Genomic DNA, 57,671 nt, shown 5'->3' on the forward strand with positions numbered 1-57,671 from the left:
AGCCGAGCCGGACCCCGGCAGCGGTCAGCTCGGCGCCGTGCTCCTCGAGCTTGGGCAATTTCTTGTCCCACAGCGAGCGCGAGGCGCGGGTCTCGCCCTTTTCGGTATCGGTCCGGGTGATCTGCCAGTACCAGCCCGACAATGGCAGGTCGAACAGCGGCTCGCCCAGCGACTGGAACTGGCGGTCCGCCGGCTCGTCCGGCGTCGCCACCTCGGCGATCAGGGTGCGCAGATAGAGATTGAGCCGGCGGTCGAAGGCGCGCTCGGTCGCGTCGCGATAGACCGACGACAGGATGACGCCCGTGATCGCCAGGATCACCACCACCCAGGCGGTCGCCGAGACGAACAGGCGTGTCGCGAGCGAGCTGCCGCCCATCAGGGCACGAGCTCGAACATCGCGTCAGCGGGCCGCGACAAGGCGAGTTCAGACATGGCGAATCCAGTCCTCCTGGCGCGGATCATGCCAATGCCCGCATCGCGATCAAGCACCTTAAGAGCATGATCCGATTGAATAGGACATGCTCTTATCCCATTGTTTGGTCCGCGCTTTCTTCACGCGAACGAACCGGCATCCACTTCGCTCGAAAATGCTTCAAGAGCATGATCTCCGCGCAAACGCTTCGCGTTTGTCGCAGGGAAAACCGCTGCGCACTTTTCCGGATCATGCTCTAGGTCGGCGGCGAAAGCATGTAGCCGAGGCCGCGCACGGTCTGGATGATATCGACTTCCAGCTTCTTGCGAATGCGCCCGACGAACACCTCGATCGTGTTGGAGTCGCGGTCGAAGTCCTGGTCGTAGAGATGCTCGACCAGTTCGGTGCGCGAGACCACCCGCCCGGTGTGGTGCATCAGATAGTCGAGCAGATTGTACTCGTGCGAGGTCAGCTTGATCGGATTGCCGTTGACGGTGACCCGCTTGGTCCGGGTGTTCAGCGCCACCGGCCCGCAGTTCAGTTCGACCTGGGCATGCCCGGTCGCGCGGCGCAGCAGCGCGCGGATCCGCGCCAGCACCTCCTCGAGGTGGAAGGGCTTGGCGACATAGTCGTCGGCGCCGGCGTCGAAGCCCTGAACCTTGTCGCTCCAGCGATCTCGTGCGGTGAGGATCAGCACCGGCATCACCCGCTTGTTCCGCCGCCAGGCCTCGAGCACCGAGATACCGTCCATTTTCGGCAGGCCGATATCCAGCACCACCGCGTCGTACGGCTCGCTATCACCAAGGAAATGCCCCTCCTCGCCGTCGAACGCGCGATCGACCACGTAGCCGGCGTCCGTCAGCGCGGTGGTGAGCTGGCGGTTTAGATCCGGATCATCCTCAACGACGAGCAGACGCACTTTGGCCTCCGAGAGTGAGCATTACGACATTCCGGCACCAAATGAGGCTTCCCGCCGTGAACGGCTTATGAATGGACCCGCAAGGCGCCGCTAATTTTTTCGTCAGGTGCACCATCCGGGGAACCCGCGCAAGCATCCCTGGTTCCCTCCATGAGATGCGCGCGAAGTGAGATTGGGTTTCAGTTTAGGGTATTTTAATACCATAAACTTGAAAGCAATTGTTGCTGGCAACCTTCCGGCGGACCGGAGCGCGGACAACATGTCGGGTCATTTGCAGCCGACCGGCAAGTTAACCTTCGACGACCATTTTCATGTCGCAGACACCGGCGATGCGCTAATTCAACGGCGGCGCGCCCAGCGCATATGGACCGGGAAGAACGCGTTGCTTGTTTCAAAGATACGGAGGTTCGGCGTGATTGCAGGCTGGCTTGCGCTTGCGCTCATCGCCTTCGTGACACTGTCCCCGATCCAGGACCGTCCCTCGCTATTCCATCCGCAGATCGAGCATTTCGCGGCGTTCGCCGTGATGGCGCTGGCCTTCGTGCTGGGCTACCCGCGGCGCACCGCGCTGATCGTGCTCCTTGTCATCTTCAGCGCGTTCACGCTCGAAGCAATGCAATTCCTGACACCGGATCGTCACGGCCGCCTGATCGATGCGATCGTCAAGGTGGCGGGGGGTCTCGCCGGCATCGGCGTCGGTCGCTTCATGCTGCTCGTGCTGCGTAACCAGCTCGGCCGGCTGAGGTCGGGCGTGGAGCAGTCCGCGAACTGAGCGGCCGGCGCATTGCGCTCAATCGCGCTTCGGCGCTTCCGCCGACTTCGTGTCGTCTTGCGTCATGCATTGCTGAAAGAAATGCAGCCGATCGCCATTCATCGGCACGGCCCCCGGTCGCTTGTAGGGGTAGAACATGTAGGCCGCGCGCAGGCAGCGCTTTGCGGTCTCGGCGGCGGGTGCGGCGACGGCGGCACGCGATGCCAGCAGGAGCGCCAGCACGACACTGAACCGGATGGACACCCCGCTCACGGTTTCTCGCATTCCGAGTAGAACACGCCATTTGCGGCCGCCAGCCGCTGCAGGCAATGCCGCTTGTCGGTGACCGCGCCCTCGACCGTGAAATCGTAGGCCTGCGCCTTCAGGATCAACGCGTAGCGTCCCGGCGGCAGCGGCACGTCGTCGCGCGGCAGGACCTCGAACATCTGCGGATCGTCCTTGAGCGGCGCCGCGCGGAACGGGATCGAGATGTTGCGGATCACCCAGCTGTCGTCGCCCGGCGAGACCACCGGCTTGCCGGTCGCGTCGAACGTGGTCTGCTGGCTCACATGCGCGATCAGACGCACATCGATCGGATCGGAGGCGCCGCCGGCACCCTCGCGCCGGAACACGATGAAGCGGAGATGTCCGTCAGGCAGCGTGGTCTCGCTCGGCCTGGTGATCGCCGCCGAGATCGCCACCCGCGGATCCGGCGCACGCCCCTGGATCAGTTGCAGCTCGTAAAGCTTGCGGCCGCTCTCGGCGTAGACGCCGTAGGCGGTCGGCAATGGCCGTCTCGGCACCGGCGGCTCGGCCGCAGCGGCCGGCGCCGGGACGGCCGCGACCACCGCCGGCCTTTGGGCTTCGGGCGGCGCCGATGCCAGCGTGCCGGCAATCATCGCGCGGACCGCAGCCAATGACACGCCGCGTTGCTGCAGGAGGACAACGGCCGCGATCAGCCCGAAGAACGCCAGCATGACAACGTAACGCAGCGGCGCCGACGACGACCATCGCGGACCACGCGTCACCGCGGCAGGCTCGACGCGGTCGAGGGTCGTGAAAAAAGGCCGCCTCGGCATCGATCCGGGGCGGCGCCTCGATCCGTCGCGCCGCGCCCGCCGCCTCGAGGAATACGGGCAGCGCCCGCGCCAGCGGCACCTCGAATTTCTCGATCACGTTGCTCTTCGTGTGCGCTTCAACGCCTTCGATCGCCACTTCCAGCGCCTGCATCAGACGCTGCTTTTCCGCCGGATCCTCGTGCGCGAGCTGCTGCAGCTTCTGCCGCGCGAGCTCGTAGACCGCGCTGCGCAGCTGCTGCGGGTCGGTGCTCACGGAATCGATGGTTCGTGCCAGCACCAGCGCGAACTCCACCTCGGGGTGCGCAGGACCGATGTCCCTGACCGTTCTCTGGGCCGGCGTCGGCGTCATAAATGTTAGTCTGGTTTGCCCATAATGTTACAACATTCTATGTGGATTTTACTGTTAACACAAACCACCAGGCCGGCAGATGACGACCCGGTTTGACCGTCCCGATCCGAGCAGCAGCAGGATTCATTGACCCGTTCTCTGCCCATCCTGGACCAGTGGTTGTTCGCGCCCAAGCGGGACCGCCGATCCTGGCCGGACGTCCTGCTCCTCGCGGGATGGGTCGCGCTGGTCGGCTTCCAGATCGGCCGTCACGTGATGTGGCGCGACGAGGTCCGGGCGCTCACCATTGCCCTGAACGGCGACGATCCGGTCGCCATGCTGAGAGGGTTGCATGGCGAGGGCCACCCCGCCCTCTGGTACCTCCTGTTGCGCGGCGTGCATGCCGTATTCGATCGGGTCGAGGTGCTGCCCGCCGTCGCCTTCGTGGTCGGGCTCATCACGGTCGCACTGCTGATCTTCCGGTCACCATTCCCGCGGCCGTTGGTCCTGCTGCTGATCACGAGCCATGCGCTGTTGTTTGAATATGTCGTGATGGCCAGGAACTACGGCATCTCGGCCCTGTTCCTGTTCGCGATCGCGGCCTGCTATCGGGCTCACCGCGACCGTGGTCTGGTGCTCGGCGCGCTGCTGTTCCTGCTCGCCAACACCAACGTCGTCGGCGCGATCATGGCCGGCGCATTCCTGCTGTTCTGGCTGCTCGACCTGCTCGAGATCCGAGAGAGCCGTGACTGGCGCTGGTCGCCGCAACTCACCAATTTCGCGATCAATGCAACGATCGCGACGATTGGCGTCGTGATCTGCGCGGCGACGATGTTGCCGACCTATAATGACGCCGCGGCCCGGGACTGGTCGCACGAGTCACCACTCGCGGCGGCAATCCTTGCGCTGGTGAACCCCGGCGCGACGTCGCTGGGCGCGCTGTTTGCCAATCGGCTGCCGGGGATCGCGGGATCGGTGCTGCTGTTCGGCGCGACGCTCGGGCTCTTGCCGCGGCGACCGGCCTTTCTCGCCGCCATCGCCGCCCTGTTGCTGACGTCGTTGTTCTTCGCCGTCGCCGCCAACGGTGCCTACCGACATGCCGCGGTCTGGCTGAGCTTCCTGATCGCGCTTTACTGGATCGGCTGGAGCCGAGTCACCGCGCCATCCGGCTCTCGCGCATGGCTCGATCGGCGATTGCCGGCGATCGGACGCGTGTCGCTCCTGCTGGTGCTCGCGATCCAGACCGCCGCCGGCATCAACGATTTGCGCAACGCGGTGACCGGCGTGGTCGCGAGCCGCAGCGCCGATCTCGGCCGCCTGATCGCCTCGCGCGCCGATCTCACCAATGCAGTGATCCTCAGCGAGCCGGAATGGCTGGTCGAGGCGCTGCCCTACTACGTCAAGAACCGGACCTATCTCGCGCGCGACCACAAATTCGGCAGCGTCGTGATCTTCTCGCGCAAGGGCAAGATGGACAGCGATCTCGGCGAGACCCTGCGCCTTGCCCGCGAGCTTCGCGACACAAGCCGCACGCCCGTCATCATCCTGCTGGCCTGGCTCGACGAGATCACGCCCGACCGGACCTACGACGAAGGCAAGGACTGGCGGACGTTCCGTGCCTCAGCGGCGCAGATCCGCGATTTCCGCGAAGCGACCACGATGCTCCGCCGCTTCGGCCCCGCCAAGACCGACGAGAGTTTCGACGTCTACCTCCTCAACTAGGCGATCGATCAACGACGACAGAAAAAGGACCGCGCGATGGCGCTGATGGACAGCAAGGTCGAAGCCGGCAAGCCGCCGGCCGCAAGCATCGGGCAGTATCTTTCCATCCTGCGGCTCGATCACAGCACCAAGCACATCTTCATCGTTCCCGGGATTGTCCTTGCCTGGCTGTTGCGCGGCCCGAGAGGCGAGCATATCGCAAGCGCTATCGTCCTCGGCCTTGTGGCCGCGATCTGCATCGCGTCGGCCAATTATGTGATCAATGAATGGTTCGACCGCGACTTCGACCGGCATCACCCGACCAAATCGCAGCGCTCCGCGGTGCAGAGCGCGATGGACGGCAAGATCATCGGGCTAGAGTGGCTGCTGCTGGTCGCGCTCGGCCTCGTCTGCGCATCTGCCAGCAGCCGCCTGATGCTGTTCGCAACCGGCATCTTCGCCGTGCAGGGCATCGTCTACAATGTCCCGCCGCTCCGGAGCAAGGACAAGGCCTATTTCGACGTCATCTCGGAATCCGTCAACAATCCGCTGCGGCTGTTGATCGGCTGGGCGATGATCGATCCGACCTCGCTGCCGCCGGGCTCGGTGATCCTGTGCTACTGGTTTGGCGGCGCGTTCCTGATGGCGGCCAAGCGGCTATCCGAATATCGCGAGATTGCCGCGTCCCATGGCAAGGAGCTGCTGGCGCGCTACCGCGCTAGCTTCGCGCACTATACAGAGGTGTCGCTGACGGCCTCGTGCCTCAGCTATTCGCTGTTCTCGGTGTTCTTCCTCTCGGTGTTCCTGGTGAAGTACCGTATCGAGTATGTCCTGGCGATGCCGCTGGTGGTGATGCTGTTCACCACCTACTTCTCGATGTCGACGTCGCCGGGGTCGTCGGCGCAGAAGCCCGAGAAGCTCTATGGCGAGCGCGGCCTGATGCTGCTCGTGCTGGCGCTGGTCGCCGTCTTCCTGGTGGCAAGCCTTGTCGACATGCCGTTCCTCGCGCGATTGGCCGAACAGCACTACATCACATTGAACTGAGCCTCTCGCGGCTTGATCGTTATTTGAGCATGATCTTGTCGGAAAACCGCTTCGCAATTTTCCGGATCATGCTCTACCGCCGGCGCGGATGCGCCTTCTGATGCCAGGCCCAGGCCGAGCGAATGATGTAGCCGAGATCGGACCGGCTGGCCTTGAAGCCGAGGCCGCGCTCCGACCTGGAGGGATCGGCCACCAGGATCGGCGGATCGCCGGCCCGGCGCTCGCGCACCACGCTCGGCACCGCTTCACCGGTCTCGGCGCGGATCGCGTCGAGCACCTGGCGCACCGAATAGCCGGTGCCGGTGCCGAGATTGAACACGCCGCCGGCGTCGCCCTTCAGCAGCAGCTCGAGCGCCGCGATATGGGCGCTCGCGAGATCATCGACATGGATGTAGTCGCGCACCGCGGTGCCGTCGGGCGTGTCATAGTCTTCGCCGAAGATGGCAAAGTCCGGCACGTGCCCCAGCAGCGCCATCAGCGCGCGCGGAATCAAATGCGTCTCGGGATCGCGGAGTTCGCCGATGGTGACGGAGGCGTCGGCGCCGCAGGCATTGAAATAGCGCAGACAGACCGAGTTGAACCGATAGGCCGCGCGGTAGTCGGCCAGGATCTGCTCGATCATGAATTTGGAGCGGCCGTAGGGATTGACGGTCGGACCTGCGGCACTCTCGGGAATTGGATCGCGTCCGGCGTTGCCGTAGACCGCGCCGGTGCTGGAAAACACCAGGCGGTCGCAGCCCGCCTCCCGCATGCCGCGCAGCAGGCCGAGCGTGCCGGCAATGTTGTTGGTGAAATATTTCTGCGGATCCGCCACGGACTCGCCGACCGCGCTGAACGCAGCGAAATGCATCGCGGCGAGCGCGTTGTGGTCGCTGATAGTGGCGGCGATCTTGTCGTGGTCGGCGACGTCGCCGATCACGAGCGGCCCCCATCGCACGAAATCACGGTGACCGGTGGACAAATTGTCGTAGACGACCGGCAGAAATCCGGCCTCGGCAACCGCCTTGGCGCAATGGGATCCGATGTATCCCGCGCCACCCGTGATCAGGATTGAACCCCTGCTCGCCATCTGAAAATTTCGCCCTGCGCGAACCAATCCCGCGCCTCAACCGGCGCAGTGATCGCATCGGTACGACATTCCGTCCGAGGCGGCAAAATGACGATGGGAATAGCGTTAAGACTGAACGGATTTGCAGCCGAAGCGACGGTCAGCGCGACCCCAGCGGCACGTTGGTCCGTTGACCGACCGGCGGCCCGTGCCGCGACGCTCTGCCATAGGGGTAAGCCGGTGTTGCCGGCGGGACCGGCTGGGTCGCCTGCGGCCGCGATGTCGGAACACCACCGCCCGGTCCATCGATCGAATAGCGTGTTGTGCCCTGCGTGGTCTGCCCGGTGCCCTGTGCAAGCACCGGTGTGGCTAGGGCGACGACCAGCGTCGCTGTTGTGACAAGGCCGGCCAGCTTCATGTCGATGCCTCGATGGGTTGAACCGGGGTCAACCGTCGATGCCTCCAATCGTTCCGGCAATGTCGCCGCGGCGCGCTGGCGATCGTCGCTGCGACGAAAAATGGCGCGGCGAAATGTCTCGCCGCGCCACCTTCGATCGATGGGGCTCGTTCAGAAATTCAGGCGCCGGCCTGCGCGACGCCAGCCAGCCCAGTGGTCGGGGTTCGCCGGGGTCTGCATCCTGACCCAACGATAACGCGCCTGCGACCAGCTGCGGATCTGCGCATTCAGATTGTCGAGCACGATGTCTCCACCCCTGGCGCGGACCACCAGCACGAGATGATGCTCGCCGGAGGAGGTCACAACCTCGCTCAGCAGAAGGTCGCGCATCGGCCAGCCGCGCGCCAGCAGCTCGTGGCGCTTGCTGACCGCATAATCGTTGCAATCGCCGCGCGCCGGATTGATCAACCATTCCTCGCCGGCAAGGCCGCGTTCGTTGCGCTGTGGCACGATGCTGCGATTGACCGAAGCGTTGACCTCGATCAGGTCGGCGATGCGTTGCTTGGTCAGGCGTGTGGCGCCGCCGCGGAACACCATCCGGGCGCGGGCTTTCGGCTTGCACTCGTCGGCATAGCGCATACAGAACATGGTGTAGGCCATCGGGGCCAGCGTCGGCTCGCTGAAGCGGATCTTCTCGATCATGCCACGCAGCGGCAGCGGGAAGCCGACCATCCCAGCCTGGGTGTTCTGTGCGCTTGTCCCGAGCGCAAGGACGGCCAGAACCAGGGCCATCACTCTCTTGACGTTGTACATTCTTCACTCCCCACAGTGACGGGAAGCATGTACGGGAAATGTCTTGAGCTTGGGCTCAAGCGCGCGGCGGCATTTGTTTCAAATGCGAGGGTGCGCGCGAGCAATCCGTTAACCAAGCCTGCGGGGCGCCGCCGTCAGGTCAAGGGCCGGTTGCGGCCCGAACTCTTTCGTTCCCATGCCGGCATGGTTGGCCTGTCGTGAAGCCGCCGGCGCGCTCTGTTAAATCGCCACCCGCTGCCTGGGCGCGATCCCGCACCAGCTCATCACGAGATCGGCGAGCATCTTGATCTCGAGATCCGCGGGCGTCCCGCCGGCGAAATCGGCGACCGATTGCCCCAAGGCGACGGCGCGCACATAGGCCGAGCGGCTGCCGATCATCGGCCCGATCTCCTCGTCGAGCGTATCAAGCTCCTCGATCAGCTGCTGGCCTTCGAGCGTGCGCTGGTCGACGCGGTTCGGCACGATCATGGCACGGAGCGCCGTTCGCCGCGTGGCGCGCACTTCCCGCACGATGTCGAGCGTCCGCGCGGTGGCCTCGATGTCAAGGCCGGACGGCGTGCACGGCATCAGCACGATATTGGCGACCGCGAGCACCGCGCCCAGCACCCGATCGTTCGGCGCGGAGTCCACCACGATGATCTGATGCGGAATCTGGCGCATCAGCTTGGCCCATTCGGCGACCGGCCGGGTTTCCGGATCAAGCTGGTAGACGGGGAACGACAGATTGCCGGGCTCGGCCCAGTGACACGCGGACGCCTGCGAGTCGGCGTCGACCAGTCCCACCACGCCCGTGCGCCGATCCAGTTCTGCGGCGAGCAAGACCGCAAGGGTCGTCTTTCCGACTCCGCCCTTGCGCTGGGCAACCGAGATGACAAGCGGCATCGCAAACTCCTGGCGTTATCCCCCGTACGTGCGCGGGAGGACACCTTCATCAACGAGCGTCAGCATCCGGGGCAGACAGACCCGCTTTGCGTCGTAATTGTCCCGCACGAAGCTGCGCGCCTTCATCCGCATCTTCTTGAAGGCCTTGGGCCGTGACAGCACCGACAGTACCTGATCCGACAGCGCATCAATATCAAAAAACGGCACCAGCAGGCCGTTGCCGTCCGAGATGATATCGCGAAGCGGGGCGGTGTCGGATGCCACCACCGCACATCCCGCGCTCATCGCCTCCAGCAGCGACCACGACAGCACGAAGGGATAGGTCAGATAGACGTGCACCGAGGAAATCTGCAGCAGCTCGAGATACGGTTCCCGAGGAATCCGGCCGAGGAAATGCACCCGGCGCAGGTCGATGTCCGACTTGATTTCGTCGAGGACCATCGACTTCCAGCTCGAGCCCTTGGGTGGATTCGCCCCGTAGGATGTCCCGCTGCCGCCGACGATCACGACCTGCGCATTCGGCCGCGCGGCGAGTATCCTCGGCAAGGACCGCATGAAGATATGGAATCCGCGCACCGGCTCGAGGTTGCGCGAGACGTAGGTGATCACTTCGTCGTCCGCCGACAGCGTCGCGCCGTTCGGAAGCTGAAACCGCGCGACGGGATTGGGCTTCACCTCGTCGGTGTCGACGCCCTCGTGGATCACCTCGATCTTGCTCTGAAACTCGGCGGGAAAGGTCGACCTCTGCCAGGGCGTCGGCGAGACGCCCGTATCGCATTCCGTGAGCGCCAGCAGCGTGGTCGCATTCTTCAGATGGAGTGCGACGTTGCCATCAAGGCCCGTCATGGGAAACTCGGGATCGAAGCCGACGTCCCTGCCCTCGGCACCGTAGTAGAATTCGCAATAAAGGATGATCCGCGCGCGCGGAAACATCGTGCGCAGCGGCAGCGTCTCGCCCCAACCGGGATGCGCGAAGATCAGGTCGGGCACGAAGCCCTGCCCCGACAGCGACGACAGCGCGTACAGAACCTCTTCGGCACGCCGCGATTCGACATCGAAGCGCCGGGCAAACGGATGGACGACCGCGGAATCCGTCTTGGTCGTCGAATATTTGAGCAGCCGGATATCCGGCGTCGTGCTGGCGGTCGATGAACCGACGGCAACGACCCTGTTGCCGGGCTGCTCTGCGAGCGCGCGCGCAATGTGGCGGTACTGGGCCGGAAAGTTATTGTGGACGAACAGGACGTTCATTGGCGGGCGAGCGCGCCCCCCGGCCGCGCGGTCTTCGATTGGGGTCAGGGTCTGCATCATCACCGGCGGTATGTCATCGATTGGCGAGTAAAACTATCTTACCGGATTAACATTAAGCCCTCTTCTATCACACAGATTTTTGGGGCACACTGCAGGAGACTTACCAATCCATTCCGTTAGGCTCGCAGGCGACAATGAACGAACAGATTCAGCAGAAAACCATTGATCTGGCACGGGGTCTCTTCCTGGTTCGATACAATGGCGCAGATGATAAGGTGTCACCTCCGGTGGTGCGCGTATACGCGGATCGCGCCAGTCTTAACAATTGTAATATCATTACCGGACCGGACGTGGTCAATGGAACCCTGTTCGCGCCCGAGACCGCGCTGGTCGTGTCGGTCGCCCGGCCGAGCCGCCTGATCGTCGAGGTCACGGCAGGGCGCGTCGGCGGGTCGACCGCCGCCAATATCAAGATCGAGCCGCTGACCCAGGGACAGGCGGCTGAGCAGCAGCCGGCCAGCCAGCCATTCGACATGTTCGAGCCGGAGGCCGGCCCCGGCGAGTTGAGCGACCTCAAGCTGCTCGCGCATGTCGCGGGCCTGGGCGACGTGACCGTCGGCTCGAATGTCTGGATTGCCGGACCGTCCGCGCCGGCCCGGATCGAGGGAATTTCCCTCGAATGGCCCAACAAGCCGCGGGATCTCCAGCTGCAATATGCCGTCAAGTTCGCCAGGCCGCAGCGCGGCGACAACCAGTTCGTTCCTCTCGGAACTTTTGCCGGAACCCGGGGACGCGCATTGGCCATCACGGGGTTCTCGCTGGAGGCCACGGGTCCCGGCGCGGATCGCTTCTCCATCGCGGCTGAAACCATCTTCCTGGGGGCTCCGACCCTGCGGGTCACCGGGAACCGGATTGTGGTGTCGGGCCCCTCAGGACGGGAACCGCTGGTGGGCCTCAAGCTCAACCTCGAGGAGCGCCGGGTGCAGGCAGCCCCTCTCGCGCCCCAGCAGCCGAGGCGCGTCGAACCCGCCACTCCGATGCCGCACCAGGACGGACCCCGCCTCGAGGGACGGGTGCGCGTGTTCCGGAGCCGGCAGGGCGCCGTCAAGACGGCAGGCTGACCATGCGGACAGATAAGGGCGCCATTTGACCGCCGCCGCGCGCAGGATCGCCTTTACGTCCAAAACGCTCCACCACGTCGATCTCGAGCGGGCCGCTGTCGGGGCGCTCGAGGCGCGTGATTTCCGCCTGGCGTTCGCGCTCGCCGACCGCCGCTGCCGGATCCTGCCGCATCCGGGCGCTCGCGCCCATCTGCTGCGCGCGGAAGCGCTGTTTCATCTCGATCTCAGGGATGCGGCCATCGCCAGCGTGGCGAGGGCGCTCGAGCTCGAGCCGGACGATCTGGTCGCTGCCCGGCGAATGATGGCTTGGGGCGACGACCTTCAGCAGATCGAGGCGGCGCGAAGCGTCACGCGGCGTGATGACGATCCGGATTCGGTCAGGAGCGCCCTCCTTCTGCTCGAACAGAGCGGCCAGGACAGCTGCGCCCGCATCGACTTTCTCGATGAAGAGGTGAAGGGATGGGTGACGTGGCGCGGGCCGGACGACCCGCACCTTTCGCTGGCGCAGGCGGATCAATCCAGCACGATCCAGCTTCCCGCCGATCCACGCCACAGATTCGCGCGTGACGGGCGACAGGCTGCGAGCTTCCGTCTGATCCGGCCCGCGTCCGCGACCTCGCAGCGCCTGCAGATCACGCAGGCGGACCGGGTGATCGCAAGTGTTCAACTCCCGGCCAACCGCGTTCCGGATCACCGGGCCGCACCGCGCCGGCCGGCTCGCCTTCGAAACGGCGAACCTCCTCCGCTCACCATCATCATCCCGGTATACCGGGATCTGGCCGCAACGCGAGCCTGCATCGACAGCGCGTTGAATGCGCTCGCCTGCACGCCGGGCTCGACCATCGTCGTCGTGGATGATGCGTCGCCCGAGCCCGACATCAAGCACCTGCTCAATGAGCTCGCCGCCGAATTCCGCATCAGGCTCCTGACCAACGAGCACAATCTTGGCTTTGTCGGCGCGGTCAACCGGGCGCTCGGCGAGACCGGCGCCGGCGACGTCGTGCTGCTGAATTCGGACACGATCGTGCCGAAATACGCGCTGCAACGCCTGCGCAGCGCCGTGCAATCGACGCCGAGGGTGGGCACGGCGACCCCGCTGTCGAACAACGGCGAATACACCAGCTTTCCAATCCCGAACCGGTCAAATCCCCTGCCCGCGGTCGGCGAAATCGAATTGCTGGATGAACTTGCAGGCAGGGCAAATTCCGGGATTGCGATCGACATCCCCAACGGCATCGGGTTCTGCCTCTACATTACCCGCGAATGCCTCGACGCCGTGTGCGAGCTCTCCGACGACTTCTATCGCGGCTATCTCGAAGACGTCGACTTCTGCCTGCGCGCAGCGGAGGCCGGCTTCCGCAATGTGTGCATTCCTTCGGTTTTCGTCGGGCACGAGGGCTCGCGCTCGTTTCTGGGCGAGAAGCGTTCGCTCGTGATGCGAAATCTTCGCGTTCTCGAACACCGTTACCGGCGCTATGCGACGGACTGCGCCGCATTCCTGCTTGCCGATCCACTCCGCGATTGCCGCGCCGCGCTTGAGCTCAAGCTGCTCACGAACCAGCAGGTCGCCGCCGGCCCATCCGTCATCCTCTGCGGCTCGTTCGCCGGCCGCGCAATTGCCATCAGGCGCTGCCGGCAGTTGGCGGCAGAGGATCAGCACGGTGTGATCGTGCAGATCCTCTCCGAGGGACAACGCCAGCTGGCTGCGATGTTCGATCCGGATGGCGGAGCGCCGCAGTCGATCGTACTCGACGTTGCGACGCCTGAGGGCCGCGAAGCTCTTCTGAAGTCTCTCGCCGATCTCGGAATCCGATCGCTCGAGATCGCAGAGCCGAACCGCATTCCCGGCGCATGTCTGGCGCAGCTCACGCAACACTTTGCCTACGACCTCCTGATCACCGACACCGCGCTTGCAACGCGCGCGGCGGTTGGATCAGGCGTTCATCCGGACTGGGCAAGCCTGGTCGCCGGGGCGCGGCGCGTGACTGCGATCGATGACCACGGCGCGGCCTTTTCGGAAGGGGTTCTCGGCCTGCAAGCCGTGAGGCTGAGCGACCCGCCCGCGCCGCCGGCGCTGTATCCCGCCGTGAGCGGCCCCGCGCGTCTCGGCCTGCTGGTCCTGCACGCCAACGCCGCGGAATTTCGCTTCATACGAGCGTTGAGCGATCAACTGGCCGACGCCGACGAAGACGTCGAGATCATCGTGCTGGGAAGTACCCTCGACGATCTCAAGCTGATGCAGCGCACCAATGTCATCGTCACCGGCGATATTGTCGTCGACGACGTCGCCACGCTCATCGAAGGTCACGGCATCACGAAATTGGTTCTCGACATCGGCGAACCGGCGTTTGGCCATCCGTTGGTGGACGCGCTGCTGGCAACCGGCCTGCCGATCGCCGCGACGGAATGGAGCCCGACGCCTCCGGGGCGCGGCCGAAGCACGGACCTGCAGCTGCAGCCAGGCTTTGATGCCGATGCAACGATTGCTGCCGTACGCGACTGGGCGGTCGATGACGTCCTGCTACAACCCGATCGGAGGAGCGGTCGACACCGGCGGCAGGTTGGCACGCGGCTTCCATGATCGCGGCGGCCATGCAAGCGAGGAGAACGGCGTCGAATCCAGCCCCAGCAGTGGGCTGTAATAGGGATCGTCGAGCAGCACCTCGCCCCATTTCGCGCGCAGGATCGACAGCTCGCGCCTGAAGCGTGCCCTGCGATCCGGCGCGGAATCGCGACCGCGGCTTGCCGACTCCAGATGAACGAGTTTCGCGTCCGGCGTGAACACGATCCGCTTTCCGAGCTGGCGCAGCTTCAGGCACAAATCGATATCGTTGAAGCTGATCGGAAAGCGGATCTCGTCCATGCCGCCGACGGCCACGAAATCGCGCTTGCGCATCAGGAGGCACGCCCCCGTCACCGCCGAACATTCGTGCGCCACCTGAAGCAAATCGCCATAGCCGGGATCACCATCCATCCGGTCGTTGAAGGCGTGCGCGGCCGAGAAATTGGCTCCCAGCACCACTCCGCCGTGCTGCACGACGCTGCTCGGCCAGAGCAGCTTTGCACCGACGGCTCCGACGTCGGGAGCCGCGAGCCGCCACAGCATCTCCGCCAACCAACTGTCGTCGAGCGCCTCGACGTCATTGTTGAGAAAGCAGATGTTCTCCGTATCGACGCAAGCGACGGCGGCGTTGTTGATGAATGCGAAGTTGAAGGGCCCCTCGACCGAGATGACGTCGATTTCCTGCGCCGACAGGCTGTCCAGATAGTCCAGCGTTTCCGGCTCGGTCGAGCTGTTGTCGACGACAAGGATCCGGGCGTTCGTCTCATTTGCCGCCGGCATGACCGTCTCGATGCATCGCTTGAGCAGCTCGGCGCGATTTCTGGTCGGGATGATGATGGTGGTGCGCTCGCTCCAATCGACGGCGCGCTTGACCTGAACAGCCGGAAGAAGACCCGCTTTCCGCGGCTCGACATTGGCCTCGATGCCGGCTCTGGCAAAATACGCCTTGCTCGCGGCGACCAGTTCGGAGGTTGCGGCCGATGCATCAATCCGCGGCAATGCCGCAACCGATCCCGGAAGATGATAGGTTCGATCCGGCTCCGCGCAGCAAAGGAAGATGTCGTAGAGCGACGTCGCCGATCGCAGCGCTTCCACGGCACGCTCCCGGCGCACTGCAAAACAATACGCCCCATAGCCCTGCTCGAGCGCGCGCTCGAGATCGAATGCGGAGAACGCCAGCGGCCAGACTGCGCCGGCGCCTGCAGCGACCTCGACGTCGCCATAGACGAGATCGCAGCCGGGCTCGGACGCGAAGAGATCGGCGAAGCGCTGCAAGGCGTCTTCCGCGAGGATCGTTCCGCTCAGACAAAACACAAAGAACGCACTGCCGGCGGCATCGCCGTCGACAAACTCGCGCGCTGCCTTCGGGTCGAATTGACTGAACGCTCGCGCCGGCAGGGACACCGCCGACCAGGCGGAGTGCCGTTGGGCTTCGAGGCTTTCGATGCTCTCGTCCACCCTGACATCGCCGATCAGGACGACTGCCGCCTCGGATGCAACATCAGACTGTTCAGATTGTGTCGTCGGCGAGAAGCGCTCTTTCCAGCCGCGATAGGCGTGAAACGGCATCGAGGCCGGCAGCACCCGGTCGAACAGCTCTCCACGAAGCCGCTCGCTATCCCAGCGCCCGAGATCCGCGAGCGTTTGCTCCAATCCGCGATCGAAAGCGACAAAGGAAATCGGCTCCGAGATCAGACTCCGTCCCGAAATCGTCCGCGCGGATAGTCCGCGCATGCGACCGTCCGCAAAATGCTCGGGCAGATGAAAATCGATCCGGCGGCCGACGCCGAACTCGCCGCCCCGCGCAACGTTGGTCCACCCGGTCGGCTTCACGGTCATCACCGGGCGTTGCGCGATCAGGATTTCGATTTCCTCGTCGATGTCCTGAGCAAGCCAGCCTTCGAAGCGCAGACCTCCGACCCACTCGATATCGCCGATCCGGTGCCATCGCGCTTCCGGCGCAGCGACATCGCAGCGAATCGGAGCACCGACGGGAGTGCCGATATTTGCCAGCCTTGCCTCAATGATCCCGGCGTTCGCGCTGACCTGATCCTGCACGTTGAACGTAAAGCCAAATCGAGCGTCGCCGATCCCGGCGTCGGCAAGCTCTGTTACGAACTCGTCACACAATGATGACATGTATGGCTCGCCGTCGACGAGCAGGTCGACAGTGTAACGCCGGCCGAGATCGGCGCGATCATAGACAAACCCGGAAAACGTCGTGCGATCGGATCTGGAGAACCGCGTTTGCAACGACGCGTATTCAGCTCCTGAGGGCTTCTGCTTGCTAATCGTCTTCATGCTCATGTCCACCCTCAAACGGCAGCTCGAATGTCGGTCGATTTCAAGTTGAGAATGTGTCCATGGTGCGCCCGAGGTGACTAGCGGGCGCTCAGCTGCACTGGGGCGATCACCGTTTGCACAAAAAGCCGCCGACCTCCAACACAAACTATGCGTTATAAAACTTGGCGTTGTCGGCGCCAATTGTGCTAGTGCTAACTCCTCCTCTCCACACTGATCGACGAGCGGATTCATGAAGATTGCAATGGTTGGAACGGGATATGTAGGTCTCGTGTCCGGAGCGTGTTTTGCCGATTTCGGCCATCAGGTCGTTTGCGTCGACAAGGACGCCGGCAAGATCGAAGCCCTGAAGCGCGGCAAGATCCCGATCTACGAAACTGACCTCGATAAGCTCGTCGACACCAACGCCGCGGCCGGACGGCTGACCTTCACGACGGAGCTCGCGGGCGCCGTCGCGGACGCCGATGCCGTGTTCATCGCTGTCGGAACGCCCTCGCGGCGCGGCGACGGCCATGCGGACCTGAGCTACGTCTATGCTGCTGCCAAGGAGATCGGCGCGGCGCTCAAGAAGTTCACCGTGGTGGTGACCAAGTCGACCGTGCCCGTGGGCACCGGCGACGAGGTTGAACGCCTGATCCGCGAAACCAATCCCGACGCCGATTTCGCCGTTGCGTCGAACCCCGAATTCCTCCGCGAAGGCGCCGCAATCCAGGATTTCCGCCATCCCGACCGCATCGTCGTCGGCACCGAGGACGACCGGGCCAAGAGGGTGATGGGCGAAGTCTATCGTCCGCTCTATCTGAACCAGGCGCCGATCCTCTATACCGCGCGACGCACGGCGGAATTGATCAAATACGCCGCGAATGCCTTCCTTGCCACCAAGATCACCTTCATCAACGAGATCGCCGATCTCTCCGAGAGGGTCGGGGCGAACGTGCAGGAGGTCGCGCGCGGCATCGGGCTCGACAACCGGATTGGAACCAAGTTCCTGCATGCCGGCGCCGGCTATGGCGGCTCCTGCTTCCCGAAGGACACCCGTGCGCTGTTCAAGACCGCGCTCGACCACGACGTCCAGCTGAAAATCGTCGAGGCCACGCTGACCGCGAACGACAACCGCAAGCGCGCGATGGCGCGCAAGGTCGCCAACGTGCTCGGCGGCGAGCTGCGCGGCAAGACCATCGGCGTGCTCGGCCTGACCTTCAAGCCCGACACGGACGACATGCGTGAGGCGCCCTCGATCCCGCTGATCAACGGCCTGATCGACTTCGGCGCCAAGGTTCGTGCCTACGATCCCATTGGCATGGAGCAGGCGCGCAAGGAATTGCCTGAGATCGAGTACTGCAAGGATGCCTATGAATGCGCGCGCCAGGCCGATGCGCTGGTGATCGTGACCGAGTGGCGCCAGTTCCGCGCGCTCGATCTCAAGCGCATCAAGCAGGAGATGAAGCATCCGGTCGTCGTCGACCTGCGCAACATCTACCGTCCGGACGAGATGGCCGCGCACGGCTTCACCTACGACAGCATCGGTCGGCCGCGCTGAGCGCTCGCGCCCGGCGACGATAGCCGCCGGCCGGTTCAATCCTTGAGCCTTGGTTCTGATCAAATCAGAACCAAGGCTCTTTTCTTGTCTGACGCGTTTTCTTCACGCGCACCGGCATCCCACTTCCGAAGCCGTCCTAAGCGTGGGCGGGCGCGCCGAGCTGGACAAATGCATCCAGTTCGCGCGCCAGCGCTTCCTGCCAGGTCGGCATCGCCACGCCGAACTGCGCCTTCAGCCGGGACAGATCCAGCCGCGAATTGCCCGGACGCACCGCCTTGGTCGGAAAATCGGCTGCTGCGATCGGAGCGATGTTCTCGACCGCCAGCGTGACCCCGCGGGACCTCAGCCCGCCGACAATGGCGGTTGCGAAGCCGTGCCAGCTGGTTTCGCCGGCGCAGACGAGATTGACGACACCGCCCCGGCGCGCGAGCTGATCGTGCAACGTGGTGAGGTTCGGCAGGACGATGCCGGCGACCGCACCGGCGATCGCTGATGCCGTGGTTGGCGCACCGATCTGATCGGCCACGATCCGCAGCTCCTTACGCTCGCCGGCGAGCCGCGCGATGGTGCGCAGGAAATTCGTACCCTTTGCGGCATAAACCCATGAGGTGCGCGCGATCAGATGCGCCCCGCCCGCCGCCTGGATCGCGACATCGCCGGCAAGCTTGCTGGCGCCGTAGACCGACAGCGGTTCGGTCGGGCTGTCCTCGCGCCACGGCCTGTCGCCCGAACCATTGAAGACGTAGTCCGTGGAGAAATGCACCAGCGGCACGCCGTTCGTTGCAGCCCATTTGGCGATCGCTTCAGGTCCCTTCGCGTTGACCAGGAACGCCAGCTCACGCTCGTCCTCGGCGCGATCGACGGCGGTATAGGCCGCCGGATTGATGATGAGATCGGGCTTCAGACTCTCAAGCTGGCTCGTCAGCATCTCCGGCTTCGACAGATCGAACTCCGCGGTGGGCGGCGCGATGATCGTGCCGTGGCTCTCCAGCAAAGGCTTGAGCGCACTGCCAACCTGGCCGCGTGTTCCCGTCAACAAAATCCGCATCAGATTTGTCCATAGGTCGGAAGGTTGCTGGCGTCGGCAAGGAGCGGCGCGTCCGCATCCTTGGCCGACAGCTGTGGCTTGTCGACGCCCCACTTGATCCCGATCGCTGGATCATTCCACCGGATCGAGAGCTCGTCCTTGGGGCTGTAGAAATCATCGCACTTGTAGAAGAAGTCGGCGGTCTCCGAGAGCACCACGAAGCCGTGGGCGAAGCCGCGCGGCACCCATAATTGCCGGCGGTTCTCCTCGCTCAATTCGACCGCGACATGCTTGCCGAAATTCGGACTGCCGACGCGCACGTCGACGGCAACGTCCAGCACCTTGCCGCGCAGCACGGAGACGAGTTTGCCCTGGGTGACCGGGTTTTGCAGATGCAGCCCGCGCAGCACGCCATAGGCCGAGCGGGACATGTTGTCCTGCACGAACGGACGCGTGATGCCGTGCTCGACATAACGCGGAGACTGGTAGGTCTCGAGGAAGAAGCCGCGCTGGTCGCCGAACAGCTTCGGCTCGACGATCAGGACTTCAGGAAGCTCGGTCTTGATGACGTTCATCTAACATTTGTTCCAGTTTGACGCGCTTGAAATGTTAATTGCCTTCTCATAACAAACTTGTGCAGCGCACGCTATATGTTATGTTCTGATAGTCAAATTGTGAGGGACCATGAAAGGCATTATCCTTGCCGGTGGCACCGGCTCGCGCCTCTATCCGGTGACGACAGTCGTCTCCAAGCAACTGCTGCCCGTGTTCGACAAGCCGATGATCTACTATCCGCTGTCGACGCTGATGCTGGGCGGAATCCGCGATATCCTGATCATTTCCACGCCGCAGGACAAGCCGCTGTTCCAGCGCTTGCTTGGCGATGGCAGCGAGATGGGTGTCCGGTTCGCCTATGCCACGCAGGAGACCCCGCGGGGTCTTGCCGACGCCTTCATCGTCGGACGCGACTTCATCGGTGATGACTCCGTTGCCCTTGTGTTAGGGGATAACATTTTCTATGGCCACGGCCTGCCGAGCATGCTGTCGTCCGCCTCGATCCGCAAGAAAGGCGCCACCGTGTTCGGCTATGTCGTGAACGCGCCTGAACAGTACGGCGTGATCGAGCTGGACGGCACCGGCCGGGCGCTCTCGATCGAGGAGAAGCCGAAGCGGCCGAAATCCAACGTCGCGGTCACCGGCCTCTACTTCTACGACAATGATGTGGTCGACATAGCGGCCGGTATCAGGCCATCCCCGCGCGGCGAGATCGAGATCACCGACGTCAACAAGGCCTATCTCGAACGCGGCGACCTCTACGTCGAGGTGCTCGGCCGCGGCTTTGCCTGGCTCGACACCGGCACCCATTCCTCGCTGGTCGAGGCCAGCCATTTCGTCCAGATCCTGGAGCAGCGCCAGGGCCTGCGCATCGCCTGCCCCGAGGAGATCGCGCTGCGCCAGGGCTACATCTCGCTCGAGGCGTTCGCGAGGGTCGCACAGAAGACCGCCAAGAGCAGCTACGGCGAGTACCTGCTGTCGGTCTACCGCTCATTCCACGGCGAGCCGCGCGCGGCGGAGGTATTCAAACATGCGGTTTAAGGGATCGACGATCTTCGTCACCGGCGGCGCCGGCTTCATCGGCTCCGCCGTGGTCCGCCACCTGCTGCGCGACACCCACGCCCGCGTCGTCAACATCGACAAGCTGACCTATGCGGCAAACCTGGCCTCGCTGCCCCGTGCCGCCGAAAGCCTGAACTACACCTTCGAGAAGGCCTGCATCTGCGAGGCGCAGAACCTGCGCCGGCTGTTCGAGAAATATCAGCCCGATGCGGTGATGAACCTTGCCGCGGAAAGCCATGTCGACCGCTCGATCGACGGCCCCGGCGAATTCATCCAGACCAACATCGTCGGCACCTTCACGATCCTGCAGGAGACGCTGCGCCACTGGCGTTCGCTCTCGCCCGAGAAGCGCGACCGGTTTCGCTTCCTGCATATCTCGACCGACGAGGTGTTCGGTTCGCTCGGCGACGAAGGGCTGTTCACCGAGACCACGGCGTACGCGCCGAACTCGCCCTATTCGGCCAGCAAGGCATCGTCCGATCACCTGGTGCGGGCCTGGCGCGAGACCTACGAGCTGCCGACCCTGGTGACCAACTGCTCCAACAATTACGGCCCCTATCACTTCCCCGAAAAGCTGATCCCGCACATGATCATCAAGGGGCTCGCCGGCGAGCCACTGCCGGTCTATGGCGACGGCAAGAACATCCGCGACTGGCTGTTCGTCGAGGATCACGCCAAGGCGCTGACGCTGGTGCTGGAGCGCGGCGAGGTCGGCGAGACCTACAATGTCGGCGGCCGCAACGAGCGCACCAACCTGCACGTGGTCGAGAGCATCTGCGACCTGCTCGACGAGGTCGTGCCGGCCGCGGCAGGCCCGCGCCGCCAGCTGATCAATTTCGTCGCCGACCGGCCCGGCCACGACCGCCGCTATGCCATCGACGCCACCAAGCTCGAAACCGAGCTCGGCTGGCGCGCCGAGGAGAATTTCGAGACCGGCATCGCCAAGACCGTGCGCTGGTATGTCGACGAGCAACCCTGGTGGCGCGCCATCCTGGAGGGCGGCTACAAGGTGGAGCGCGTCGGCCTGAACCAGTAGTCGCCGATCTTTCCAATCACCGGCGTGGATAGCCAACAGGACGTCGAGAAGCGCGATGACGACTCAACCAGATATCATCGCTGCTTGACGAGCCGCGACCGCCTTCCGACGGTGGATTGGCAGCCACCCGCCAGACAACAACTCGAGAAACCACGGAATCCCGTCATGAACATCGCAATGGACGGTCAGGAACTGACACTGTTCAAAAGTTTCGTGGACCTCTCGACGCGGTATCTGGAATTTGGCTCGGGAGGAAGCACTTGGCTGGCCTGTCAAACCAAGAAGGAGTGGGTCATTTCCATTGATTCCTCCGCGGAATGGCTCGCCAACGTTGCCGACGCCACGGGCGACGCGAGCACCAAGCCTTTGCTGCTGCACGTCGATATCGGCAAGCTGCGCGAGTGGGGCTATCCCGTGGAAAAGGACAAGGAGCGCTCGTGGCCCGAGTATCACGAACGTGTCTGGGAGCGTCCGGAAAGCAAGACCGCCGACCTGTATTTCGTTGACGGCCGGTTTCGCGTGGCTTGCTTCGTACAGTGCGTGCTTCACGCCGCACCGGGAGCCTTCATCGCAATTCATGACTTCGAGAATCGTCCCCACTACCATTCGGTGCGGACGGTCGCTCGCGAAATCGCGCGCGCCAACAACATGTCGATCTTCCAAAGGCCGGCAGAGATTGATCTCGTCGCCGCACAGCAGTTGCTTGCGAAATACCGGCTGGAACCGCTGTAGCCGATCGCTGCGGCCAGAGTAGCCGATCGCGGCGATCAAGAATCACTTCAAGCACACGATCGGGCGCGCCGCCTGGCGCGCCCTCCTCCAGCGAGGACATCGCTGTTCCCTTGAATTCAGCCCTGAACCAGTTTCTTCAGCTCCGGAAGAAACCTCTGGATCGTGGCGTCTTCGACATCGTTGCGATCGCGCAACGTGAAGAATTCCATTGCGCGGATCTTTTCAGGATCTCCATCGCCGAGCGGCCTGCCCCGCTCACGCTTCTTCAGCAATTGCTGCCGCGACTTCGTGTAGTAGTGATTGATCACGAGCTTGTTCCGCTTCGGAGCAGTGCAGCGCCCGCCGATCGGGAAGACAGGCGCGCCGTCCTCGTGAACGTAGCAACCCAAGACAAGCGATTGATGGGGATGCAGATAGGACACGATGGTGTCAGGCCGCACGATTGACTTCATGATGAAATGATCCGGGAAATCGTCCGGAGCACGACGCGTGAAAGATTCGATGCACAGACCGGCCGGCCTCGCGTCGTGACCGTTCGACCCGAAGTTCAACCAATGCACCGCCACCGCCGGCGCCGGCCCGAGCTCGGTCAAGACGTCCTTGATGTTGCCGGCCTGCGTCGGAAACAGATACTCATCGGCATCGATGAAGGCGCACCATTCGGCACAATTGCGGTAGCTGTCGATCGCATGCGAGAACGCGCGCATCTGGCCGAATTCCCCTTCCACGAAATGATAGGTGATCATTTCCGGCCACGGGAAGGACTCGATCACGGCACGAGTATCATCAGTGCTGCCGTTGTCGTAGAGGTAGAAGTGATCAACGCCGACCAGTTTGTGGAAGTGTAGCCATTCCAGCAGATCGTCGCCTTCGTTCTTGATGGCGCACACCACCGCCAAGCCGTGCTTCTTCCGATCGACCCCGGCGTAGAGCTTCTTGGCCTCCATCACGCGCAGGAGGCCGGCAAACTCTCGCCGCAGATTTTCACTTTTCGGGGCCGCAATGAGCGCGGCAAGATAGACATCCTGCGCTTCATGGGCGGACCCCATATTGAGGGCCGCGATTGCCAGGCGATGCAACACCCGCGAGTCGGATGGCATCTGCTTGACGAGGTCGAGAAGGATTCCACGCGCTCCGGCGAAATCGCATGCCTGCACAAGCGCCGCCGCCTTTGCAAACTGGAATTCCTTGTAATCACCGAATTGCTGCTCCAACTGCTTGACCGATTGGATCAGCTCGTCGGGCTTCGGATTTGCGATCCGCCCGGAAAAGAAATCTCTAAGCCTTGTCTCGATCTCACTTGCTGGAAGCGTATCGAGATTCACGCCTGAGCTGAAACTAGACAATGCTGGAATTTCCATGTCCAACCTGAGCCGCTCCACGAGATCAACAAGCTATTAACATTGGTTCGCACCACGAATTCCCTATTAGCGCACATATCCTACAAGAATAAGGCTATAACACGCAGTGCTCACAATTAACTCTTGTAAGGTTATTTCGAGGAAAATCAATACAATAGAGCAAGGGGCTCGACGTCATTTGCACGAAAACCGTGTCACGGGACCGGAACGATCGGAGATCGCCGATGGACGACGGGAATGAAGCAGTCCGCCAGTCGTTCGGGCTTACAAGAACGATGCTTTTGACATCGTTATCCGCAAGCCTCCCGCCCGGCGCGTTCAGCTTTTTGAGTTCCGGCACCCTGCTGCGGCTGCGGCACGCTCCAGACCTCTCGTCGGCGCAATTCGATCGGACGCCAGGCTCCCAGCCGACGAAGCGATGAAGCAATCGCTCGGTCTCCATCCCAATCAAGGCCCCGTTCCGATTGTGTCGGAACGGACAAGGCTGGCCTTGCATTGCTCGATCAGCGCCAGCGAACCGGCCGGGTCCGATCGTTCGACTCCACCGTCCGGTGTTCTACATGATAGGGCGCGTAGATCTGCTTCACCCAATAGTTGAAGTTCGGGTGCAGCTTCACGAAGTCATAGAATGAATCGCCGAAATTCGACGGACTGAGGCAGGTCTTGTTCTGAGGCCGTGACGCGATTGCATTCAGGCAATACGACATCATGCAAGCCTTTGTCTCGCTCTCTGCCACCTTGCTCAGACTTCGGAAACTGTTGGTTGAATGAAGTCGGTACAGATAGCGGTCGGTCTCGAGATAGGTCGGCTCGACCTTGGTTACCGCGCGCAACGCAAAGTCCCAGTCATGGCAGTATTTGAGATCGGCAAGCCAACCCACCTGCCGCAGCAGTTCACGGCTGAAGACAAAGTTTCCGGTCGATGCCGCGATCTGAGAATCCAGAAATGTCCATGACAACGGCGCACCTGCGATCTGGGCCCGATCGATCGCATAGCGCAGGCGCGTTGGAAACTGGAAGTTGCTGATCGACTTTCCATGTTCGTCGATTGGCTCAACCGCCGAGAAGCCGAAGAACAGCCGATCATTGGCATGCTTATCCGCGAACAGCCGAACCCGATCCTTGGAAAAGGCATCGTCCGAATTCAAAAGGAAAATCATGTCGCCGTTCGTCAGCGATAATGCCCTGTTCCAGGTGTAGTGGGCGCCAAGATTTTGAGGGTTCTTGAGCAGCGTGCAGGAAACAAAGCGCTTTCCGAACGACCTCTTCTTGAGGACCCTCTGCGCGACTTCAAAACTCTTGTCCGGCGAATTGTCGTCTACGATGACGAGCTCGATGTCGGCAAACGTCTGTTGATAGACAGTCTCAAGGCATTCCTCAAGATACTGCTCATGCTTGTAGCACGCGATGACAACACTTGCGAGCATTGGTGGCGACCTCAACGTCTCACGATGATCGAGTGGCGAGACCGCACGAGTGCACTAGTCCCGTCGCCGACCTCCAGAACCGCGAGTTGATATTCACCATCCGGCAAATCTCGAATCGAGAAGGACAGCTGGAAACCGAAATAGCAGTCCTTGCTCTCGGCCTTCATATACTCCTTCACGTCCACGCGCTCGTGCCAATCTACGATCAGGCAATAGCCGCCGTTTGCTGCGCCATCCGGAGTAAGCCCCGACAGGACCAGGAATCCCGTTCTCTGTCGGCTGGCCTCAAAGGCGTTGCCCGCGCAAATCCATCCCCGCACCAATATCTCATAGCGCGGATCGACAATCACCCGTTCGCCGGTTTGAGAATTGATGTTCTCGATCACCAGCAACGAACCTGCCGGATTACCGGACGCGCCTTCTGCCTCCACTGGCGTGCCGCTTCTTACGCGCTGCACCCCCGAATGGGTGAGGCCCGACCGGTGCAGGCTTGCGAGCACTTCGACATGCGTCGAGGCTTCTTTTACCGCCCACTCGAGCTCCTGCCTACTCAGGCAATCCAGCAAATCCGGGCTATTTCGAATCTGGGCCGAAATGGGCTCAGCCGAAGCGACCCTTCGCACGACCTCGAGAAACGCCCGTCCATGGCGCGAATCCGGCTCGAGATGCGCACCTTCCGCCCACTCGTTCCAGGAATTGATAAACACCAATGATTCGGAAAAGCTGTTGCCCTTGGCACGCAGGGTTGCATCGCGAAGCCAAACCTCAAACGCCTCCGGACTGGACCTGGTAAAGACGTGACCGCGCGGCCCCTTGCGAGGCGTATTGTCCCAACGCGGCATCACCGCAGGAAAGAACGGGAAGTCGTAGATCTTGCCGATCGACGATCGCATGGCGTCGACATAGTCGTACACCTTTCCAGCGAAGGTCGGCGGTGCATCGACTTCGGTCGGCGGCACCTCCCTTGTCGAGACCGTGTGCGGAGGAAACTCGATTGCCGCGTCGCAATTGACGTCGCGCGGATCGAACTCTCCGAACGTCATCGCATTGCAAATGAGAAGCTCGCCGATTCCGAGTTCTCTGGCTCGCTCGCGCCAAATCTCGAACAAGCGCTGCTTGTCCGGCAACAATGACGGCCTGTAGATGACGATGACCTTTCGACCGTCGACAGTTATGTAGCGCTCATCGAGCAGCAGGTCGGCCATGTCGTCGATAAAGCGGACATCGTCGTCCAGGGAGTGGTTTTGTCCCAACAGAAGCTCAGCGTCCGAGCCGTCCCACCGACGAGACCAATTCTCGTTTGCCCAGCAAATGCAGAAAGGCAGGTTCGGCTCGCCGTCCTCGAGCAGCAGCTGAAGCGGCTTTTCCAATAACCTTCGGCCCTGGAACCAATAGACGTAGTAGCAAAATCCATCGATGCCGTACTGGCGCGCCAGTTCGCCCTGCTGACGACGCGTTTCCGGCAGCCGGACGTCATAGAATCCAAGATCGGCCGGCAACCATGGGGACTCGTGTGCCGGAAACTGGGCACGCATGCGCGCGACGTTGGTCCACTCGGTAAACCCTGGCCCCCACCACCTGTCATTTTCATCAAATGAATGGAATTGCGGTAGGTAGAAGCAAATGTAGCGCACCTCCTTGGGAGGCGCGTCCGCCAGTCCAGCAACGATCCTGTTGTTGCTCGGAAACAACAGGTCGTCGTAGTCCGCGGTCGAGAACCCCAGCGCGACGATCAATTCGCCTGGCGTATAGTTCTCGAACAGGGGTATTTCGTAGTACTCGCCATCATTCAGGCTGATACGCAGATAGATCTGCGCACGCTTAGGCTCCACAAGCGCGTTTCTCAGGGCGCGCGCCAAGCGACGGCGCACTCCCGGCGCGGATAGATCGATACGAAATCCGGGACGCCCGATCACGCTCCGCGGACCTACGCGGGCCGGCATAGATCGGCCCGTCCGTCCCTCCTCGACACAGTGGGAACCGACAAAAAGCGCGATCGAAACGGTTGAAGCGGGCGACTGGGCATCGACAATCCAACCCGAAATCCCACGCCCCGAATACTCCAGTATCGCGCCGCGCAGACGCGATCCTGACTGGAGATCGCCTACGTCGGGATCCAGGAACAGGCTCTGCGGATGGTCGTCCTGCTGAACCGGACTGGCAACGGGCAACATATCCTTTGTATCCCTGACGCTCCGTTCGACCATCTTGTTCATTGCCACTCAATCTCCTGCCAACGCTCAGCGCCGGGTCCAGTTTCTCTTTCCCGGTCGCGCGGAAGTTCGATCCCGAGATCACGCTGCCTAACATGCCCGGATCGTGACCTCTTGATCCTTATCGATCATCTCCACACAACCAGAGGTACAATGAACATTTCTTCCGCGAACGCAACATTAGCGCAATCTCTCTGTCGTCGATGTGAAAACCATTGTTAGTTCTGCCTAGATTGTCACGCGGACTTGCCCGCTTCCGTGCCTTCGCGCTCAAAAACAAAGCTGTCCATCATCTCTGCCGTTGCCTGCGCGCGACGCGATGCCGCCTCCAACAATCTCAGCCAACGCTCTCGCCCATTGCCTGCAGACGACGTCGCGCGCCTTCGTTGTTCTGCTGCGCCGCTTGTCGATACCAGTACAGCGCCTGATCGCGATCCTGTGCGACGCCGTTGCCGGCGCGCAGCGCATCGCCAATTGCGAGTTGGGCTTCGATCATGCCCTGCTTCGCAGCGGCCTCGAACCATTCGGCCGCCTTCGCCGGATCGGCATCGCGGCCCTGTCCCCGGCCCAGCATCACGGCAAGGTTGTATTGCGCCGTCGTATGGCCCTGGCGCGCCGCCGCCTCGTACCACGTGACGCCGTTGGCGAGGTCCTGCTCGACGCCTTGTCCGGTGCAATACATCACCGCAAGCTTGAACTGCGCCGCAGCGTTGCCGCCGTCCGCGGCCTTGACGATCCAGCCGGCGGCGGCCTGCGGATCCTTGAGGCCGCTCTTGGGATCGGAATACAGTAGCGCCAATGTGTGCTGGGCCTCGACGTGGCCGGCGCTCGCCGCGCGTTTGAACCATTGGGCTGCGGCCGGAACGTCGACGGCGCCGCCGGATCTTCCCATGTGAAGGCCGCCCAGCTGAAATGCCGCGGCCGGATGGCCGGCCTCGGCAGCGTCGGTCAGCAGCGCACGTGCCTGCGCAAGACGCTCCGCGGACGGTTCATCCTGGATAAGAAACATCGCATAGGCCGTCTTCGCATCGGCATCGCCGCCGTCGGCCGCCTTGCTGAGCCACTCCGCCGCGCGCACTTGATCGCGCGGCACGCCGTTGCCCGCCGAGTAGAGCCGGCCGAGCTGCACGCCTGCGGCGCTAATGCCTCCCTCGGACGCGCGCTCGAACCACTTGATCGCAGTGGCGACGTCGCGCGCCACGCCCCTGCCATTGAGATAGAACACCGCAATGTTGTGGGCCGCCGTGGCATGGCCGCCCTCCGCCGCACGCTCGAACCATTTCGCAGCCTGGCGGATGCTGGGCGGAACGCCGGTGCCGGTGGCATAGAAGCGTCCGGTCAGGAACTGCGCCTGCGTATCGCCGCGCTCGGCCGCCTTCTCGTACCAATATGCCGCCTCGCGCAGATCCGGCTCGGCGGCAGTTCCGAGCGCATAGAACTCAGCCAGCGCCTGGATCGCCGGCAGGTAGTCCTTCCGCGCCGCCTTGCGCAATGCGGTCTCGGCCCTGTCGAGATCCTTGACAGCCCCTTTGCCGCTCAACCGCAGCAGTGCAATGTTGTAGAGCGCGATCGTATCGTCATGGGCAGCGGCGCTCTGGAACAGTCGCGCGGCTTCCTCGACATTTTGGGGAAGCCCGGTGCCCTTGAGGCACATGAAAGCGAGCGCAACCTGTGCGCGCACATGTCCCTGTTCCGCGGCCTTGTGATACCAGATCGCGGCCTGCGCGAAATCGACGGGAACGCCCCGCCCCTGATAATACACATCGCCAAGCGCGAACTCACCGGCCGCCGCCTTCTGCTCGGCCGCGGCCTCGTACCAGCGCAGGGCGGCAGCGTGATCTTTCGTGCAGCCTTGCCCGTTGGCGTACATATCGCCAAGGATCGCTTGCGCCTCCGCTTTGCCGGCCTCCGCCGCCACCGATAACCAGAGGAACGCGGCGTCGATATCCCTGGGCACGCCGATTCCGTTCGGGAAAACCAGATCGTGGAGGTTGACTGCCTTGTCGCCCAGACGCGCCGCAGTGGATTGCCGCCACATCTCTGGCCTGTTCGGTCCAACCGTGGCGTTGACGCCGTTGAAGTAGATCAAGCCAAGCTGGAATTGGGCTTCGGTATGTCCCTTCAGGGCGGCGCGTTCGTACCACGCGACCGCATCCGGAAGGCTGCCGATAACGCCCTCGTTCCGCGCATAGAGCAGCCCGATCCGGTAATCCGCCTCCGGATCGCCGGCTTGCGAGGCGAGCCGCCAAAACCGCAACGCCTCGAGATATTGCTGGTTCTCGTACGCCTCCAGCCCCCGTTCAAACGGCTTCGAGTCTGAACGGGACGAGCCGGGGCGCAGCAAGTCGAGAAGGGAACGCGTCGATACCGTCATGGCTCGCGCATTGCTTCTTTTGCGCTGCGCAGCATGCCGCCGAGCAGATACATCGCCACCGAGCGGGTGCCGACATTGACATCACCTTGCAGCGTCATGCCGGGGATGAGGCGGAAGGTCTTCGGAACATCCTTGAAGTTGGTCTGGTCGACCGAACACCGCGCCTTATAGAAGGCGTCGACAGGCTTTCCATCATCGTCGTTCGTGAAGGCGCCTTCGCTGATCCAGCGAATCTTGCCTTCGGCCGTACCGTGCTCCGCCGCGTTGAACGCATCGACCTTCATCGTGCAGGGGTCGTTGGGCCGGACGAAGCCGACGTCGCGCGACAGGATCTGGATCTCGGCCTCGAGCCGCGTCTTGAGCGGCATCAGCGTGATGAAGGGATCACCCGGCTTCAGCACGGACCCGACCGAGAGCTTGGCGAGGGTCAAGACGACCGATGGCTCGGCAGCCGTCCACCGCACGAGGTCCTGATGCTTGATCGCCTTGTCATACTGTGAGCGGGCCGTATCAAGGTTGTTGCGTGTCGTGACCAGATCCTGGCTCAGCTGCGCGTTCCACTGCTCGGTGAAGGCGTTGCGATCCGCCTTCAAGGAATCCAGCTGGTGCTGCGCTTCCAGCAAAGTGTTGTGCGTGTTGTCGATCTGACGCAACAGCTCCAGGCGCGTGTCCTGCGAAAGATACAGGTTCAGCTTGGACCCGCTGCCGCTTTCGGCGAGCGTCGAGCGCATGTCCTCGATCTTGCCGGCGATCTCGGCACGCTGACTGTACCGCTCGTCGTCCTTCTTCGACTTCTGGATCGTCGCTTCGGTTTGGCTGATCTTGGAATCGTAGCTGTTCACCTGTGCGTGGTACTGCGCGACGCGCTGGTCGTAGAGCGCCTTTTGCAAGGAGTTGTACCTGGTGACATCAGGATCGTTGGATTGACCGTACGACAACGGCTTTCCGGACAATTCGGCCTCGTCCCGGGCGACCTGCGCCTCAAGGCTCGCAACCTGCAGCTTGTACTGCGTGACATCGGCAGCCGTGAACGTCGAGTCCAGGGTCGCGAGCAATTGTCCCGTCTCAACCTGCTGACCTTCCCGAACATCGATCGTCTTGATGATGGACGCGTCCAAAGCCTGCAGGACGTTGATCTGATCGACGGGAACGATCTTGCCGCCCACGCTCGTGATCACGCGATCGACGCGCGTGAAGCACATGATCGCCACGACGGCGGCGAGGAACCCCACCAGGACGAACAGCGTTGCGCGGGCCAGCAACGGCTCGGCGGCCTCGCGGATCGCATCGGTCTCGGACTGGAACTGGCGAACGGTCGCGAGCGAAGCTTGATTAGGAGACAAGGGTCGGACTCCTGAAATTCTTTTCGTTGCGGCCCGCCGGCGCAAGGTGAGTGTTCTGCTGGTACCAGAGCGAGCTGTAGATGTCGTTCCGTTCAAGAAGTTCCTCATGACGACCGATATCGTCGACGACGCCGCGGTTGAGAACGAGGATCGCGTCGGCCTTCGTCAGCGACGACAGACGGTGCGAGATGATGATCAGCGTGCGGCCATGGGCAATCCGCGAAATATTCGCGTTCACGATCGTCTCGCTCTCCGCATCGAGCGCGCTGGTCGCTTCGTCCAGGATCAGAATCGGCGGATTGACGATCAGCGCTCGCGCGATCGCGAGGCGCTGGCGCTGGCCGCCGGAAAGATTCGTGGATCCCTCGTAGATATAGGTCTCGTAGCCTCGCGGCAGCTTGTCGATGAATTCCTCGGCACCGGCCAATCGCGCCGCCCTGACGATATCGTCGAAGGTCGCATCGGGCTTTGCGGCCGCAATATTCTCGCGGATCGTGCCGCTGAACAGAAAGTTCTCCTGCAGCACGACGCCGACGTTGCGCCGGAGATGGTCGACATCGTATTCGCGGACATCGATCCCGTCGACCTTGATCAGCCCACCATAGTCGGAGTGCAGGCGCTGCAATAGCCGCGTGATCGTCGTCTTGCCCGAGCCGCTCTTGCCCATCACGCCCAGCGTCGTACCGAGCGGAATCTCGAAGGAAATATTGTTGAGCGCCGGCGACACCGCGCCCTTGTACTTGAACGTGACGCCGGAGAATTCGACCAGCCCCTTCAGCGGGACCCTCACACCATGGCCGGAGCGTCCCTCCTCGGCCGGCTGATTCACCAGCCTGCCGACGATCGTGACCGCGGTGCGCGCCTCGTCATATTGGTTGATGAGCTGGGCCATCTGCATCAGGGGGCCGGCAACGCGCTGCGACAGCATCAGAAAGGCAAACAGCGCGCCAACATAGACCGGATCGCCACTCGACACGGCCATGTAGACGCCGAACGCATAGGGAGCACTCACCGCCAGCCGCTCCAACGGCTTCACCAGCGTCTGGATGGCGGTTCCGGTCATGCCTTCCGCAAGCCGCGCCTTGGCGACGCGCGCCACCAGCACGTCCCACATGTGGCGCTGGCGCGCATCGAGCGCCAGCGATTTGATGGTCCGCATGCCGTTCAGGCTCTGGATCAGAAACGCTCCCTGTGCCCCTTCGGCCGCCAGGGTTGCCGAGGACTTCTTCCGATAGGCGGGCAGCATCACGATCAGCCAGGTCACGATCATCGCAGCAAAGGCAAGAACCATCAGCGTCATGAGCGGGCTGAAGAAGAACATGACGGGCAGGAAGAAGAACAGCGTCGTCGAATCGAGAATGGTCCCGAACAACTGCCCGGTCAGAAAGCCGCGAATTCGAAATACTTCGCGGATATCCCGGGAAATCAGGCCGACGGGATTCTGCTCGAAGTAGTCGATCGGCAGATTGAGCACCTTCTCGAACACGTAGGTCGACAGTTTGACGTCGAGGCGTGCCGTCAAACGCTGAACCAGATACTGCCGCAGGAACGAGAATGCCGCCTCGAACACGATGACCACGAGCATCGCAGTACACAGCACATAGAACGTGTTGTAGGCCTTGTAGAAGATAACCTTGTCCGAGAGCAGCCGCCAGAACATGATCGGTGCCAGGCCCATGAAGCCCAGGATCAGCGCCGCAATCGCGACGTCGCGCAGGATGCGCCGTTCGCGGAACAACAATGCGGTGACAAAGCCGAAGCTGAACGGCTGCGTCTCGTCGGAAATCTCATAGTCGCGCTTGGCCATGACGACGTCGCCCGACCAGATGTCCTCAAAGCGCGGCTGATCGATGACGAGCAGCGCGTCCTCGCTCGCGTTCGGATCCTGCAGGACCACCCGGGAGCTGTTCTCGTCGCCTTCGAGGCGCAGCAGCACCATGTGGCTGCCGTCGCGCAGCCGAACGATGGCCGGCAGCGCCCTCTTGAGATGGCTCAGACCCTTCCAGTCCAGCGTGACGGCCTTTGCCGTCATGCCCGAGGAATTCGCACACTTCAAAAGCTCGGCCAGCGTGACTTCCTGATCGCCCAGGAGGTTGTCGTGGATCAGCTGGGACGGGGTCAGATGCAAGCCATGCTGCCTTGCCACGATGACGAGACAAGCGAGGCCCGAAGGTGGCAGCGCCTCCACCGAAGGTGCGCCGACGAGCGAGAGGTGTTTGGTCATGGATGCCTCGAAGTTTCGACTGCGCAAGGTCCGGTCCCAGCGAGATATAACGTATCACTGTTAGTTCGCTAACGCAGCATTTTCAGCGCGTCACTCGAAAAAGATATGTTTCACGGCAGGCCGCGAAGCCAATTTCGAGACGTTCTTGCGCGATTTAACCAGGGAACCTTATAACATTGTTTAACATCGACAAATCACGAGTCGGCGGTCACCGTCTCCTGGAAGTCGAATCCGCAGGCCTCCAGCTGCGGCCTGATCCGCTCATCCCTGGCCTCCGGCATCAGTGCCAATGCACAGATCTCAAAATTCCCGCTTCGAACGGAAACCGTCGGAAAGCCGGCGCTGAGCAGCAGGTTTCCCATCCGCTCGGTCGAAAAGCCGGTCTTGTGCGCCATGTGATAGCGCCCCTGTTCGATCGCGCCGGAATGCCCGTAGATCATGTCCAATGGCCGGATCGGACCGGCCGGCGAGACGTAAGCGATCGCGCCGAGGCCGCGCGTCAACATGTGCTGCGCGACCGCCTCGAGGTCGGGAGACATGATCAACGCGAATCCGTCCGGCTTGAGGACTTGGCGGAACTGGACGAATGTGGGGTGAACCTCATGGGCGTAGAGATGCTCCATGACATGAGAACACCAGATCGCGTCGAACGAGGCCGCCGGGAACAACCGGGCAAGATCGGTAATCGACCCGACGACGTCGGGGCTCACGCCGCCGTCGACGTCCAATCGAATCTCGTCCCATTCATGCGATGTCAGGAGCGGCTGGATGCGCTTGGTAACCGTCGATCCAGCGCCGGCATTCAGCATTTTTTTCTTGGCCAATTCGAGAGCTCCGCGAGTTCGTTAAGCGGCTGGGTTCTGCAGCGATCGTTCGTCTTGAACAAAGGTGCCAGGGCGGCAGATAGCCATCGGGCGCAGCTCCGTTGTGTCAAGCGAGCGGCACGGCTTTACAAAAGCTACGTGGTCCGAATGTGACGAACTAACTTATAACATCCATTGACGGAAATGCCCCGGGCGGAACTTGTGATTGATTCGATGCATCCGACGCGAATCGGCCGACAAAGTTCCAATCGGAATGCGCGCATGCGCTTCCCCTTGAGGCGAGCCGTCGAACGCATCGCAGGTGCGTCATGATCATCAACGGCGGCGTATTCGATTGTTCAATTTCAATTACCCATTCCTGACGGCCATGCCGGCGATCAAAGAAAAAAAGCGCCGCCTCAACCTCGGTTGGGGCGGCGCTTTCGCTTAGTGCAGACCTAGGATCTTACAGCTTGGTCGAGTTACCATCGTTGAAGATCAGGTATTCGATGTTGCTGATCTGGGTCACCTGACCATTGCTGAAGGTGATGTCCATAGAACCGTTCGATCCAGAGCTGATGTTGCTCACGTCGGTCGAAGCGTGATCCAGGAAGGTCAGGGAGTCCTTGTTGCCGCCACCGCCATCGATGGTGTCGCTGCTGGTGGCGTTGTTCAGGTAGAAGTAGTCCTGACCGGAGCCGCCGACCATCGAAGCCGTACCGGTGTCGGAGCCGACGAACGAGTCCTTGCCGTCGCCGCCGATCAGCGTCTGCGTGCCGGAGCCGGCGACCAGCGTATCGTTGCCGGAACCGCCATGCAGCGTGTCGTTGCCGGCACCGCCATAGAGCGAGTCGTTGCCGGCACCGCCATCGAGCGAGGTCGCGTGCGACGCATCGCTGCCCGAGTAGAGCACGTCCTTGCCGTTGCCGCCGAACTCAGCAGCAGTCTGAGCACCGCCGACAAGGAGGTCATTGCCGTTGCCGCCATGCAGCGTGTCGACCCCGGAGCCGCCATACAGCGAGTCGTTGCCGGCGCCGCCATCCAGGCTGTCGTTGCCCGCACCACCGTACAGCGCATCGTTGCCCTTGCCGCCATCCAGCGTGCTGGAATTGCCGGCGGTGCTGCCGGACACCAGCACGTCCTTGCCGTCACCGCCACTCAACTGCGACGAGCTGCCGCCGTAGAGCGTGTCGTTGCCGGAGCCACCGTTCAGGGTGTCGGCACCGGAGCCGAACAGCAGATCGTTGCCCTTGCCGCCATCCAGCGTGCTGTGACCGGAGACGTTGTCGACCAGCACGTCGTTGCCGGAGCCGGCATCGATCGAGTCGTGACCGGCACCGCCGAAGATCGTGTCGTTGCCGGAGCCGGTGAGAACCGTCGTGTCGCCGGTATTGTTGATGAACACCTGATCGTTGCCGTGGCCGGTCGCGACCAGCACCGGGGTGCTGCCGTTCACCGTCAGCGTGACGTCCTTGTTGGTGTCCTCGATGATCGCCTTCAGGTTGGCGTCAGTGTTAACGGTGTTAATCGGGTTGGTTTCGATCAGAACATTGGCGTTCGGATCCGGGTTGGTGATCCCAGCCCCTTCCTGCACCGGAATCGTCGCGCCGTTATCCGGGCTGGTATATCCGATCCCCGCGTTGATCAGATAGTCAAGAATCTGTTGCTGGGTCGAGTGATCGATCGTTCCGTTGATCGCGTGTTTGAGGTCCGTCTGGTCTAGATTGTAAGTCGCCATCGATGTAGCCCCTGCTTGGGATACGAGGATTCAAGCCGCTCGCCCACACATAAGCTGTTGATTCACAACTGGTTTGTTGCGACGCAACTCAAATGTGGACCCAGGTTACGAACTTGTTAAGTCCATTGTTAAGACCGTTAGGCCGGAGTGTCAATCAGCAATGCGCTGTTAACACCTGGTTCCCTGAGATTTATGCGGGACTTAGCACTACTTCGAATGCACCATAACATTCAACGCACGCCCATCGCCAATGTTAGCCGCGACGCAAAAAAGGGTAGCGATTATACGGGGTTTCACGGGGCCCCCGGATACCGCGGGAGCGCAGAATTTCGCTGATGCCGTGAGCGCTTCGACGCGATTTTCTGATCTGAAAAAAATATTTCTGCATCGCATGAGACGTTTTGCAAAAAAGCGTCAAACTTCGCAGCCGGCGCCCCACCGGCCAGTGTTATAGCGCCCCTTGGCAGCAGTTTGCGGGCTCGATCAAGCGAGATCCACGGAATCACCCGCAGAATCAGCGCCGTTCGACCGCAAGATCAAAAACCTGGCGCGATGCCGCTCAGACACCCTGCTGTAACAAATTAACACCAGATTTGCCGCAATATGTTAGCAACGCCGGCATGGAACCGGCGATGCCCGATCGCGGGCAGAGCGCCGACCTGCGGCGATCATCCCCCGGCGGCCCGCGCGTAGATGGCCTCGAGCAGCCGGCGGTTCTCGTCCGGCGCGTAGCGCTCGAGATAGGCGGCTCGTGCGGCCCGTCCCCATGCGGCGGTCAGTTCGGCGGCGCCGAGAACCTCACTGATCCGATTTCGGAGCGTGGCCGCGTCGCCCGGCGGCACCAGCGCGCCGGTCTTGCCGGCGCTCACCACCTCGGCAAGTCCGCCGATCTCGGAGGCGATGACCGGCGTGCCGCACGCGAAGGCCTCGACCACGACAATCGGAAATCCTTCGTACCATAGCGACGGCACCACCAATGCCCGGGCATTCGCCATTTCCCGCAGCACCTCATCGCGCGAGAGCCCGCCCAGGAAGGTGACATGATCGGAAGCCCGAGCCTCCAACGCAGCACGCTCCGGCCCCTCGCCCACGACGCGCAAGGGCACGCCGGTCCCCGCAACGGCCTCGAGCAGCACGCCGACGCCCTTCTCGCGGCTCAGCCGTCCAACATAGAGTAGCCCGCTGCGCGGCGTGGCTGCATCGGGCGCCCCCGGATCGACCATGAAATTCGGTTTCACGTCGATCCGATCGGCGTCGAAGCCGGCCTGCGTGAACAGGGTTTTGGCGAACTGCGTCAGCGCGATCAGGCGCAGGCCGGGACGCGTCCAGGTGCCACGGCGCTGGTGCTGCGCGATCATGTAGGCCGAGGCGATCGAGCCCGGAAGCGATCCGCGGTAGCAGCGGTGCACGACGCCCCAGAGGTGTCCGCGATCGAGGCACTTGTGGCAGATGCGGCCGTCGCGCAGCAGCATGCCGCCGGTGCAGATGCTGCGATAATTGTGCAGGGTCGCCACCGCGGGCACGCACTTTTGCCGGCAGAGATCGAACACGGCGGGCGACAGCAGCGGGAAGAAATTGTGGACGTGCACAACGTCGGGGCGTAAGCGGTCGATCGCTTCCGCCACGACCCGCTTTCCCTCCGCATTATCGGCGATCGACAGCGTGGTCGTGATGCGCGCGGGGAGCGAATTGATCGCCGCGTTGCTGACCGTGAGCGTTTCAACGCTGTGTCCTGCGGCGCGCAGCAGGTCGACTTCCGCTTCAAACACGACATCCTCGCCGCCGCGTCCCTGATACCTGTTGTGAGCGACCAGGATCTTCATGATCCGGCCGGGTCTGAAAACCAGCGCAGCTCGGTCACCAGGTTTTGCCCGCCCGCGAGCGTACCGCAGCCGATCAAGGTCGTCGCCGGCACCTTGAGATCGAAGGACGGCGAATACCAGCCGGCCGGCATGGTCTCGTCACCCCGATACGGCACCCAGCTGAGGGCCGCCGGCAGATCGAGCTCGCCGCGCCCGCCGGGCCATGCGAGCTGCGCCCTGTGCCCTTCGAGCCTGCATTCGACCTCGGGACCGAGATGCCAGCTGAGGCTCGCCGGCACCGCAAGCGCTTCATCAGCAAGCACGGTATCGGTGACGACGAGCCGCGCCGCCTGACGCTGCAATTGCGCCGAGCGGCGATGCACGACACCTGCTTCGTCGCGATATCCCGAATGCTCCGCGACCCAGCTCGCATCCGCATCGCGATCGTCCAGACCGCTGGCGGCGACAAGCCGGCTCTGCGCATGCCATGTCCAGAGAAACGGCCCGCCCGACACTGACTGGTCGCGCGCGAACAGGCACAGCGTGTTGTGCGCCAGCGTGGAGCGGAAGTAGGCCCGCCATCGCGGATCGCCATGGTAGCAATAGGTGCCGGGGTCGGCGAGGATCTCCACACCGCCGATCCTGCATTCGAGCGACAACGCGTCCGCATGGGCGTGGGCGGCAATGCGGCCGAAGCCATGCGGGCCATGGTCACAGCGGCACCACACCGCGCGGTCGGAATCGATCAGAAAGGTCTGTCCCGCCCCCTCGAGCAGATGCGGGCGGCGCTTGGGCCGCCCGGCGATCGCTCGGGCCTCGATGCCGTCGGTGAGCACAAAGCTGCGCAGATCGGGCTCCGGCGATGTGGGCCACCATGGCAGAGCGCCGAACAGGCGCGCGCCGCTGGCGAGCAAGCCGAGCCAGCGATTGCCGGCGTGATCGTCGAGCAACAGGCCGATGCCGTCGTCGCCATCGCCCTGCCGCGGCGGATGACCGCGATCGTCCAGCATCGCAGCAATGACGTCGCTCATGCGGCACATCGTGGTCCACACCGCATCGCCAAGCGGATGTCCGGAGGACTCGCCCTGCACTGCCGCCGCCAGCAGCAGTTCGAGAACAAAGCCATGATAATCGGTCGCGAGCTCGCTGTTGCTGCCGCAGGCAAGCGTCTGCGCAACGGCTTCGTGCGCCAGTGTGGCGGCCGATTGCTCGCGCCATCGCGCACTGTCCTGGAAGAACGGAAACACGCAAGCCGCCACGAACTGCCCGGCAGCCTCCGCGATGAGGTGGTTGTTGGCCGAGGAGCCACGGCTTGGGAACTGCGACAGCCAGTATTGATGCGCATAAATCTGCGTCAGGAACAGTTCGTTGTCCTCGAACAGCGCGGCAGCGCCGGGCCAGTTCTGCAGCAGCTGGCGCACCCAGGCCCATGAGATCAACCGCACGCCAAGCTCGATGCCGCTGATCCAGTGCGGGCCGCGCGGGAACGGATTTTCGCGCCACCAGCTCACCAGATGCTCGGCCGCGCGCACGGCGTAGCGCTCGTCGGAACTCAGGTAATACGCGGCCGCGAGCACCGTGAGATGGTGATGACGCGACGGCTCCCAGATGTATTTGATGTTTCCGACCGCGGTTTCGTCACGATAGGGAACCGCGAATGCGTGCACGCCGGCCGGCGCCCGCTTGCCGCTTCTGATATCGACGAACCAGTCGGGCCATTCGCCGAGGGCCCCATGATCCCTGGCGAAAATCCGCCAGTGCCCTACGAGAATCCGGTCGGCGCTCTGGATCAGCCGTTCGGCGGCCTGTTGCGGAGCGCTGGCCCGCGAAGGCAGCGGCTTCAGGCGCGGCTGCCGCGGGCCGGCAGCGAGCCTGGCGCCGGCACGCCGCGCGATATCCGGCGGAGTGATCCGCCAGAGCAAATGCAGCACCTGGTCGTTCACCCGCCCCGCAAGCTCGGACGGCTCCATGCGCTGCAGCCTGCGCAGATACCAGGCCGGATTCATCTCACGCCGTCGAGGCGTGCGCGACGCCCTGCTCTGCCGCGCCGGCCGTCAGATCGATCGGCATCCCGGCGGCCGCGCTTTCCTGCACGGCAAGCGTTGCGCGCGTGGTCGCCAGCAGCGAGTCGAGCGCGATCGGCATCGCGGCTCCCGATGCGACCGCTGCGATGAAGGCATCCAGCATCGGCCGCTGGCCCTTGTCGAGCCGCGCTGTCTTCGCCGTGCGCTGTCCGGCGTGCCAGACCTCGAAGCCCGAGAAATTGTCGAAGGCGGCAAAACCCGTGCTTGCCGATATCTCGAGCGCTTCCTTCGGCACCCGCGGATCGCCGCCGGTGAGATAGCTGAGACTCGCGACCGAACCGTCGGCAAAATCGAAGGTGGCGACGAGATTGTCGACGTCCTTGCCCGCCGTGCTCGCGGAGACACGCACCGGCTCGGCGCCGAGCCACCAGCACAACACGTCGATGAAATGGCCGCCCTCGCCGACGAAGCGGCTGCCTTCGCTCTCGGCCTGCAGATACCAGGACGATTTCTCCAGCGGCCCGGCGATGACGCGATATTGCAGGGTCTGCGGTCCTGCCGGCGCGAATGCCGCGCGCATGCCCTGCAGCAGCGGCGAAAAGCGGCGGTTGAAGCCGACCATCAGCCGGCTGTTGCCGGTTTCCCGGATCACCTGCTCCAATCGATCGAGCGAGCTTGTATCGATCGCCAAGGGCTTCTCGACAAACACCGCCTTGCCGGCGCGCAGCGCCTGCGTCGCGAGGTCGGCATGGGAGGCATGGCGCGTTGCGATCAGCACGGCATCGATGTCGTCGGCGCCGAGCACCGAGGCCGCATCCGTCGAGGCACGCGCGAAGCCGAACTTGCGGACTGCCGTGGCGCCGCTCAGGCCGGTATTGGTGGCGACCTCGACGAGATCGACGCGCTGGTTGCTCGCAAGCTGCGGCAACAGCATGCTGGAGGCATAATTGCCGGCGCCGATGACGCCGAGCCGCACCCGGCCGCTGCGCAGGGCAACCGCCGGACGATAGGTCATCTGCATCGCGCGGGGAGCGGCGTCCGGATAGGCGAACACCATGCCGAGACCGACCTCGCCACGGCTCATGCGCTCGAACGCCGACGTCGCCTGCTCCAGCGGCACCGTTTCGGAAATCAGCGAGGAAAAATCGAGCCGCCCGTCGGCGAGCAGCGCGACGATCGCCTCCATATTGCGCTTCTCGGTCCAGCGCACATGACCGATCGGATAATCGATGCCGCCCTCCTCATAGAGCGGATCGTAGCGGCCGGGGCCGTAGGAGCGCGAGAAGCGCACGTCGAGCTCCTTGTCGTAGAATTCGTTCCACGGCAGGTTCAACGTGCATTTGCCGATATCGACAATGCGGCCGCGGTCGCGCAGCAGCGCCGCCGAACGCGACGCGAGATCGGGATCGTCGCTGCCTGCGGTGATGAACACGCAATCGACGCCGTTGCCTGCGGTCAGCTGGTCGATCCGTGCGCGGAATTCGGCCGCGGCATCATCCGATGCGACGGCACAGACCGCGGCGCCAGCAGCCTCCGCCTGCCGGCATCGCGCCTCCAGCCTGTCGAGCCCGACGACCACGACACCGGCGCTGCGCAGCAACCGCACCATGATCTGCCCGATCAGGCCAAGGCCGATCACGCAGGCGGTCTCGCCGAAACGGATCTCCGACTGGCGCATCGCCTGCAGCGCGATCGAGGCGATCGTGGTGAATGCGGCCTGGTCCAGCGCAGCGCTGTCCGGCAGCGGCACGCAGAGGTTCACCGGCACCCAATTATATTCGGCGTGGGTTGCATATTGATTGCCGCCGCAGCAGACACGCTGTCCGACCGAGAAGCCGCCGACGCCCTCGCCCACCTCCACGACGGTGCCCGACAGCGAGTAGCCGAGCGGCGTGTAGGAATCGAGGCGGTTCATCACCTTCTGATAGGTCGCAGCCAACCCCTGCTGACGGACCGAACGCACCACCTTGGCAACCTGGTCAGGTCGCGCGCGCGCCTTGCCGAGCAGCGACAGGCGACCTTCGGTGAACTTCATCATCTCGGTGCCGGTCGACACCGCCGAGAACGCCGTGCGCACCAAAACCCCGCCGGGGCGGCAGCGCGGCGCCGGCACATCGATCAGCTTGAGCTCGCCGCTCTTATAGTTCTGCGCGATCTGCTTCACGGTCGGTCAATCGCCTCAAGTTAACAGCGCTCCTTGTATCGCGCCTGCCGCCCGCAATGAAGCCAGGATCATCGTCATAATTGTCTCATTGCCGGAGACTTAACATTGTTATCATTCCAGCAACAGGACCGGTTTTGGCGAGATCTCGACCTCGCCGTTGGCGACAGGCCCTTCGCCGCCGTCGAGGCCCTGGTAAAGGCTGAAGCGCGGGTCGACCCGATAAACGGACCGGCCTTTGGTGGTCCAGAGGATCAAGCCGTTGCGGCCATCCGGCATGCGAAGCTCGACGCGCCAGGTCGACGGCGACGTCCTGCCTGCCGCCACGACGCTTGCACCGACCAACCAGGACTGGATCGTGCGGTAGGCAATTCCGCTCGGAAGCAGCCCGCGTGCCGGGTCCCATAATTTTCCAAAGTCGCTGCCGCCTCCGGCAAACTCGTACCAATAGAACCGGTCGACGCCGCTGATCCATTTCAGGATGTAGGCGCGCGCCAGACACCCGTCCGGATTGTCCTCATAGGACGACCAGCCGGCCTCGGTGTCCCAGATCGGCCTCGCGGACAGGTCGTGCGCGGCGAGGATTTTCCTGAAGCGCGCAATGATTCCAATCACCGCCTCGGGTTCGCTCGTATAGCCGTGAAAGGCGAACACATCGGCATATTGTCCGCCGCCTTGCGCCATGAAGGCCTGTTGCCAGCGATATCCGTCCGGCGTGCCGTTGGACGGCGGTGTCAGCACGGTCAAGGTGGGATCGCTGGCTTTAATGATCTCGTAGGCCCGCTTCTGCAGCTGGACCATGGTCGCGATATCGCCCGAGTAATATTTGGGATCCTCGGGCTCGTTCCAGATTTCCCAGTATTTGATGCGGCCGGCGGCGCGCGCCACGGCCGCGCGCACCCAGTCGTCCCATGACGCGAGATCGGCCGGCGGTGAGCTTGCACCGGGCGTGAACGCCGGCGGCGCATCCTTCACCGACGCGGCCCAGCGCGGCGTATAGGCGAGATTGAGAACGATCTCGACGTGTTCTCGCTCGGCCGCCGCCAGGATGGCATCGAAGCGCGCCCAATTGTAGATGCCGGGCGCCGGGTTGATCTGTGCCCAGTAGATCGCGCCCCATAGCCGAACGCCGTCGAATTTGAGCTCCGGCCAGGGCTGCGACTTTGGCTGCGACTGCCCGATTGCGTTGATCGTCATGCCGAACAGCGCCGGCGGGATCACCGCATTCACGCGGCTCGCACTCAGCGCATCGCTTGACGTCGAACCATTCCACTGCAGCGGCCATTTGTAGGCCAGCGGCAGCACCGCGCTCAAAACCAGCGCAATCAATGCCCGTTGGCCCCAAACCCTCACTCTGCCTGCCATGTCCCTGTCTCGTCGCCGTCACATCGGTGCCGGGATTGCATAGTGGAAGCCGCGCATGTTAATGCCGATGTTAGTCGGATTGTGATGTTGTTAGGTCAATGGTATAGATCATCTCAGATGTCGAGAGCTGAACCATCACCGCGACGGATCCTGTTCATCGTCGAGAACCTTCCGGTTCCTTTCGATCGCAGGGTGTGGTGCGAAGCAACGTCGCTGCGCAAGGCGGGCTATGAAGTTTCTGTGATCTGCCCGAAGGGCCGCGGCCATGACGAATCCTACGAATGCCTCGAAGGCATTCACATTTATCGCCATCCGATGCCCGTGGAAGCGCGCGGGATCGCCGCCTACCTGATCGAATATCCGGTCGCGCTGTTCTGGGAAACGCTGCTCGCGATCAAGGTGGCGTGGAAGCACGGCTTCGACGTGATCCAGGGCTGCAATCCGCCCGACCTGATCTTCCTGATCGGCCTGTTGTTCAAACTCGGCGGCAAGCGCTTCGTGTTCGATCATCACGACGTCAATCCCGAGCTCTACGAGGCGAAATTCGGCCGCAGGGACTTCTTCTGGCAGCTGCTGCGGCTGGTCGAATATCTCACCTTCAAGACGGCGAGCATCTCGATCGCGACCAACGAATCCTATCGCGAGATCGCGATCACGCGCGGCGGCATGCCGGCCAGCCGGGTTTTCGTGGTGCGGTCCGGCCCCAATCTCGACCGGGTGCGCTCGCCGCCGGCCGATCCGGCCTGGCGTCGTGGCCGGCGCTACAGCGTCGGCTATGTCGGCGTGATCGGCCAATCGGAAGGCATCGATCTTCTGCTGCAGTCGATCGGCCACATCGTGCACGATCTCGGCCGCACCGACATCCAGTTCAACATCGCTGGCACCGGGCCAGAGTGGAATGCCGTGGTCAAGCTCTGCGAGGAGATGCAGCTCTCCGACTACGTGAACTTCACCGGCGCCATCGCGGATGACGCGCTGTTCACGATGCTCTCGACCGCTGACGTCTGCGTCAATCCGGACCGCGTCACGCCGATGAACGACATCTCCACCATGAACAAGATCATGGAATACATGGCGCTCGGACGGCCGATCGTTCAGTTCGACGTTCGCGAAGGCCGCCGCTCGGCGCTCGACGCCTCGCTCTATGCCGCGAAGAACGATCCGAGGAATTTCGCCAGCAAGATCATTACGTTGATCGAAGATCCGGCATTGCGGCAGACGATGGGGGCATTTGGCCGCAACCGCGTCGAGCGCGCGCTCTCGTGGACACATGAGGAGCCGAAGCTGCTCGCGGCCTATGAGGCGTTGTTCGCCGGGAAGGTCCCCGCGCAGAACCGCGCACCGCGCGCGCATGCACCCGCCGAGCGGCCGACCTCGCAACCTTCCAGCGCGAACGCAGCCTCCGGACGGGCATCGTCTTGAACGCGCAGCCACCTCACTCACGTCAAACGCGACGCGGCTGCGGCCACGCCGCACGTCCTGGATTGTTAAAGGTCGAAGCATGAACGTCAGCATTTTCGGCCTCGGCTATGTCGGAACGGTGTGCGCCGCCTGCTTCACCGAGCTCGGCCACCAGATCATCGGCGTCGACAAGAGCGTTGCGAAGGTCGACCTGATCCGCGGAGGCAGGTCGCCGGTCGTCGAGCCGGGCATCTCGGACAAGGTGGCGCGCGCGGTGGCAACCGGTCAGCTGACCGCGACTACCGACGCCACCGAAGCGATCGTCAACAGCGACATATCGATGGTCTGCGTCGGCACACCCTCGTCCGGCAACGGCAACCTCGACCTGACCGCGATCCGACAGGTCGCGATCGAGATCGGCCGCGGACTGCGCGCCAAGAACGCGCCGCACACCGTGACGATCCGCTCCACCGTGCTGCCTGGCACCACCCGCGGCACCGTCGGGCCGCTGATCGAGGAAGCCTCCGGCAACAGGATCGGACGCGATTTCGACCTTGCGTTCAATCCCGAGTTCCTGCGCGAGGGCAGCGCGATTGCGGATTTCAACGCGCCGTCCAAGACCGTGGTCGGCGCTTTCAATCAGGAAACCGCCGACCGCGTCATGGCGCTCTACAAGGACCTGCCGGGCGCCAAGATCACGCCGCCGGTCGAGACCGCGGAACTGGTGAAATATGTCGACAACAGCTGGCATGCGCTCAAGGTCAGCTTTGCCAACGAGATCGGCACGATCGCGAAGACGCTCGGCATCGACGGGCGCGACGTCATGAACATCTTCATGCAGGACACAAGGCTCAACATCTCGCCGGCCTATTTGCGGCCGGGCTTTGCGTTCGGCGGCTCCTGCCTGCCCAAGGACGTCAAGGCGCTGAAACACTTGGCACACAGCCGCGGACTGTCGACGCCGGTGCTCGAGAGCATCCTGCCGAGCAATGACATGATCATGTCGCGCGGCGCCGACTGGATCCTGTCGCATGAGGGCCGCCGCATCGCGTTCCTCGGCGTCAGCTTCAAGGCCGGCACCGACGACGTCCGCGACAGCCCCTTCGTGAGGCTGGTGAAGAGCCTGCGCGGCGAACGGCGCGACATCCGGATCTACGACCCCAATGTGCAGCTCTCGCAACTGATCGGCGCCAACCGGGATTTCCTGATGCGCAATCCGGAGCTGGTCGGCCTGTTGAACGACGACGTGACGGCAACCATCGAGTGGGCCGACATTATTGTGCTGACGACGGCGGATCCGCGCTTCGTTGCGGCGCTGACGGCGACCCGTCCCGACCAGGTCGTGCTCGAACTGTCGGAGATCGGATTGCCCGAGCAGGTGCGCGCCAAAGTGAGCGGCTTCCACTGGTAGGGAATATCATGGCCACCACGGGCCGGATCCGCGAGCGACCCGAAATCCGCTTTCACGACGAGATTTCGTCGGGGTGGGAGACGCTGCATCAGAGCCGCACCTTCAGGGCGCGGACGGCCGCGATGTTCGGCCTGCTCGGGAACGCAGACCTCAATGGGCAGCGCTGGCTCGACGCCGGTTGCGGCACTGGAACGCTGTCCCGCCTGCTCGCCGGGCGCGGCTGCGACGTCACCGGCGTCGACGCCTCATCGGAGATGATTGCGGCGGCTCGCGGCCGCGGCGCCGACGGCACGCTCGCCGCACGGCTCACATTCCAGCAGATTCCGACCATCGCAAGCCTGCCGTTTCCCGATAGATCCTTCGACGGCGCGCTGTGCGCGAGCGTGCTGGAATATGTTCCCGACGTGGCGCAGTGCCTCGCCGAGATGCATCGCGTGCTCATGCCCGGCGGGCTGTTGCTGCTCTCGATCCCAAACCGCGGATCGCTGCTGCGCCGGAGCTACAAGCTCGCGCATGCGGCCTCTTCACGCGTATCGGCGCGGCCGCTGTTTCGCTATCTCGCGTTCTCCAAATTCGACACCTCGCCGGCGGCCATGCAGGGTCTGCTTCGGCAACATGGCCTCACGATGCTGGGGAGCAGCTTTGCCGGCTCCCCGCTGCCGCCGGCGCTCGATCGCCAGCCCGCAGTGGGCACGCTGATCAACATCCTGGCCCGGCGCGACGATTGACGTCGCAGGCGGATAGCTGCCTCAGGCCTTGATCGCCATCAGCGATTTGGTCATGCCGAGATAGCGTTCGCGATAGATCTTCGCGTCCGGAAACGTTTCGGTCATCTCGCGCCAGTCGAACAGATGCCAGTCGGGCGCGGTGCGCTTGAACCAGAAGCGATTGAATCGCTCGATCAGCGCGATCTGCAGCCGCCTCGGCAGCAAGACGATGATGCCCGGCAGCCAGGTATGGCTTTCGATCGGAAAGTACCGGTACGGCGTCTGCACGTAGAAGGACTTTGCGACCCGCGAGATCTCGCCCGCAAAACGGTTCTGATGCGCGCGCGCGATGCTCTGAAACGCCGCTTCGTCCTCGATCGTCACGACATCCTGCTTCGGCCCGGTGACATGTTCGATCACCGACGAGCAGAAGCAGAAGTCGAACGCCTGATCGTCGAACGGCAGGCGCTCGGTCTCCCGGAGCAGGACCGTCTTGAATCCAAAGTGCTCGCGCGCGGCCTTCAAATCATCGGCAGATATGTCGCAGACCGTGATGTCGGTATGGCGCGGCAGGATCGCGCGAATGTGGCGGCCGGTGCCGCCGCCAAGATCGAGGATTTTCGCATCAAGCGGCAGGTTCACGGTGCGAACGAGGAATTCGCCGCGCCGCTGGCGCGCTGCATTGGAAAATCGGGCTTGAATCGCACCCAGCAAGGTCAGTCTCCTGCTACCGGTCGGTCCGGTCTAGCACGGCATGCGCGATCCCTCACGCTACGATGCATCGATTTTCCTGTCGCGCTCACTTGATGGCCTCGAAGAAGATCGACTCGTCCGGCCGGTTGTCGAGCCGGTCGATGTCGGGACAGACCCCCTCGCGATAGGCACGGGTGTAGGTTTCCGAACAGCCGGCGTTGCGGAATAGCGCGGCGAGCGAGGCGCGGGTAAAGCCCCAGTGATGCGCGAAGGCGGCCTCCTTGCGGCGATCGATCTCGAAAACGCCCTTGAGGAAAGCCAGCGGCGCCGCCGGATCGTAGAGCGCGACGATCCGCTCCATGTCGGGGACGACGATGCGACATACCCCGCCAGGCGCCAGCACCCGCGCGATCTCGCGCGCCAGCCGCTCGACCTCGTCGGGAAACAGGTGCTCGAAGACGTGCGCGCTGAACACCGCCGAGAGGCTGCGATCCGCGAACGGCAGCGGCTTGGTCAGGTTCATGTGGCGCAGTCCGGCAAACTTGCCTTGGCGATGCTCGGCATAGCGGGCATCGCTCAGCATGCCGGCGAGATGTAGCGCTTTCGCCGCGAACGGCACCCGCGCGATCCACAGGTGCATCGTGATGTCGGTATTGATCCAGCCGTCGATGCCGCAATTGAAGGCGCCGATATGCAGCTTTTCGAGCGAGCCGCCGCGCGCGTCGTCGGTCATGTCCGCTCCCGCGCCGAATTGGTCAGCACAACCGTGATCACCGACGCCGCGCTGGAGGCCACCATCGCCGCAACCGCGCCCATCACCTGCCAGGCCTCGGCTGCGAACGGCAGGACGCAGCACAGCGCGACGAGGCCGGCAATCCGGCTCAGCATGAACCGCTGCGGCTTGCCGGTCGCAAACAGCGGCAGAGCGAGGCCGAGCCACACCGCGTCGAGCGCCATCGCAGCGCCCATCAAGGCGAGGCTGCCGGTACCGATCTCATAGCTCTGTCCGTGGATGACAAGCGCCAGAATGCGCTGGCCGAGCAGCACGACCGCCGCCCCATAGGCCGCGGCGATCGATCCGAGCAACACGGCATTTTCGCGCGCGGCAGCGGCGACCGCGCTGCGCCGGCCGGCGCGCAGTTCGGCCGCGATTTCCGGCAGGCGAACCGAGAACATCGTCGCGCAAAATTGGCTGAGCGGTGCGAACACCAACAGCAGGATTCGCAGCGACGCGCTCGCGTCCAGCCCGATCAGGAAGCCGCAGACCGGGATCAGCCCGATGCTGCCGATCCAGTAGGTGAGCGAGGTCGCGACGAACCAGCGCCCGTTCCGAAACAGCCGCCGCAGCGAGCCGCGGAAGATTCTGGCTTGCGGCCAGGCCAGCTCGCGGGTGTGGGCCAGCAGCAGGCTGCCGGCGAGCGCGGCCGAGATCGCGATACACGCCATCGCCGCGGCGGCGCCGGCGAGCTTGAGCGCGATCATCAGCCCGGCCGAGACGACCAGCGCCACGCAGTAGGTCAGCGAGGACGCCAGTGCGCGCGGCAATCTGCCGTCGAGATAGCAGATCCGGCGGAACATGCTCTGCAGGCGAACCGCCGGGATCGCAAGCCCGGTTGCGATCACGAGCCCGCCGGCGTCCCCGCCGACGGCTGCGATCACAAGCCCCGCACCCACCAGCAGCAGGCCGAGCGCACCCGAGACGAGCAGCGACGACAGATAGAGGCCGAGCCGCAGCTGCGGCCATAGCGACTTCGGGATGCGATGCGCGGTCGCCGGCAGCCCGTCGTCGAACAGGCCGCGCAGAAACACCGCCTCGATCAGGATCGAGAATGCCCAGGCGACGCTGAACCTGCCGAATGAATTGATGTCGAGCACGTTGGCGAGCACGATCGTCAGCACGAAGGCAGACCCGCTCAGCAGCGCCTGATCGATCAGGCCAAGCGCGACATTGCCCCCGGCATGCCGCAGCCGGCGAAGCAATCCGCTCATGGCACCGGCGACCCGGGTCTGAGCCGCCACCCGGTCCAGCCTGTCGGTCAACGCACTCACGCCTCACTCACCCGCAATTTGTTGAATGTCCGCCGCGGCGCCATCTGCAGCCTGGCCTCCGGGCCGAAATAGCACCAGAACACCAGCACGCAGCCGAAATAATTGTGCAGCAGCTGGCTGGAGTCATTGGCCGACGCGATCACGACGAACAGCAGCATCGCGAATGGTGCCATGCAGTACATCCCTCTCCGCTCGAACGCGAAGACGATGCTGTTCCACAATGCGCGCGCCAGCAGCAGCATATAGAGCGCACCGCCGAGCAGGCCGAACTGGAGAAAGGCGTCAAGATAGGAATTCTCGAACGAGCCGAACTCGGTATTCCACGGCGCCATGCTCGTCAGCTCGTTCACCGGCGAATTCGGCAGTTCGTTGAAGAATCCCGAAAACCCGTAGCCGAGCCAGGGGTGCTGCCAGAAGAAGTGCGGCCAGACCGACCAGAGGAACGAGCGGCCGGTCAGGTTTCCGCTGCGGCCCACCAGCCCGTACAACTCGTCGCTCGGCAGGGCGAACACGACAAGCGCAACAAGAGCGAGGCCAAGCCAATAGATCGAGGCAGCCCCCCTGTGCCCGAGCACCACGAGCACGAGCCCGAAGGTCACGGCAAGCGCCGTCAACATGCTGATCAGCGGACCTGCGGCGCCGGCCGCGGCGAGCGCAAAAAGATGACATCCCATCAGCAGCAGCGTCCAGCCGAACTGGCGGCGCGGTCCTGCCAGCATGCGCACGAAGCAGATCAGCACCATGAGACCGAAGAATGCGCCCGCGAGGTTCTTGTGACCGAACACGCCGGCATAGGCCTGGGTTCCGAGCACCGTCGGCCGATGCAGCGGGTCGTAATCCCATTGCGAGCCGATCACCGGAAACAGCAGGACGTGAACGATCAGCACCACGATCCCGATCCGGAACAGCGCATCGACGAGACGATCGACCGGGCAGCTGATCACGACCCACGCCGAGAACATCGTGGTCAACAGATACATCGCGAACTTGATCGACGAGCCGGCGGGGTCGGCGCTCAGCGCCAGTGATACCAGGGCGAAGGCGATGAACGTCAGATAGAGATGCGACTGCAGCATCAGCAGGCCGAAGCGCTTCCGATCGATTGCAATGTGCAGCACCAGGAGGATGTAGAGCAGCAGCCAGGCGCCGCGGAACAGCGTGGATTCCCCGGCCCTTTCCGCGAACGAGATGCCCTCGATGAAATTGAACAGGAAATAGATGCAGCCGAGCACCATCACCAGATAGGCGTGCAGAAAGACATCGGTTCGCAGCCACCATCTGCCAATCATTGCACGGTCTCCTGCCGGGCCGGAGCCCTCAAGAGATGATCGACCGCGGCCGCAAAACGCGCCGCGGCGTCGGCAAGCGCATCGCGTCGCACGCTCTGCCGCGCCTGCCGCGACATCGCCTCCCAGCGCGCGGGATGTTCGAGCAAGCTGCGCGCCGCGTCGACCCAAACCTGTTCATCGAGCGCGCAAACATAGCCGTTATCTCGGTCGCAAACCAACTCGCCGCCTGCCCCGACATGGGGCGATACCAGGCAGGGAACCCCGCACTGCAGGGCCTCGTTGCACACCAGGCCCCACGGTTCTAGCAGTGAAGGCAGCAGCAACAGCCGCGACTGCAGAAAAGCGTCCGATATCGCCTGCCACGGCAGATAGCGGTCGTGGCTGACATCAATGCCGGCACCGCCGAGCCGCGCCAGCATGCGCCGCTCGGCTGCACCCGACCCGACCACGCGCACCTTCAGTCCGGGCACGATCCGGCCAAGCGCGATCGCGACGTTCTCGAAGAAGATCGCGTTCTTGGCGTCGTCATTGAGGCGGGCGCACCAGAGCAGATGAAATGGACGGTCGTCGAATGCCGGCACAATCGCCGGCGGATCCCATGCCGGCACCAACGGCACCACGAACAGATCGTCGGCGCGAACGCCTTCGCCGCGGAAATACGCCCTGCCCTTGTCGCTGCAACACACCACTGCGTCGCACTGGCGCAGCAGCCAGGGTCGCGCCAGACGGTGATAGGCGGTGTTGGGCATCGTCTCGCGCCAGCCGTCGATCGTCAGCGCGAGCGCCTTGCCGTTGGCGCGCGCCCATGCCGCGCCCGCCAGCATCGAGGGATAAAGACCGTTCACGAACAGCAGGTCGGGCGCGAGCGCATTCAAGGCGCGCCCGACCCCGATATTGACATGGGTGTGACGCGACCGCGACAGCGGAATCGATACACCCGGCACCGTGCGCGTGATGTAGCGCGTCGTGAACGAGCCGGCCCAGGAGCGATCGGCCTCCTGCTGTGTACAGGACAGCACGGCGAGATCCAGCCCGCGGCTGGCCAGCTCGTTGTAGAGACGGTTGGTGTAGGGTGTGATCATGTTGTTGAAGACGACCACGCGCGGCGCCATGGCTTACCGGTCCCGCGGCAGCGCCTGCGCCTCGTCACGCCGGCAGAGCGCCCCGCAATGATAGGTCGCAAGCCTGGTCGCGAACGCCGGGCCGACCGACAACAGCGACTTCCGCACAATGCTTTTGGCGAGCCCCTTCACCCGCGACGAATGGAACGCATGAACCGGCAGGCTGTGATCATAGGTGCCGAAGCCGGTGACGCGGAGCCCGGCCGTCTCCAGCACCAGGCGGAACGTGTCGGGCGTGTAGAAATTGATATGGCCGATGTCGAGCGTCGATTGCAACGCCCGGCGATTGGTCCGCGCGTGCAGCTCGCACGGCACCTCGACATAGACAAAGGTCCGCGCGACCCGGGCGAGCTCGTGCAGGAATGCGCGCGGTTCGGGCACGTGCTCCAGGACGTGGCTGGCATAGACGAGGTCGAACGATCCGTCGGCGAACGGGATCGTCACGCCGTCATAGCTGGACCAGCGGAACGGAGCCGAAGCGGCGCCGTCGATCTCCAGATTGGTCGCGGGATCGATCACGTCGATGCCGGTGAAGTCGCGGCCGACGCCGATCGCCGACAGCCGCGCCAGCACGGCGCCGGTGCCGCAGCCGACCTCGAGCACATTGCCGACCTTCGCGGCGGCTGCGCCGAGCAAGCCGGCGATATGATCGGCCTTGTCGACCGCGCAGACGCGGCGCCAGTCGCGCTCCTGCGCCGAATAGACGCCCTCATAATGCGCGTTGTGCTGTCCGATGCAAAATTCCATCGTCATGGCCTAGCGCTCGCCTCCGGCGGCATTCGGGCAGGCTCGTCGAGGCGGTCGTTCGATTTGTGCTCCCAATTGCGCCGCTCCGCCGGCGAGCGGCGGTCGACATCGTACCCGATGTCAGCCATGGTGCGGGTCAGGATATCGACGTTACGTTGCGGGACAGCTGCGAGGCCAGCGAGCAACTTGTCGCGGTGCGCCCAGCCCGGTCCCTTCAGGAGATCGATTGCCTCGGTGTACAGTTCGGTCTTCACGAGACGCGCGAACTCGGCAATCACGTCGGACGAAAGGTCAGGCGGCAGCGCGTCGAACATTGCGAGCGCCATCGCGCTGCGCTTGACCACGATCCAGCCCTCGTTGGGTCCGAGCCGGTACGACATCCGCAGCAGGTCGAAATTGGCGTCGCTCAAGCCCTGCCGTATATTGCGAAGCCAGAACAGCACGAGCCAGAGATAGGGATCGGCCGGCGCGCAGCCGAGCGATTTGCGGACAGCTTCGTCAAGCTCGCCCATCCGGGCGTCGACCTGCTCGCCGGATGCGAGCGCGTTCTCGGCGAGCCGCAGCCGGATCACCGCCGCGCTGCGATCGATGGGCGGCATGCAATCCTTCTCCGCCACGGCGCGCGACAGCAGCAGACCGAGGTCATCGAGCTCGGCGTCGCTGACCGGTTCGTTGCGAAGGATCAGGTCCTTTGCGCCGTCGAGTCGGGTCTGGTCGACAAAGTCCGGCAAGGTGGTCGTGCCCCAGGCGACGGACGAGCACGCGACCGCGGCCAGCAAGCCGCGCGCAAGCCAGGCGGCTGCGCGCCCGGGCAACCCGCCGTGCGTCTCACTCGGTGTAGCCATATCGCCCATAGTGCGAGTTGTAATAGTAGTTCTTGCCGCCATAGCCGCTATAGCGGCTCATCGCGGCGATATCGGCCTTGTTGAGCACGACGCCGAGCAGGTTCTCGTTGACCGCTCGCGCACTGCGCAGCGCACGCTCGACCACCTGCACCTGGGTCTTGCCCCATTCCACGATGAAGACGAAGGAATCGACGAAGTGGGCGGTGATGCGGACATCGACCACCGGCGTGAGCGGCGGGAAATCGACGATCACGTAGTCATAATGGCTGCGGGCCCCGTCGATGAAATCCCTCATCTGGTCGGAGGCCAGCACTTCGTGCGAATGGGCGATGCGCGATCGCGTGGCGCCAGGCAGGAAGGCGAGGCCGGTCTCGGGATCGCGCCAGAGCGTGTCCTGCAAGGTCGCATTGTTCGACAGCACGTCGAGGATGCCGCGCTCGGCAGTCGCGGCGACCTTGCGGCTGAGCGATGGATTGCGCAGATCGCAATCGATCAGGAGCACGCGGGCCCCGCTCTGGGCAACCAGTTGCGCAAACACGAAGGCCAGCGTCGACTTGCCCTCGTTGGGCAATGCCGAGGTCAGCCCGAGGATCTTTGACGGCTTGGTGACGTTGAGGTCGGCATTGACCTTGATCGAGCGGATCGCTTCCGAGAACCGCGAGAATGGCGAATCGATCGCCGCCCACAGCACCGGCTCGTCGCCGCGCCGGATCGTGCGCGGACCGATCGGCAGACTGGGACGACCGGCGACCGGCGCCTTGATCTGGCCCGGCGAGACGCGGGGAACGATGGCGACGCAGTCGGCCTCGAGGATCGTCTCGACCATTTCAGCGGTGCGGAACACCCGGTCATAGAGGTCGCGCAACACGCCGAGCCCGAGCCCGGCGATCAGGCCGCCGAGCGCCGAGAGCGCGAGCACGACCAAGGTTTGCGGATGGCTCTTGCTGAGCGGACGCGACGCACGGGTGATCACCCGCGCCTCGCTGACCGGGAACGACTGCTGCTGCACGTTTTCCATGTAGCGCTGCAGGAAATTGTCGTAGAGCGAGCGATAGGTCTGCGCCGAGCTCTCGAGCTCGCGCAGCGTGACCTGCGCCTGGTTGGTCGACTGCGACTGCGACACCGAGTCGTTCACGGCGCGCTCGATCTCGTTCTGGCGCTGCTGGGCGATCGCATAGTCGCTCTTGTAGCTTTCGGCGAGCCGCTTCAGTTCATCGATGATCGACGACTGGATCTCGCGCATCTGGTTGCGCAGGTTGACGGCGGCCAAATGATTGTAGCCGTAGCGCGACGACCAGTCGGCCTCGCGGTTGGCAAGCTCGAGATATTGCGAGCGCAGCTTGGTGATGACCTGGTTGTTCAGCGTATCGGCCACCGTCGCATCGGGGACGCCTCCCTTCACCACCGCCTCGATGCGGTCGAGCTTGGCCTTGGCGTCGGTGACCTGCGACTTCACCTGGAGCAGCTGGGTGTTGAGCTCGCCGAGCTGCTGCTCGTTGAGCAGCTTGCCGCTGGAGGTGACGATGTTGTTGGTCTTCTTGTAGTCGAGCACCGCGCGCTCGGCGTTGGATGCCTGCGTGCGCAGCTCCTGGATGCGGTCCTGCAGCCAGACACTGGCGCGGCGCGTCGCCTGATATTTGGAATCGAGCTGATCGACGATATAGGCGTCGGCAACGGCGTTCGCGATCTGCGCCGCACGCTCGGGATCGAGCGAGCGGAAGCTGACCTCGATCACATAGGTCATGCCGCGGCGGCGGACGTCGAGCTGCTTCTGGAACGTGCGGACCGCGCGCCGGGTCCGGTCGAATTCGGTGGGCGGCGCCCCGCCGGCGAGCAGGCCGGACACGAAATCGAGCACGGCTCCTACCGCGCCGGCCCTGGAGCCGACGAATTCCGGATCCTCGTTGAGCTTGAGGTCGCGGATCACCGCGAGCGCCACATTCTCCGACTTCAGGATTTCGACCTGGCTCTCGACCGCGGCGGAATCGACGGGGGCCTCGCTCACCGGCGATTGCTGCTGGAAGGCCTGGAATTTGCGCGTGTCGATGATCATCGTGGCAAGCGCCGTATAGCTCGGCGCCGCCGTCGCCAGATAGCAGATGCCGCCGAACAGGCAGAGCGCGGCGGTCCCGAGGATGACCCAATATTGCCGGAGCAGATAGGTGACGAAGGCGTCAAAGGTTTCCGCCAGCGACGGCAATTCAGCCGGACGATTTCTCAGATCGACAGACGGCGAAATCTGGTTGCGCTGAAGCATCTCGTCCTATCGCCGCGCCGGCAGGATGGATCCTGCCCTCGCGCCCTCCAATGATCCTGGGAAGCGTCCCGCCGCCGACACCGAAGCGCGTTGCTGCAGAAAGTTCTCCATTGGCGATCGGACGTCCGCTCAGGGGGTAACTGTTGAAATGAGTGTGGTGCCGGTGCCCGTGGCGGTACCGGTCGTCGTGCTGCCCGAACTGCTGACCGACGAGGTGAAGCTGAAGATGCCGGTGTTCACGCTGTTGCCGTCGATGGCCTCGAGCGTTCCGCCGCCGGCGCCGCTGGCGCCCAGCGCGCTGGTCTGGCCGCCGGATGCACCGGCGCTGCCCGCGCCGCCGGCGCCGGTCGCCGCGGTGCCGCTGTCACCCGACGCAGCGGCAAACGCCATCACGGTGTCGAGATCCTTGGTGTCGGCAATCGCCTGCTGGATGCGCGTCGCGTAGGGCTGGTTGCTGCGCACCACGATGCGCGCGGCCTGGGCGAGGCCGGCGGCGATCGCCGTCTTCTGGTCCTTGCTTGCCTTGGCGAGCAGCGCAATCAGCGGATCGAGCCATGTCGGATCGTTGAGGGCGAAGTCGCGCGCCCGCGAGGTCAACTCCACGCCTGCATTCGGATACTGGGTCAGCAGCTGCTCGGGATTGGCCTTGAAATTGGTGACCGCCTGGGACAGCTGGATCAGCCCGCCAGGTGTCTCCGCCAGCGCCGCGCCACCGGGTGTCGCGAGCACCAGCATCACCACCAACGTCGCCAGGCGCGGGGCGGAAAAGCCGCCGGATCGCTCAAATGTGAACACAGCTATCTCCCTAACGAATACTAACAGTTCGTTAGCATAGTCAGAGTTATCGCGCCAATTAAATAGCCGCGCCGGCCGCGGCCGGGCCGTGGCGCGCGAAATCAGCGTTAACCGGCAGCCCGACCGTAACACTGGCGTCACGGTCGGAGCCGCCACCGCCGGCGCCCCGGCCGGAGCGGAAGGATTGCGACAGGCCTGCCCCGAGCAAGGCCGCGATAACAACGGCATAGCCGGTGATCTGGAGCGAGAAATCGATCATCGAATGGAGTGCGCCGGCGACCGACGCGCAGAGCGCCGCGAGCGGCACGATCACGTCGCGGCGACGGGTCCGCACGCCATGCGCGAGCACGACGAACGCCGCGAGCAGCGCGATCATGGCGGCGCCGGCCATTAACATTCCGCCGTCGGACGCCAGTTCGAGCCAGCCGTTGTGTGCCCGGTTCCAAGTCCCGCGCAGCGAGATGTCGTCGGTGCGATAGGCCGGATAAACCCATTCGAAGGTCCCGAAACCATCGCCGAGCCACGGGTGATCCCAGATCATCCGCAACGTTGCGCGATAGGTCGAGAACCGTCCCTCATCGGACAGGCCCATCGTGCTGAAGCGCGCGCCGACACCGCCGCCGAGAAGCTGCAGCAGTGCCAGCGCGACCAGGCTGCCGACCCCGAGCGCCACGATCATGCCGTAGCGGCGCGGCACCCGGTTGCGAAAAAAGATCGCGACAGCCGCGACCGCGGCGAGCAGCGAGACCCCGACGCCGCCGCGCGAGCCGGTCAGAAACATCGCCAGCAGGCAAGCGAGCCAGCCGAACGCATGGCCGGCGAGCCGGCGCCGCGCCGGCATATCGAGGCGCGCGAGCAGCCGTGACAGGCCGGCACGGCGCGGCGGCCAATGCCGCTCGATCAGCTCGCAGCCGAACAACAGCCAGATCAGCGCACAGCAACCGTAATAGATGCCGGCA

General features: G+C 63.6%; 46 protein-coding genes (2 of these 46 only partly in view). 13 read left to right on the top strand and 33 right to left on the bottom strand.

Going from position 1 to position 57,671, the window contains the following annotated elements:
• Positions 1–376: the beginning of an ATP-binding protein gene (locus ACVWZM_RS04125; protein ID WP_456852065.1), read on the bottom strand. The gene continues 1,001 nt to the left of window position 1, outside the view; only the first 376 of its 1,377 coding nucleotides appear in the window; it begins with the start codon at positions 374–376; its stop codon lies off the left edge, out of view.
• A gap of 292 nt (positions 377–668) precedes the next feature.
• Positions 669–1,331: a response regulator transcription factor gene (locus tag ACVWZM_RS04130; protein WP_016841655.1), complete on the bottom strand. Its 663-nt coding sequence runs from the start codon at positions 1,329–1,331 to the stop codon at positions 669–671.
• Positions 1,332–1,503: 172 nt separating this feature from the next.
• Here ACVWZM_RS04130 and ACVWZM_RS04135 point away from each other — a divergent pair, with 172 nt between their 5' ends.
• The gene (locus ACVWZM_RS04135; RefSeq protein WP_210263074.1) at positions 1,504–2,103 is read left to right on the top strand and encodes a VanZ family protein; all 600 of its coding nucleotides are present in this window, start codon (positions 1,504–1,506) and stop codon (positions 2,101–2,103) included.
• 18 nt (positions 2,104–2,121) lie between these two features.
• Here the strand turns inward: ACVWZM_RS04135 and ACVWZM_RS04140 are convergent, their stop codons facing one another.
• A complete protein-coding gene (locus ACVWZM_RS04140; RefSeq protein WP_456835241.1) occupies positions 2,122–2,355 on the bottom strand; it encodes a hypothetical protein in 234 nt (77 codons plus the stop codon).
• On the bottom strand, positions 2,352–3,110 hold the full coding sequence (locus ACVWZM_RS04145; RefSeq protein ID WP_456852067.1) for a hypothetical protein: 759 nt from the start codon (positions 3,108–3,110) through the stop codon (positions 2,352–2,354). The genes ACVWZM_RS04140 and ACVWZM_RS04145 overlap by 4 nt, the downstream gene beginning before the upstream one ends.
• Positions 3,111–3,138: 28 nt before the next feature.
• On the opposite strand from ACVWZM_RS04145, the gene ACVWZM_RS04150 reads away from it, so the two are divergent.
• The 3 genes from ACVWZM_RS04150 to ACVWZM_RS04160 all read left to right on the top strand — a co-directional run bounded on the left by ACVWZM_RS04150 (position 3,139) and on the right by ACVWZM_RS04160 (position 6,234).
• Positions 3,139–3,519 (top strand): hypothetical protein, encoded by a 381-nt coding sequence (locus ACVWZM_RS04150; protein ID WP_456852069.1) that lies wholly within the window; start codon positions 3,139–3,141, stop codon positions 3,517–3,519.
• Positions 3,520–3,636: 117 nt separating this feature from the next.
• Complete coding sequence (locus ACVWZM_RS04155; RefSeq protein WP_456835243.1) at positions 3,637–5,211, top strand: hypothetical protein; 1,575 nt, start codon at positions 3,637–3,639, stop codon at positions 5,209–5,211.
• A gap of 36 nt (positions 5,212–5,247) precedes the next feature.
• Positions 5,248–6,234 (top strand): UbiA family prenyltransferase, encoded by a 987-nt coding sequence (locus ACVWZM_RS04160; RefSeq protein ID WP_229190050.1) that lies wholly within the window; start codon positions 5,248–5,250, stop codon positions 6,232–6,234.
• A gap of 73 nt (positions 6,235–6,307) precedes the next feature.
• On the opposite strand, the gene galE is transcribed toward ACVWZM_RS04160, so the two are convergent.
• The 4 genes from galE to ACVWZM_RS04180 form a co-directional block, all read right to left on the bottom strand.
• Positions 6,308–7,303 (bottom strand): UDP-glucose 4-epimerase GalE, encoded by a 996-nt coding sequence (gene galE / locus ACVWZM_RS04165; RefSeq protein ID WP_253587352.1) that lies wholly within the window; start codon positions 7,301–7,303, stop codon positions 6,308–6,310.
• Positions 7,304–7,850: 547 nt separating this feature from the next.
• Positions 7,851–8,492 (bottom strand): transglutaminase-like cysteine peptidase, encoded by a 642-nt coding sequence (locus tag ACVWZM_RS04170; protein ID WP_456852071.1) that lies wholly within the window; start codon positions 8,490–8,492, stop codon positions 7,851–7,853.
• A 219-nt stretch (positions 8,493–8,711) separates the two neighbouring features.
• Positions 8,712–9,374: a ParA family protein gene (locus ACVWZM_RS04175; protein ID WP_028345280.1), complete on the bottom strand. Its 663-nt coding sequence runs from the start codon at positions 9,372–9,374 to the stop codon at positions 8,712–8,714.
• Positions 9,375–9,389: 15 nt separating this feature from the next.
• On the bottom strand, positions 9,390–10,625 hold the full coding sequence (locus ACVWZM_RS04180; protein WP_456852073.1) for a glycosyltransferase family 4 protein: 1,236 nt from the start codon (positions 10,623–10,625) through the stop codon (positions 9,390–9,392).
• 194 nt (positions 10,626–10,819) lie between these two features.
• Between ACVWZM_RS04180 and ACVWZM_RS04185 the strand changes: the two genes are divergently transcribed.
• Together ACVWZM_RS04185 and ACVWZM_RS04190 are read left to right on the top strand one after the other, a co-directional pair.
• On the top strand, positions 10,820–11,746 hold the full coding sequence (locus tag ACVWZM_RS04185; RefSeq protein ID WP_229158222.1) for a hypothetical protein: 927 nt from the start codon (positions 10,820–10,822) through the stop codon (positions 11,744–11,746).
• A gap of 301 nt (positions 11,747–12,047) precedes the next feature.
• Positions 12,048–14,327, top strand: a complete 2,280-nt coding sequence (locus ACVWZM_RS04190) for a glycosyltransferase family 2 protein (protein ID WP_456856620.1) — start codon at positions 12,048–12,050, stop codon at positions 14,325–14,327.
• Here ACVWZM_RS04190 and ACVWZM_RS04195 read toward each other — a convergent pair.
• Complete coding sequence (locus ACVWZM_RS04195) at positions 14,268–16,610, bottom strand: glycosyltransferase family 2 protein (RefSeq protein ID WP_456852075.1); 2,343 nt, start codon at positions 16,608–16,610, stop codon at positions 14,268–14,270. The two genes, ACVWZM_RS04190 and ACVWZM_RS04195, sit on opposite strands and share 60 nt — an antisense overlap.
• A gap of 232 nt (positions 16,611–16,842) precedes the next feature.
• Here ACVWZM_RS04195 and ACVWZM_RS04200 point away from each other — a divergent pair, with 232 nt between their 5' ends.
• Complete coding sequence (locus ACVWZM_RS04200; RefSeq protein WP_057020237.1) at positions 16,843–18,150, top strand: UDP-glucose dehydrogenase family protein; 1,308 nt, start codon at positions 16,843–16,845, stop codon at positions 18,148–18,150.
• Positions 18,151–18,286: 136 nt separating this feature from the next.
• Here the strand turns inward: ACVWZM_RS04200 and rfbD are convergent, their stop codons facing one another.
• Positions 18,287–19,198, bottom strand: coding sequence for a dTDP-4-dehydrorhamnose reductase (gene rfbD / locus ACVWZM_RS04205; RefSeq protein ID WP_456835247.1), 912 nt, complete (start codon positions 19,196–19,198; stop codon positions 18,287–18,289).
• Complete coding sequence (gene rfbC, locus ACVWZM_RS04210; RefSeq protein ID WP_028331576.1) at positions 19,198–19,752, bottom strand: dTDP-4-dehydrorhamnose 3,5-epimerase; 555 nt, start codon at positions 19,750–19,752, stop codon at positions 19,198–19,200. Before rfbC ends, rfbD begins: the two co-directional genes overlap by 1 nt.
• Positions 19,753–19,861: 109 nt before the next feature.
• Between rfbC and rfbA the strand changes: the two genes are divergently transcribed.
• The 3 genes from rfbA to ACVWZM_RS04225 all read left to right on the top strand — a co-directional run bounded on the left by rfbA (position 19,862) and on the right by ACVWZM_RS04225 (position 22,562).
• The gene (rfbA, locus tag ACVWZM_RS04215) at positions 19,862–20,773 is read left to right on the top strand and encodes a glucose-1-phosphate thymidylyltransferase RfbA (protein ID WP_018270712.1); all 912 of its coding nucleotides are present in this window, start codon (positions 19,862–19,864) and stop codon (positions 20,771–20,773) included.
• Positions 20,763–21,830, top strand: a complete 1,068-nt coding sequence (rfbB, locus tag ACVWZM_RS04220; RefSeq protein ID WP_057020236.1) for a dTDP-glucose 4,6-dehydratase — start codon at positions 20,763–20,765, stop codon at positions 21,828–21,830. The genes rfbA and rfbB overlap by 11 nt, the downstream gene beginning before the upstream one ends.
• A gap of 165 nt (positions 21,831–21,995) precedes the next feature.
• A complete protein-coding gene (locus ACVWZM_RS04225) occupies positions 21,996–22,562 on the top strand; it encodes a hypothetical protein (protein WP_225161215.1) in 567 nt (188 codons plus the stop codon).
• A 116-nt stretch (positions 22,563–22,678) separates the two neighbouring features.
• Here ACVWZM_RS04225 and ACVWZM_RS04230 read toward each other — a convergent pair whose 3' ends face one another.
• The 12 genes from ACVWZM_RS04230 to ACVWZM_RS04285 all read right to left on the bottom strand — a co-directional run bounded on the left by ACVWZM_RS04230 (position 22,679) and on the right by ACVWZM_RS04285 (position 43,397).
• Positions 22,679–23,923 (bottom strand): glycosyltransferase family 92 protein, encoded by a 1,245-nt coding sequence (locus ACVWZM_RS04230; RefSeq protein ID WP_057020235.1) that lies wholly within the window; start codon positions 23,921–23,923, stop codon positions 22,679–22,681.
• Between the two features lie 503 nt (positions 23,924–24,426).
• Positions 24,427–25,350 (bottom strand): glycosyltransferase family 2 protein, encoded by a 924-nt coding sequence (locus tag ACVWZM_RS04235; protein WP_057020234.1) that lies wholly within the window; start codon positions 25,348–25,350, stop codon positions 24,427–24,429.
• An 11-nt stretch (positions 25,351–25,361) separates the two neighbouring features.
• Positions 25,362–27,566, bottom strand: coding sequence for a glycosyltransferase WbsX family protein (locus ACVWZM_RS04240; protein WP_168856485.1), 2,205 nt, complete (start codon positions 27,564–27,566; stop codon positions 25,362–25,364).
• A gap of 334 nt (positions 27,567–27,900) precedes the next feature.
• Positions 27,901–29,937, bottom strand: a complete 2,037-nt coding sequence (locus ACVWZM_RS04245) for a tetratricopeptide repeat protein (protein ID WP_229190042.1) — start codon at positions 29,935–29,937, stop codon at positions 27,901–27,903.
• Positions 29,934–31,280, bottom strand: coding sequence for an HlyD family type I secretion periplasmic adaptor subunit (locus ACVWZM_RS04250; RefSeq protein WP_076833256.1), 1,347 nt, complete (start codon positions 31,278–31,280; stop codon positions 29,934–29,936). Before ACVWZM_RS04250 ends, ACVWZM_RS04245 begins: the two co-directional genes overlap by 4 nt.
• Positions 31,270–33,504 carry a peptidase domain-containing ABC transporter gene (locus ACVWZM_RS04255; RefSeq protein WP_057020230.1) on the bottom strand — a complete coding sequence of 745 codons (2,235 nt, stop codon included), beginning with the start codon at positions 33,502–33,504 and terminating at the stop codon, positions 31,270–31,272. Before ACVWZM_RS04255 ends, ACVWZM_RS04250 begins: the two co-directional genes overlap by 11 nt.
• Before the next feature lie 194 nt (positions 33,505–33,698).
• Complete coding sequence (locus tag ACVWZM_RS04260) at positions 33,699–34,313, bottom strand: class I SAM-dependent methyltransferase (protein ID WP_057020229.1); 615 nt, start codon at positions 34,311–34,313, stop codon at positions 33,699–33,701.
• Between the two features lie 460 nt (positions 34,314–34,773).
• Complete coding sequence (locus ACVWZM_RS04265) at positions 34,774–36,045, bottom strand: calcium-binding protein (RefSeq protein ID WP_076833253.1); 1,272 nt, start codon at positions 36,043–36,045, stop codon at positions 34,774–34,776.
• 668 nt (positions 36,046–36,713) lie between these two features.
• Complete coding sequence (locus ACVWZM_RS04270) at positions 36,714–37,868, bottom strand: glycosyltransferase (RefSeq protein WP_057020227.1); 1,155 nt, start codon at positions 37,866–37,868, stop codon at positions 36,714–36,716.
• Positions 37,865–39,853, bottom strand: a complete 1,989-nt coding sequence (locus tag ACVWZM_RS04275; RefSeq protein ID WP_456852078.1) for an alginate lyase family protein — start codon at positions 39,851–39,853, stop codon at positions 37,865–37,867. Before ACVWZM_RS04275 ends, ACVWZM_RS04270 begins: the two co-directional genes overlap by 4 nt.
• A gap of 1 nt (position 39,854) precedes the next feature.
• Positions 39,855–42,035 (bottom strand): bi-domain-containing oxidoreductase, encoded by a 2,181-nt coding sequence (locus ACVWZM_RS04280; protein WP_456852080.1) that lies wholly within the window; start codon positions 42,033–42,035, stop codon positions 39,855–39,857.
• A gap of 111 nt (positions 42,036–42,146) precedes the next feature.
• Positions 42,147–43,397 carry a glycosyl hydrolase gene (locus tag ACVWZM_RS04285; protein ID WP_456852082.1) on the bottom strand — a complete coding sequence of 417 codons (1,251 nt, stop codon included), beginning with the start codon at positions 43,395–43,397 and terminating at the stop codon, positions 42,147–42,149.
• A 117-nt stretch (positions 43,398–43,514) separates the two neighbouring features.
• On the opposite strand from ACVWZM_RS04285, the gene ACVWZM_RS04290 reads away from it, so the two are divergent.
• The 3 genes from ACVWZM_RS04290 to ACVWZM_RS04300 all read left to right on the top strand — a co-directional run bounded on the left by ACVWZM_RS04290 (position 43,515) and on the right by ACVWZM_RS04300 (position 46,937).
• Positions 43,515–44,819, top strand: coding sequence for a glycosyltransferase family 4 protein (locus tag ACVWZM_RS04290; RefSeq protein WP_456852084.1), 1,305 nt, complete (start codon positions 43,515–43,517; stop codon positions 44,817–44,819).
• Between the two features lie 79 nt (positions 44,820–44,898).
• Positions 44,899–46,209 carry a nucleotide sugar dehydrogenase gene (locus tag ACVWZM_RS04295; protein ID WP_456852086.1) on the top strand — a complete coding sequence of 437 codons (1,311 nt, stop codon included), beginning with the start codon at positions 44,899–44,901 and terminating at the stop codon, positions 46,207–46,209.
• A gap of 8 nt (positions 46,210–46,217) precedes the next feature.
• Positions 46,218–46,937, top strand: coding sequence for a class I SAM-dependent methyltransferase (locus ACVWZM_RS04300; protein WP_456852088.1), 720 nt, complete (start codon positions 46,218–46,220; stop codon positions 46,935–46,937).
• A gap of 21 nt (positions 46,938–46,958) precedes the next feature.
• On the opposite strand, the gene ACVWZM_RS04305 is transcribed toward ACVWZM_RS04300, so the two are convergent.
• From ACVWZM_RS04305 to ACVWZM_RS04350, 10 genes are all read right to left on the bottom strand, one after another.
• On the bottom strand, positions 46,959–47,630 hold the full coding sequence (locus ACVWZM_RS04305; RefSeq protein ID WP_456852090.1) for a class I SAM-dependent methyltransferase: 672 nt from the start codon (positions 47,628–47,630) through the stop codon (positions 46,959–46,961).
• Positions 47,631–47,715: 85 nt separating this feature from the next.
• A complete protein-coding gene (locus ACVWZM_RS04310) occupies positions 47,716–48,342 on the bottom strand; it encodes a class I SAM-dependent methyltransferase (RefSeq protein ID WP_057020219.1) in 627 nt (208 codons plus the stop codon).
• Entirely contained in the window at positions 48,339–49,658 is a 1,320-nt protein-coding gene (locus ACVWZM_RS04315) for a polysaccharide transporter (protein ID WP_456852092.1), read from the bottom strand. The genes ACVWZM_RS04310 and ACVWZM_RS04315 overlap by 4 nt, the downstream gene beginning before the upstream one ends.
• On the bottom strand, positions 49,655–50,947 hold the full coding sequence (locus ACVWZM_RS04320; RefSeq protein ID WP_456852094.1) for an O-antigen ligase family protein: 1,293 nt from the start codon (positions 50,945–50,947) through the stop codon (positions 49,655–49,657). Before ACVWZM_RS04320 ends, ACVWZM_RS04315 begins: the two co-directional genes overlap by 4 nt.
• Positions 50,944–52,059: a glycosyltransferase family 4 protein gene (locus ACVWZM_RS04325; protein WP_456852096.1), complete on the bottom strand. Its 1,116-nt coding sequence runs from the start codon at positions 52,057–52,059 to the stop codon at positions 50,944–50,946. Before ACVWZM_RS04325 ends, ACVWZM_RS04320 begins: the two co-directional genes overlap by 4 nt.
• A 3-nt stretch (positions 52,060–52,062) precedes the next feature.
• A complete protein-coding gene (locus ACVWZM_RS04330) occupies positions 52,063–52,821 on the bottom strand; it encodes a class I SAM-dependent methyltransferase (protein ID WP_141340799.1) in 759 nt (252 codons plus the stop codon).
• A complete protein-coding gene (locus ACVWZM_RS04335) occupies positions 52,818–53,660 on the bottom strand; it encodes a hypothetical protein (RefSeq protein ID WP_456852098.1) in 843 nt (280 codons plus the stop codon). The genes ACVWZM_RS04330 and ACVWZM_RS04335 overlap by 4 nt, the downstream gene beginning before the upstream one ends.
• On the bottom strand, positions 53,644–55,917 hold the full coding sequence (locus ACVWZM_RS04340; protein WP_456852100.1) for a polysaccharide biosynthesis tyrosine autokinase: 2,274 nt from the start codon (positions 55,915–55,917) through the stop codon (positions 53,644–53,646). The genes ACVWZM_RS04335 and ACVWZM_RS04340 overlap by 17 nt, the downstream gene beginning before the upstream one ends.
• 129 nt (positions 55,918–56,046) lie before the next feature.
• On the bottom strand, positions 56,047–56,712 hold the full coding sequence (locus ACVWZM_RS04345; protein ID WP_456852102.1) for a hypothetical protein: 666 nt from the start codon (positions 56,710–56,712) through the stop codon (positions 56,047–56,049).
• A 58-nt stretch (positions 56,713–56,770) separates the two neighbouring features.
• Positions 56,771–57,671: the 3' portion of an O-antigen ligase family protein gene (locus ACVWZM_RS04350; RefSeq protein WP_456852104.1), read on the bottom strand. 614 nt of this gene lie beyond the right edge of the window; only the last 901 of its 1,515 coding nucleotides appear in the window; its start codon lies beyond the right edge, outside the window; it ends in the stop codon at positions 56,771–56,773.

This window comes from Bradyrhizobium sp. USDA 4501, from assembly GCF_054062115.1.

Bases quoted from the DNA above. Each gene is read 5' to 3' on its own strand.
- ACVWZM_RS04235 (WP_057020234.1), bottom strand. From the start codon at position 25,350: ATGCTCGCAAGTGTTGTCATCGCGTGCTACAAGCATGAGCAGTATCTT.
- ACVWZM_RS04175 (WP_028345280.1), bottom strand. From the start codon at position 9,374: ATGCCGCTTGTCATCTCGGTTGCCCAGCGCAAGGGCGGAGTCGGAAAG.
- ACVWZM_RS04295 (WP_456852086.1), top strand. From the start codon at position 44,899: ATGAACGTCAGCATTTTCGGCCTCGGCTATGTCGGAACGGTGTGCGCC.
- rfbB (WP_057020236.1), top strand. From the start codon at position 20,763: ATGCGGTTTAAGGGATCGACGATCTTCGTCACCGGCGGCGCCGGCTTC.
- ACVWZM_RS04265 (WP_076833253.1), bottom strand. From the start codon at position 36,045: ATGGCGACTTACAATCTAGACCAGACGGACCTCAAACACGCGATCAAC.
- ACVWZM_RS04275 (WP_456852078.1), bottom strand. From the start codon at position 39,853: ATGAATCCGGCCTGGTATCTGCGCAGGCTGCAGCGCATGGAGCCGTCC.
- ACVWZM_RS04255 (WP_057020230.1), bottom strand. From the start codon at position 33,504: ATGACCAAACACCTCTCGCTCGTCGGCGCACCTTCGGTGGAGGCGCTG.
- rfbD (WP_456835247.1), bottom strand. From the start codon at position 19,198: ATGCGGATTTTGTTGACGGGAACACGCGGCCAGGTTGGCAGTGCGCTC.
- ACVWZM_RS04330 (WP_141340799.1), bottom strand. From the start codon at position 52,821: ATGACGATGGAATTTTGCATCGGACAGCACAACGCGCATTATGAGGGC.
- ACVWZM_RS04160 (WP_229190050.1), top strand. From the start codon at position 5,248: ATGGCGCTGATGGACAGCAAGGTCGAAGCCGGCAAGCCGCCGGCCGCA.
- ACVWZM_RS04190 (WP_456856620.1), top strand. From the start codon at position 12,048: ATGGCTTGGGGCGACGACCTTCAGCAGATCGAGGCGGCGCGAAGCGTC.
- ACVWZM_RS04200 (WP_057020237.1), top strand. From the start codon at position 16,843: ATGAAGATTGCAATGGTTGGAACGGGATATGTAGGTCTCGTGTCCGGA.
- ACVWZM_RS04320 (WP_456852094.1), bottom strand. From the start codon at position 50,947: ATGATTGGCAGATGGTGGCTGCGAACCGATGTCTTTCTGCACGCCTAT.
- ACVWZM_RS04335 (WP_456852098.1), bottom strand. From the start codon at position 53,660: ATGGCTACACCGAGTGAGACGCACGGCGGGTTGCCCGGGCGCGCAGCC.
- ACVWZM_RS04170 (WP_456852071.1), bottom strand. From the start codon at position 8,492: ATGTACAACGTCAAGAGAGTGATGGCCCTGGTTCTGGCCGTCCTTGCG.
- ACVWZM_RS04290 (WP_456852084.1), top strand. From the start codon at position 43,515: ATGTCGAGAGCTGAACCATCACCGCGACGGATCCTGTTCATCGTCGAG.
- galE (WP_253587352.1), bottom strand. From the start codon at position 7,303: ATGGCGAGCAGGGGTTCAATCCTGATCACGGGTGGCGCGGGATACATC.
- rfbA (WP_018270712.1), top strand. From the start codon at position 19,862: ATGAAAGGCATTATCCTTGCCGGTGGCACCGGCTCGCGCCTCTATCCG.
- ACVWZM_RS04180 (WP_456852073.1), bottom strand. From the start codon at position 10,625: ATGAACGTCCTGTTCGTCCACAATAACTTTCCGGCCCAGTACCGCCAC.
- ACVWZM_RS04195 (WP_456852075.1), bottom strand. From the start codon at position 16,610: ATGAAGACGATTAGCAAGCAGAAGCCCTCAGGAGCTGAATACGCGTCG.
- ACVWZM_RS04300 (WP_456852088.1), top strand. From the start codon at position 46,218: ATGGCCACCACGGGCCGGATCCGCGAGCGACCCGAAATCCGCTTTCAC.
- rfbC (WP_028331576.1), bottom strand. From the start codon at position 19,752: ATGAACGTCATCAAGACCGAGCTTCCTGAAGTCCTGATCGTCGAGCCG.
- ACVWZM_RS04225 (WP_225161215.1), top strand. From the start codon at position 21,996: ATGAACATCGCAATGGACGGTCAGGAACTGACACTGTTCAAAAGTTTC.
- ACVWZM_RS04340 (WP_456852100.1), bottom strand. From the start codon at position 55,917: ATGCTTCAGCGCAACCAGATTTCGCCGTCTGTCGATCTGAGAAATCGT.
- ACVWZM_RS04260 (WP_057020229.1), bottom strand. From the start codon at position 34,313: ATGCTGAATGCCGGCGCTGGATCGACGGTTACCAAGCGCATCCAGCCG.
- ACVWZM_RS04185 (WP_229158222.1), top strand. From the start codon at position 10,820: ATGAACGAACAGATTCAGCAGAAAACCATTGATCTGGCACGGGGTCTC.
- ACVWZM_RS04285 (WP_456852082.1), bottom strand. From the start codon at position 43,397: ATGGCAGGCAGAGTGAGGGTTTGGGGCCAACGGGCATTGATTGCGCTG.
- ACVWZM_RS04240 (WP_168856485.1), bottom strand. From the start codon at position 27,566: ATGAACAAGATGGTCGAACGGAGCGTCAGGGATACAAAGGATATGTTG.
- ACVWZM_RS04230 (WP_057020235.1), bottom strand. From the start codon at position 23,923: ATGGAAATTCCAGCATTGTCTAGTTTCAGCTCAGGCGTGAATCTCGAT.
- ACVWZM_RS04270 (WP_057020227.1), bottom strand. From the start codon at position 37,868: ATGAAGATCCTGGTCGCTCACAACAGGTATCAGGGACGCGGCGGCGAG.
- ACVWZM_RS04245 (WP_229190042.1), bottom strand. From the start codon at position 29,937: ATGACGGTATCGACGCGTTCCCTTCTCGACTTGCTGCGCCCCGGCTCG.
- ACVWZM_RS04310 (WP_057020219.1), bottom strand. From the start codon at position 48,342: ATGACCGACGACGCGCGCGGCGGCTCGCTCGAAAAGCTGCATATCGGC.
- ACVWZM_RS04325 (WP_456852096.1), bottom strand. From the start codon at position 52,059: ATGGCGCCGCGCGTGGTCGTCTTCAACAACATGATCACACCCTACACC.